Here is a 53,973-nt window from a genome sequence, read left to right as displayed (position 1 = left end):
TTACCCAATGCCTACTTCACCAAGCTCGGGCTGATCTCGTTCCTGAAGGAACATCGACGCCTACACTACGCTTCATGAACCGCCGTATACGGAACCGTACGTACGGTGGTGTGGGGGGAGGGCCTAAAATGCCCTCCTACCCGATCCTTGACCGAATCGGCGGAGTTGACGACGATTACCAGATGCGAGTGACCTCGCTTTCATGCCGCAGATCGTTTTCAGGTGATGATGATCGGCACGCTGCGGCCAATTTGGGGAAGGGGATTTCCATGGTCGTAACACGTTTGAGCAAAACCGCCTTTGTGGCGGCGATAGCCTTTTTCGCAACGCTGGTTTCGTTCGGCAACATCACCGATTACGATACCAATTTTGGGTTTGTGCAGCATGTCCTGATGATGGACACGATCTTTCCCGATGCCACGATCAAGTATCGCGCCATCGATAATCCGATGCTGCACAACGCCGCTTATATTCTGATCATCGCGGCCGAGACACTGACGGCCATCCTTTGCTGGATCGGGGCGTTTGCCATGCTTGGTCATCTGACCGGTCGGGCAATGAGCTTTAACCGCTCCAAGAAATGGTCCATTGCCGGTCTGTCGCTCGGCTTTTTGGTCTGGCAGGTCGGCTTCATGTCGGTTGGCGGGGAATGGTTCGGCATGTGGATGTCGCAAACCTGGAACGGCATCGAATCCGCATTCCGGTTCTTCATCACCATCATTGCAGTGCTGATCTTTGTCGCCATGCCGGACGGCGAACTGGAATAACCTCACTAAAGCAGGTGCGAAGCCGAAACAGGCTCGTCGATCAATTCGACGCCAGCCTGTTTCATCTTCTGTAGCATGATGTTCATCGAGCCGTTGAGGTCGATGCCACGACATGCATCGAGACGGACACGCACCTGAAAGCCTTCGGCGATGGCGTCCAGTGCCGAATAGGCGACGCAGAAATCGGTGGCCAGCCCGACCAGCGTGAGCGAACCGATATTGCGTTGACGTAAATAGCCGCCAAGGCCGGTCGGCGTTCGATGGTCGTTTTCAAAAAATGCCGAGTAGCTGTCTATGCCGATGCGGAAGCCTTTGCGGATAACGAGTTGTGCCCGCGTCCATTGCAGGTCGGCATGAAAATCCGCACCGTGGCTGCCTTGCACGCAATGGTCGGGCCAGAGTGTCTGTAAGCCGTATGCCATTTCAATCGTGTCGAAAGGCTTGGTGTGGGGATGAGTCGAGGCGAAGCTTGAATGATTGGCCGGGTGCCAGTCCTGCGTGAGGATGACGTGTTCGCTTTCATCGATCAGCCGGTTGATGGCGGGAATGATTTCGTCACCGCGATCAACGGCCAGCGCACCACCGGGGCAAAAATCATTCTGGACGTCGACAACCACAAGTGCATGACTGATCATAAATTGCTCCCGGCTTTCTTATTCTATGAACCACTATAGTCAGGCAGGTCACCCGAGACCAGCAATAAGCCGCGTTCTGGTATAACATCGGCAAGAATGCTACGGACGATCGCAATCAGTAACCAGACAGGAAGCGATCATGACAGACGTAATCGTGCGCGACAGCAATGGAACTCAGTTGAACGACGGTGATTCCGTCACGCTCATCAAGGATCTGAAGGTCAAGGGAACCTCCACGACACTGAAGCGAGGAACGCTGGTCAAGGGCATTCGCCTAACCGGAAATCCCGATGAAGTCGATTGCAGCACCAAGCAGGTCAAGGGACTGGTGCTGCGGACCGAATTCCTGAAGAAAGCCTGATTCTTTAGATCACACATCTTGTTCCGAAAGCTGCTTCAGACTTTTCGGGATGCGATTCAATCAGGCATCAATCTCCACGCGACCGCGTGGGCGGCTGCAACAGGCGAGGATATAGCCCTCGGCAATCTCATCATCGCGAATGCCGCCATTATGATTCATTTCAGTCTCCCCGCCGAGGCACTTTACCTTACAGGTACCACAGATTCCGAACTCGCAAGCGCTCGGAATCTTGAGGCCGCCATTGCGGGCGGCAAGCAGGATCGTGTCGTTTTCGGTGCATTCCACTTCCACACCGGAAACACTGAAGACGACGCTGGCTGCGGCAACGGCGGGGGCAACGGGTGCCGCCTTGGTGCTCGCCGGTTCGGAGAGCGTGGAGGGTACCGGAACCGACGAAATTTCGCTGGCCGGGTTAAAGCTCTCCTGATGATAGTTGGACATGTCGAAGCCGGCGTCTTCGAGCAGGCTACGTACACCATTCATGAATGGTTCCGGTCCACAGCAGAACACCTTGCGGTGCAGGAAGTCAGGTGCCAGCAATTCAAGACGGGCACGGTCGATGCGCCCATGCAGGCCCGGCCATACGTGCCGCGCAGAAGACTGTTCCACGATGAAAGCCAGGTGCATCGCTTCCATACGACCGGCGAGCAATTCCAGTTCGCGCCGGAAAATAATGTCGTCCGGTGTACGTGCGCAGTTGATGAATGCCAAATCGGTTGCCGGTGCGCAATCGAAGAGCCAGCGCGTCATGGAAACCATTGGCGTGATGCCTGAACCGGCTGAAATAAAGAGGTATTTCTCGCCCGGATGGTTGGCCAGGGAGAAATCGCCGTTCGGCCCATAGGCTTTGATCATCATCGGCGGACGCAGATTATCCAGCATCCAGCGCGTGCCGATACTGTCTTTCTGAGCCTTGACGGTGACAGATATATGGTAGGGACGGGACGGGGTTGAGGAAAGCGTATAGGTCCGTAGCACAGGCCCGAGACCGTCCGCCCGTTCAATCGGCAGTTCGAGAGTGACGAACTGGCCCGGCGTATAGCGGAACCAGTTGTTCTCGGTCGTCTTGAAAGAGAAGGTCATCACGTCAGGCGCTTCTTCGATGGCCGAGATGCATTCCAGCATCTGCAACCTGTCGTTCCACGGCAGCATCTCATCCAGATATTTCAGAGGCTGCATGGCCTTCTCACTTCTTCAACTGTATCAAAATCAGGCGACGCGGCTGAGCTTTGTCGCTTCACCACGTAGGCGCGGCGTAATGGTGTTGGTGTACCATTCGAGGAACTGCATCACGCCACCCTCATGTTCGACCGAGTAAGGGCCGGGCTGATAGGCGGGTGAGCGAATGCCAACCGCGTTTTCTTCAACGATCTGTCGATCCTGGTCATTGGTCTGGATCCAGACATGGGTCAATTCATCAAGATCATAGTCCACACCTTCTACTGCGTCCTTGTGGACAAGCCATTTGGTGGTGACAAGCGTTTCCTCGGCGCTGATGGGCAGAACGCGGAAGGAAATCGCATGATCAGCCATAAGGTGATTCCAGGTCGACGGATAATTGAACAGCAGCATCGCGCCGATATTCGTGTTGCCGGCCAACTGAGGGCTCAAAGGCTTCTTCACTGCGGCCTTGCCGGACATGGTATAGCTTACGGCGTCGCGCAGAAGCGGGATGCGGGTGATGCGGTAGCGACCATCTTCGGACATTTTGAATTCCGCAGGCAAGCCGACGCTGGCGCAATTCTTCCAAAGCTGATTGATTTCCGGGTCTTCCATGACGCCTTGCACGCCGGTTGCCGACGGAGCTTCCGGGTAGGTGCGGCAAAGTTCGGGATGGTTCGCGGCGCAGTGGTAGCACTCGCGGTTGTTTTCCCAAACGAGCTTCCAGTTGCCCTTCTCAATTATTGAGCTCTCAAAGGCAACTTTCGCGTCTTTGATATTGTGCGGCGCAAGATAGGGTTCGACCAGATTGCGGAAAGCGCCAAAGTCGGGCGCTTCCTCGGCGACGCAGACGTAGATATAGCCCGCGACGGTTTCACAATGAACCGGTTTCAGACCATATTCGGCAGGCTTGAAGTCTGGACCGACCTGACGTGCGAAAAGCAGACGTCCATCCAGTTCGTAGGTCCACTGGTGATAAGGGCAGACGAGCTTGGCGGCGGTGCCCTTTTCAGCCGCGCAAATACGCGAGCCGCGATGACGGCAGGAATTGTGGAAAGCACGAATGCCACCCTGCGCATCGCGAACGATGACGACAGGATAAGCACCGATTTGCACGGTTATGTAGGAGCCGGTCTTCGGCAGCTCGCAATCATGGCCGACAAACAGCCAGTCCTTGTAGAAAATATTCTCCAGATCCAGCTTATGGTATTCTGGATCGGTGTAGAATTTTTGCTCCAGGCTGAAATTGGGGTCGCGCCCGGTCAACAGCCCCAGCATTTCGTTGCGAACGTCCATAGCCTCGAACCCTTGCTTTCCATCTTGGATCTGCCTTCCGCTGTTCTCCCAGCGACTAGGGCTCGATCCGGTGTTCCTTTTGTCTTCCGGAAGCACGGCTTGTCCCGTTATCTCAATGACTTGCCCACATCTACCGAGGTCTGTGAACTGGCTTCCGTTATACCGATTCAATCACTGAACTATTCCAAACGCGCATTGGGATGCGACATGGTTTTCGCGTAAAGACGACACGTCAAAATGTCGCTTTTGCGGCATGGGCAGAACGCCGCAAAATGTGTGTTACATACGCTTCGGAGCGTTTCCGGGATTGCAAATTGGTTTAAAAGCCAGTTACCACGTCAACCACATCCCAATCTGTTTCATTCCATGGGAGGCTCGGTGGCCATGAAACGTTCTGAAATCAACGAAATCATCCGTGAAAGCGACGCTTTCATCCGCTCCTTCGGCTATGTCATGCCGCCTTTCGCATACTGGTCACCCGAAGAATTAAAAGAGCGGACTTCATCGGATGCACGCGCCATTCGCGACGCGCGCCTCGGCTGGGATATTACGGACTACGGTCAGGGTAAATTCGCCGATCTTGGCCTGTTCCTCTTCACTACGCGGAACGGCAATGCCGAAGACCTCAAGCGCGGCCGCGGCATGCTTTATGCCGAAAAGATCATGATTTCGCGCAAGAACCAGCTTTCCCCAATGCACCGCCATGTTGTGAAGGCCGAAGATATCATCAATCGTGGCGGCGGTACGCTGGTACTGGAGTTGTTCAACTCTCTCCCGGATGGCAGTGTTGATGAGACAACTGATGTGACTGTCGCGACCGACGGACGCCTCGTGACGCAGAAGGCTGGTGCGCATCTCAAGCTACAGCCGGGCGAAAGCGTGACGCTGTTGCCGGGCAACTGGCACGCCTTTTGGGGCGAGGGTGGCGACGTGCTGATTGGCGAGGTTTCCACGGTCAACGACGACCTGACGGATAATATTTTTCGCGAGCCGATCGGCCGCTTCTCGAATGTCGAAGAAAACGAGAAGCCGCTGCATTTGCTGGTGTCCGACTACGACAAATGGCTGTAAGCAAATTGAAGGACTGAACATATGAAGCTGGCGATGATCGGAACGGGATATGTGGGGCTGGTTTCGGGTGTGTGTTTTGCCGAGTTCGGCTTTCACGTCACCTGTGTCGACAAGAACCCGTCGATCATTGAGCGGTTGAAGGCCGGGAAAGTCACCATTTTCGAGCCGGGGCTCGATGAATTGATGACCCGTAATATTCGCGATGGCCGGCTGGAATTCAGTACAGATCTAGCCGTCAGTGTTGCGGACGCCGACGTCGTCTTCATCGCCGTTGGCACGCCGTCCCGTCGCGGTGACGGAGAAGCAGACCTGCAATATATCGAAGCGGCTGCGGATGAAATCGCTGCCGCCATGAAGCCGGGTGCCGTGGTCGTCATCAAGTCGACGGTGGTGGTCGGCACCAATGCACGCATACGTGATCGTATCAAGGCCGCGAGTCCGCATGTGCCGTTCTCGATGGTGTCCAACCCGGAGTTTCTGCGGGAAGGTTCGGCAATCGAGGATTTCATGCGACCCGACCGTGTCGTCGTCGGGGTAGAAGACGAACGCGGCAGAGCTGCGATGCAGCGTCTTTATCGTCCGCTTTACCTGCGTGAGACGCCGATGGTCGTAACGTCGCTGGAAAATGCCGAGATCATCAAATATGCGGCTAATGCCTTTCTAGCCATGAAGGTAACCTTCATCAACGAGGTTGCCGATCTTTGCGAGAAGACCGGCGGCAACGTGCAGGAAGTGGCGCGCGCTATCGGCATGGATAATCGCATCGGCTCGAAATTTTTGCACGCCGGTCCGGGTTTCGGCGGGTCGTGCTTTCCGAAGGATACCCGTGCATTCGCTGCGACCGGCAAGAAATATGGTGCGCCGCAATCCTTGATTGAGCAGGTCATCGCGGTCAATGAAGCACGCAAACAGTCGATGGCTGAACGGATCGTGACCGCTGCCAGGGAAAACGGTGCAGATACGGTTGCCGTTCTGGGTGTCGCCTTCAAGCCGAACACCGATGATATTCGTGAGTCTCCCGCGCTCGACATTATTGCAGCCATTCAGAAGGCCGGGATCAAGGTTCAGGCACACGACCCTGAAGCCATGGGCGCTGCCAAGGCTGTGCTACCTGATGTCGTCTGGTGTAATTCCGCTTATGATGCGGCGACGGGTGCAGGCGTTGTTGCTCTGCTGACCGAATGGAACGCTTATCGTGCGCTCGACCTGAAACGGGTTGCCAATATCATGGCCGGAAATGTGCTGATCGATCTGCGCAATGTCTATAAGGCCGAAGACATCGCGGGTACCGGGCTTGATTATCGTTCGATTGGTCGGACGCTGAGTATCTAATTAGCTGGAGATTACTCCCCGGCTGTCAGCCGCTTCTTTTCGTTGGCGATGAGCCAGAGATTGCGGATATAGACTACGAGGCCAAGCCCTTGTCCGGCAATGAATACCGGGTCTTTTCGCTGGATCGCATAGATTAGCAGCAAGGTGCCGCCGAAGAGCGAGAAGAACCAGAAGGCAACCGGCATGACGCTACGCTTTGCCTTTTCGGATGCCAGCCATTGCACGACGAAGCGCATGGTGAAACAAGCCTGCGCGACAAAGCCCAGCACGATCCAGCCATCCCATTGCGCCACGAAGACCTCGTGCAGCCACTGAGACAGGCTGTTGAAAATATCAGTCATGGGTGATCTCTTTCACACGCGGCACGACCTTACGACGCTTCCGCAGCCACCAAACACCGTATAGGTCCAAAACGCCGCGCACTCCGCGGTCCAGAATGCCATAATTGGATTTGCCGTGGCGGCGTTCGCGGTCAACCACATCGACATGCACGACGTCGAAACCTTCGCGGATCGCCAAGGCAGGCAGATAGCGATGCCAGCCATCGAAGAAAGGCAGTTGCCGGAACAGGTCAGTGTGCAATGCTTTCAGGCCGCAGCCGGAATCGCGCGTCTTGTCCTTGAGGATAGCGCCGCGCAGATTGTTGGCAAAGCGTGATGAGAGCTGCTTGAGTTTCGTATCCGTGCGCTTGAGACGCTGTCCGGCTGCAATGCCATAATCAGGCCCGGCTCTTAGCAGTGCATCAGCCAGAACAGGGAGATAGGCGGGGTCATTCTGTCCGTCGCCATCCATCGTAACAACGATCTCGCCGCGTGCTGCGAAAACACCGGAACGCACGGCTGCGCTCTGGCCTGACGACCGGTCATGGCGCAAATGGCGCAATGGTTTGCCCGCATGGATTCGGCCCGCCAGTACATCGCTGGTTGAATCTGTCGAACCGTCGTCGACGACGATGACTTCGTATGCGCGGCCCTGCATGGCGGCATCGACTTCATCCAGCAAAAATGCAAGATTGTCGGCTTCGTTGCGGCAAGGGATAACCACAGAAATCGTCGGTGTGTCCAAGCGGAGTGTTCCTTTATTCCTCGCGCTATCTGCTTAAGCTCGGCTTTCCTGCCCGGAAACCCGATAAAGCGCAAGGCGCGCTCCATAGCATTGATTGGATGGCAAAGCCAAGACGGTTCAAGTAATCGTGAGTTCTGGCCGGGATAACAGTTCGATTATTCGGTTGACTGCGGTTTTTAGCCGGACATCGCCGAATACGGAAGAGCCTCTGCCAGCCAATCCAGAAAATTCTGCGTCACCTTATCTCGGTTGATCTCGTTAAGGCTCTCGTGGCGGGTACCGGGCAGGATCGTGCATTGGATACGCTCGAAACCCATTTTCCGCATTCTATCCGCCAGCCTGCGCACGGCGGCGCCATTCACCGTTGCGGGGTCTTCGGCCCCACCAACGAGATTGAATGGCATGTTTCGAGGGATATCGGAGAAGTTGCGGTTGTCGGCACCGCGCCGGATCATGCGGAAAATGTCGATCCATAGCGCCACGCTGGCATCAAAGCCGCAGAGCGGATCGGCGACATATGCATCGACCTCCGCCGCATCGTGCGAAAGCCAGTCAAATAATGTGCGGTGGCCTTTCAAGGACCGGCCCCATGCGCGGAAAGTCATTTTCGGCAGTATGGTGCTCGGAACGTCCGATCCTTTGAGCATGCGCTCTATATAAAGGATCCCAAGTGCTGCAGCGCTTTCCGCGCCACCGTCGACATTGGCATTCCAGATTGCTGCCGCATCGACTGTTCTGGCGTAATCCATCATGTAGTTCAGCGCGATCAGCCCACCCATGGAATGACCGAAAAGAACGACCGGCAGCCCCGGATGCTCCTCGTGAATATGCTGGTTAAGTGCGCGCACGTCCTGGATAGCCACGAGATGGCCGTGCTTTTGTGCGAACATTCCTCTTGGCGTGTGAGCACCGATATTGGTGCCGTGCCCGCGATGGTCGTGGATATAGACGTGGTAGCCTGCTGTCACCAACGCTGAGGCGAAGCGTTCATAGCGTGCGGAATGTTCGGCAAGGCCGTGGCATATCTGTACGACCCCTCGCGGTGCCCCGGTGTGGAGCGCACGGTATGGGAGGTGTGATTTGTCGGAAACCGACAGATGATGAATGGTTTTGAATGTCATTTCGATATCTGATTTTATGCCGTGCAAATAGTCAATCTCCCCCGGTGCGGCGTCGCTTAAACAGGCATCGGAACAGAGTGTGAATGAATTTTAGGCAATTGGCTTTTTTGTGCAGATTCCGCTTGAAAAGCGCAAAAGCTTGGGCAAATCTAGGTTTGCAGACGGGTTTTTGAAGGGCAGTCAGGGGCATCTAAGAAGAGATTCCACGTCATAATTTGCAGGCCGTCCGATGAAAGGGAGGAAACTTTCGCGGGCGGTGGCCAGAGGGGAAACCGGGTGACGGAAATATCCGCGCCCGGTTTCATTGTTTATGATTTTCATCAGAGTTTGATTTGCAGTTCAGACTGCTTCCGTTTCGCGGGTTGCCGTTTGCGTCCGGGACATATTTGGCCTACATACGCCTCAGTGTCTGATCCAAAAGTCGCCATACCTGGCTGCACATGATGATTTTATGCCCTTCCGGTGCTCGTGTACCTATGTACACTGCGCTCCGGTTCTCAAAAATCATCATTTTCGCTACGGTCTGACGCTTTTTGATTCAGACACTCAGCAATTTCCGCGCGGTTCGGCAATCATTGGACCGATCGCGCTTCTCAACCTGCGGAGACGACGCGCTTTATGGCACGCCAGTTCATTTATCACATGTCCGGCCTCAACAAGGCCTATGGCAACAAGAAAATCCTAGAGAACATCCATCTCTCCTTCTATCCCGACGCCAAGATCGGCATTCTCGGCCCGAACGGCGCCGGTAAGTCGACCATCCTCAAGATCATGGCTGGTCTCGACAAGGAATATACCGGCGAAGCTTGGCTTGCCGAGGGTGCGACCTGTGGTTATCTTCCGCAGGAGCCGGAACTCGATCCGTCCAAGGATGTGCTCGGTAATGTGATGGAAGGGGTCGCTGCCAAGAAGGCGATCATTGACCGTTACAACGAACTGATGATGAACTATTCCGACGAAACTGCGGATGAAGGCGCGAAGCTTCAGGACATCATTGACAGCCAGAACCTTTGGGATCTCGAAAGCCAGGTTGAAATGGCCATGGAAGCGCTGCGTTGCCCGCCGGGCGATGCCGACGTTACCAAGCTTTCGGGCGGTGAAAAGCGCCGTGTGGCACTTTGCAAGCTTCTGCTTTCAAAGCCTGACCTTCTGCTTCTCGATGAACCGACCAACCATCTGGATGCCGAGACGACCGCATGGCTTGAAAAGCACCTGCGCGAATATCCGGGTTCCGTGCTGATCATCACCCACGACCGTTACTTCCTCGACAATGTGACGGGCTGGATTCTCGAACTCGACCGTGGTCGCGGTATTCCTTACGAAGGCAACTATTCTGCCTATCTGGAAGCCAAGGCCAAGCGTATGCAGCAGGAAGGTCGCGAAGAGGCGGCCCGTGAAAAGGCGCTGTCGCGTGAACGCGAGTGGATTTCGGCGAGCCCGAAGGCGCGTCAGGCCAAGTCCAAGGCTCGTATCAAGGCCTATGACGAGCTGGTCAAGAGCGCGGAAGAGCGTCGCCCCGGCGATGCGCAGATCATCATCCCGGTTGGCGAGCGCCTAGGTCAGGTGGTCATCGAGGTTGACGGTCTGTCTAAAGGCTTTGGCGACCGCCTCCTGATCGACGATTTGAGCTTCAAGCTACCGGCGGGCGGTATTGTCGGCGTGATCGGCCCGAACGGTGCCGGTAAGTCAACGCTGTTCAAGATGCTGACGGGGCAGGAACAGCCGGATAAAGGTTCGGTTCGCATTGGCGATACGGTTCATCTTTCCTATGTGGATCAGAGCCGCGATGCGCTCGACCCGAACAAGACTGTCTGGGAAGAGATCTCCGGTGGTAATGACGTTATCAAGCTCGGCAAGTTTGAAATGAATAGCCGCGCCTATTGCGGTGCGTTCAATTTCAAGGGTGGCGACCAGCAGCAGAAGGTCGGCAATCTTTCCGGCGGTCAGCGCAATCGCGTTCACCTTGCCAAGATGCTGAAGTCCGGTGGCAATGTTCTTCTGCTCGACGAACCGACCAACGATCTCGATACCGAAACGCTTGGCGCTCTTGAAGATGCGTTGGAAAACTTCGCTGGCTGCGCCGTTATCATCAGCCACGACCGAATGTTCCTTGACCGTCTGGCAACGCATATCCTCGCATTCGAAGGCGACAGCCATGTCGAATGGTTCGAAGGTAACTTCGAGGACTATGAAGCCGACAAGATTCGTCGTCTTGGACCGGATAGCGTCAACCCGAAACGAGTGACCTACAAGCCACTCACACGGTAAGGTTCGAGATGTTCAGGCTCTGGCGGTCTGCAAATGGCGTTGTTCTGCGCTTCCGGTGCTCACGTACGCAAAGTACGCTGCGCTCCGGTTCTCAAACCTCACCATTTTCGCCTAGCCATAGCCAGAACCTCAACCAACTTTTGGCGCTTTAAAGTTAAGGCCGATGCATTGCATCGGCCTTTTTATTTGGCGATGGGAAACGTTATGAAAGACTGGTCTGCAAAGCAATATCTGAAGTTTGAAGACGAACGCAGCCGCCCGGCACGCGATCTTTTGGCCCAGATACCGGTCGGCAGGCCGCGCAAGGTGGTCGATATGGGCTGCGGTCCGGGCAACTCGACGGAACTTCTGGTCGAGCGTTGGCCGGATGCTGATGTGTCCGGCTTCGACACATCGCCTGATATGATCGACAAGGCCAAGGCTCGGTTGCCGAAGGTTGGTTTCACTATCGGCGATGTAACAAGCTACGAGCCGGACGTGGAAACTGATGTTCTCTTTTCCAATGCTGTGTTCCAGTGGATACCGGATCATATCGAGCAGATGAAGCGCCTCTTGTCGCTGCTCCGTTCAGGTGCGGTGATGGCCGTCCAGATGCCTGACAATATGGGCGAGCCTACCCATGTCGGTATGCGTGACGTTGCCAAAACAGAAGCCTTCGCCGCCAAGATTGGCGCCAAGGGTAGGGAACCGCTGCCCTGGGTGATGGATTATTATAATGCGCTCGCCAGCCAGGCCGCCCGGCTCGATATATGGCACACGGTCTATAATCACCCGCTGGATGGCATTGATGCAATTGTGGAATGGGTGAAGGGGACGGGATTGCGGCCGTTTCTCGATCCGCTCAATGAACAGGAGCAGGCGGAATATCTCGATGCCTACAAAACGAGGATTGCGCCGCATTATCCAGCGGCGGCTGACGGAAAGGTCCTGCTGCGTTTTCCGCGCATTTTCCTGGTCGTTCAGAAGAAATAACTACCTGTCCTGCTGCTGATCGGAAGCTGCGGCTATTCTTCGGTAATCAAACCGGCGCAAGACTCATATTGTCTTTACAGCCTGCCAACATTGCCGCCTCAGGCGGCGCTTTCACATCTCCACAGCTTCGTCGTCTTCCGGCGACAGCAGCCGTGTCGCGCGCCATTCAGTCAGCTTGGCGTTGATGGCATCAAGTACGAAAAAACGTGCTGAATCCTTGTCATAACCTTCGTCGCGCAGCGCATCGTAATCGGTATGCGTATGACGCACGTGCGCGACAGTCGCCAGCCAAACGGCAGTAGATGGTGGGAGCATCTTCATATGAGGTGCGAGTGCTGCGGCGCGGATCGGTTCGGAGTCCGAATAAGGGACTGCCGGAAGCAGAAGCGTCAGCGATTTGGCGATTGCCTTCTGGCGCATTGTGCCTGCACTCATGGCCCCTCCTTGAAATCAGTTGTTGTGCGCGAATCCTTTGTCTGGCCATTGTGCACGAAAATCGCTTGCGCAGGAATTGCTTTCCATATAAACATATCTTTATATCTTTACAGGTGGCCATAGTGGGCCGTTAACGTAGTCGCGTCAACGAAGAGCGGAAGGCATGGCCGGTTTGCAACTGCAACTCGATCCGATGGTAGATGTGCTGAAGGCGGTGGCCGAGCCCAGCCGCTTGCGCATTTTGGCGCTTCTCTCGCGCGGCGATCTCACTGTCTCTGACCTCACGACGATCTTGGGGCAGTCCCAGCCCCGTGTCTCGCGTCATCTGAAGCTATTGGCGGAAGCCGATCTGATTGATCGCTATCAGGAAGGCGCGTGGGCCTATTTCCGTCTCGCTGACAATGCGATCAGCGGCGATCTTGCGCGCGGACTTCTGGCGCGTCTCGACAATGCCGATGCGCTGATTGAACGTGACATGGAACGGTTGTCGCAGGTCAAGGCCAGCCGTCAGGAAAAGGCGGCTGCCTATTTTAGCGCCAATGCCGGTAGCTGGGACCAGATACGCAAGCTGCATGTTTCAGAAAATGCCGTTGAAGTTGCGCTCAAGAAGATTATTGGCGAAAAGCCGTTTCAGGCTATGCTGGATGTTGGCACAGGTACTGGCCGGTTGCTGGAGCTTTTTGCCCCGCTTTACCTTCGTGGCGTCGGCATTGACATCAATCGCGACATGCTGGCTGTGGCGCGAGCCAATCTCGACCTTGCGGCCATCGGCAATGCACAGGTTCGCCAGGGCGATGTCTATGCGCTGCCTGTGGAACGTGAGAGCTTCGATCTGGTTACTATTCATCAGGTTCTTCACTTCCTTGATGATCCGCTCGCTGCCATTCGCGAAGCGGCGCGGGCTTTGCGCCCTAACGGACGATTGCTGATCGTCGATTTTGCGCCGCACAAACTCGAATTCCTACGTGAGGAACACGCGCATTTGCGACTTGGCTTCAGCGACGAGCAGATGCTGGGCTGGATGAGAGATGCCGGTCTTGAACCGGAAAAGACATTGGAACTGGAGCCCAAGGCGGCCAATGGAGAAGCGGGGCTGACAGTGAAACTGTGGCTCGCCCGCGATCCACGGCTCCTCATTGCCGATCCGGTTTCGCATGTTTCCCAAAAGTGGGAACCGGCTTTGGGATAATGACATGCGACAAAGACAGAAAATAAGCATGACGGAGACAGTTTGATGGGTTTTTACGGTCTTTCCCGCCGACCGGATGTTGGCCAGACCACCCGGGTATCGTTTGAATTCTTCCCACCCAAGTCGGAGGAAATGGAACAGCGTCTCTGGGATACGGTGACACGGCTCGCTCCGCTGCAACCGGAATTTGTTTCTGTGACCTACGGCGCCGGTGGTTCCACGCGCGAGCGCACGGTGCGCACAGTGGCCCGCATCCTTAAGGAAACCGAGGTCAAGCCAGCGGCGCATCTGACCTGCGTGGATGCGACACGTGAGGAAGTCGATCGTGTCGTGCGTGAATTTGCATCCCTCGGCGTCAACCGCTTCGTGGCACTGCGCGGCGATCCGGCAGCCGGCATCGGCGAGAAATATGTACCGACGCCGGGTGGTTATCAGAACGGCGCCGAATTGGTTTCCGGTCTGCGCGATATTGCGGATTTCGACATTTCAGTTTCCGCCTATCCAGAAAAGCATCCGGAAAGCCCGGATTTTGCGACCGATATCGATATGCTGAAGCGTAAGGTGGACAATGGTGCGACGCGCGCCATCACACAGTTCTTCTTCGAGAACGACCTTTACGAACGTTACGTTGAGCGCGTTCGTCGTGCCGGCATTTATATCCCGATCGTTCCTGGTGTCCTGCCGGTGCATAATTTCAAGCAGGTCAAGAATTTCTGCGCGCGGTCGGCGACGCATATTCCGAGCTGGCTGGCAGAGCGTTTTGAAGGGCTGGACAACGATCCGCAGACACATCAGCTTGTCGCGGCGGCTATTGCCGCCGAGCAGGTGATGGACCTGATCGAACGCGGTGTGCAGGATTTCCATTTTTACACGATGAACCGCGCTGACCTGCCATTTGCTATCTGTCACATGATCGGCATAAGACCGAAGTTGGAAACAGCTCTGGAAGTTGCCTGACATAAAGGAAAGCCCGGCGATTTCGCCGGGCTTTCTCGTTTTCTTGCGGGTCGGGCTGTCTTCAAAACCGAAGCCGCCGTAATGGCTTAGGCTATTTTCCCTAAGGAATGATGCCTGCTATCAACGCTGCAACAAATGCAAATGCCGCACAGATCATGAGGACATTCAAGGATCGCGTAAGTCCCATTGGTCTGTCTCCTTCATATGCGCCCGGCTGAGCGGACGCGCGCTGGTAGGAAGCTGGAATCTAAGCGCAAAACGCCTCGAACAAAAGAAGATTTCGTTCTGCAATCTGGCGTGATGGAAAAATAAACCTATCGTTTACCACCTAAACTATTGAAATATTTAACTAGAAAAGTTTGTTCACATTTCATGAAAAAGACACCGAACTGCCATGTTCGGTACTGTTTTCGCCGTAGTTACCACCGGCTTTTGGCGATGTTTTGTGCGCGTTTTAGCGAATTAGCGCCAAATATGCCGACAAGGTGAGGATAGATATCACTGTCGAGTAAAGGATGACGTTGGAGGTTATCGCCGCCTCGCGACGATAATGTTCGGCCAGCATGAAGGGGCCAGTGCCGGTTGGAAGTGCTGCAAGAAGGGCAGCGCTTTGTGCAAGCAGGGGAGGCAGTCCGAAAACATAGATCGCCAGCAGCCAGGTTGCGAGCGGCTGGACGACTAGTTTCACCGAAACGAGGAAGGCGATGGCATTGACGCTTTCACGTTCGATCTTGCGTGGCTGGGCGAGGAACAGGCCAAGCGCCACCAGTGCGCAAGGGGATGCGGCGCCACCGAGCATTTTGAGGAAGGTCTCCGCCGGGGTAGGGATGGCCAGTCCCATAAAGGAAACCACTGCGCCGAGCGCCGGAGCGACAAGCAGCGGATTGCGGATCAACGAGCGCATAACCTTCCAAATGAGACGGAGCGGTTTCTTCTCGGTCTGCAAGCCGATTTCAATCAGGACGATCGCGAATGCGAAAGTGACACAGACGGTGATGATGATCGAAATGGTGGTCGCGGCCAAAACGCCGGAGCCAAAGGCAATCATCGAAAGCGGAATACCCATATAGCCGGTGTTCGGATAGGCGGCGTTCAGGCCGTCGAGTGCCGTATCCGCAAGCGGCAGTTTTCCACGCAGCCGCACCAGAAACGGCAATGCGAAAGCAACGGCGCTCGAAAGCAGAAACACCATGATGAAGCCCGGCTGCCAGAGCTCACTGCCGTGAGTGTTGGCCATGATGTCAAAGAGAAGGGCAGGCAGCGCCAGATAGACGACGAAACGGTTCAGCTCCGCTATCGCGTGGGGTCCGAGTATTTTCAGCTTGAAGGCACCCCAGCCGGAAAAAATCAGCGCGAAAACAGGAAGGACGACGATCAGCGTTGCGAGCATGGGGCACGTTTCAGTTTGGAAAAGGAAAAGGCGCGGGTTCTGAAGTCCGCGCCTTATCGTAGATCAGAGCTTATCAAGAAGCTCCTGTGTCGGCCATGAATCGGCAGGCATTCCAAGGCGAATTTGTTCGGCGCGTACAGCATCGCGGGTGGCGACACCGAACACGCCATCGATCTTGCCCATTTCGTAGCCGCGGGCCTGAAGTTTGGTCTGGAGTTCTTTCAACTGCTCCTGCGTCAGACCTGGAACGGGGTTGCCAGGATCGAAGGCTGGCGCCCCCGCCAGACGGGTCGCGAAATAGGCGGCCGTCGTGGCGTAGACGATGGACTTGTTCCACTCCACGAATACGTCGAAGTTCGCGTAGGAAAGGAAAGCCGGCCCCTTGCGGCCAAGCGGCAGCAGAAGCGATGCATCTCCATCATCCGGGCCGAGCGGGCCGTTGAGACCCGTCACGCCCTGCTGTGCCCACCAGGAATGCGGCTTGCGGTTGGTGCGGATTGCTTCTTCCCAAGGCAGATCCTTGGTCAGGCGAACTTCCTCGAGCCAAGGCTCTCCACGTTTCCAGCCGAGTTCCGAAATCATGCGCCCTGCAGTCATCATGGCATCGGGAACGCTGTTTTTCAGATCGACCTTGCCATCGCCGTCGCCATCGACGCCGCGTTCAAGATAGTCCTTCGGCAGAAGCTGCATCATGCCGATTTCGCCAGCCCATGCGCCCGTCGTCGCTGCATCCACGACGCCCTGATCGAAAAGCTTGAGAAGGGCAATCAATTGCGGACGGAACAGTTCCGGGCGGCGGCAGTCATAGGAGAGAGTAACCAGAGCATTCAGCGTGTCGAAATCGCCCTGAATAGCGCCATAGTCGGTTTCAAGTCCCCAAAAGGCAGCAAGCACAGGCCCGGGAACGCCATAGGTATCCTCTACTTTCCTGAAAACATCAGCATACTTGACCAGATTATCACGGCCTTTTTTCAGGCGCGCTTCCGAGATGAGGCGCTTGGAAAATTCGGTGAAGGTCAGATTGAAGAAGCTTTGCTTTCTGTCGCGATCAAGCACCTTCTGTTCCAGCATGGCCTTGTGCAATTCGGCTATGCCTTTTTCACCAACGCCGGCTGCACGGGCTTCCTCGGTGAGATTGTCCATCCACTGGCCGAAGTCGATCTCGCATTCCGGCTTGGGACGATTAACAGCGTTTTCGGTTGGCGTCGCAGGAGACGGGGCAGCCTGAGCATGGGGCATCACTGTGGATGCAAGCAAGGCAGTTGCGATAACTGAAGCAAGAAACTTCATTGATAACTCACACGAATAGATTGGGAACAGGTGCTCCCTTTGGGGATTGTTTTAGCTATTGCCCCAACAAGCCCCGGAAATGAAGCAAAACTTGGTGTGAACTGTCAAACTGCGCCGTGTTAGCGGACCTTGTTGCTTTCCAGCCACTTTTTCCACGAGTTGGCATCGCCGGCGAAGACATTGATGTCGGCGTCACCCTTGATGCCGGGGATTGAGCCCGTGCCAGTATACTGCCAGAACGTCCATGGATGCGGGCCGTATTTCTCGTCTGGATGACCGGCAACGGAGCGCAACCAGAATGGATAGTCAGCCACCTGCCGCAAGTCATTGTCATCAAAGAAATCGACCGTCGTGTAAACGATAGGGCGCTTGCCGTAATGCTTTTCCAGCGCTTGCAGGAATATCCGCATTTCCTTGCGCACAACGGCTGCGTTGGGGCGCAGCTTGCAGGTCGGCGATTGAGGGTTCCACTCCATATCGAGAACGGGAGGCAGCGCGCCCGGATCACGCGGCACGTTCTGTATATACCAGCGCGCCTGTTCTATGGCCGGGCGGCAGAAATAGTAGAAGTGATAGGCGCTCCGTGCGATGCCTGCCTGATGGGCGCCGTTCCAATGTTCCTTAAAGCGATCATCGACGCGATCACCGCCTTCTGTCGCTTTGATGAAGGCAAAGGAAATACCGCTGGCGCGCACGGCGTGCCAGTCAATATCCGTCTGATATTTGGAAACGTCTGTGCCGTGGATCGGATAGTGCCAAGGTGTTTTGCCGGTCCATTCGTGCGGGTCGCGATCACCGAAGCGCGGCGCCTTCACCGGGCCGGAGGGCGGTGCGATCCGGGCTACCGAACCGCCTGATTTCTTTACGTCGGAAAAGTCGTAGTCGACCGTCGTGCAGGCGGAAAGAATGAAAGCGCCGAGGGCGAGAGTGCTGTAGCAGGCCAGACGGTTCATATAGTGCTTCCGTGTCGCGAATCAGTCCTCTAACGGTTACGCGATCCAGAGGCATACGTCACCAGTCTGGCGGGCAAGTTTAGCTCTAATCTGCGGGCGCGGGCGGGGTTGTTGAACGAATGACTGCGATCCAGGCAAAACCACGATAAAGAATACGCTTTTCAACGACCGCGCTGCGTTCCTGCGCAAGCTGGTCGCAAACCGCAAACAAATCGCTGCGCGGTGTGACGTGAAAGCACTCCAGCCATTTTAAAAGTGCTTTTCCGAACCAGCGCGGCAGGCGAGCCTGATCGCCGAAATCGACGATATGCAATTCTCCATCGGCGCTCAGGTGCCGGATGCTCTCACGAACGACCGACTGCCATTGCGGAATCATCGATACGGCATAGGAAATGAAGATGCGGTCGAAGCCGGTATGCCCGAACAGTCGTTCAGGGTCGAACTGAGCCGCATCCGCACGATCGAGTTGAACGCGACCTTGGACGCCTGCGCGCTCCGCCGACCGGCGGGCTGTGTTCAGCATTTCTGCTGAAATATCGATGCCAAAAAGTTTCGCATCGGGGTAGATTTCCGCGGCTTTCACCAGATTGCGACCGGTGCCGCAACCGATTTCCAGGACTGTAGCGCTTCTGGGCGCAGCCAGTCCTGCGATCATAGGATCGCGACCCAGCAGATAATATTTGCGGGTTGCGTCATAGAAGTGCCGCTGACGACGATAGACCCGATCCATGAGGCTGGCATGGTCGCCACCCTGAACGCTCCATGGGCTGCGCGGCATGTCAGGCGTCCTTCAGCGTATAAAGATGGAACCCGCCATAGATTGACGAGCGGTCGCGGTCGTGCAGGGTGCGGGATACATCTGCTTGATATTGCCAGCGGTCCAGAATCTGCGAAACTACTCGTCCCGGTAGCAGACTTGGTTCCGCAGCCGTGCGGAAGATGACGCGGGCATTCGGTGCAGCCGTACGGGTGATTTCGTTCCAGAGGGCGTTAAGCTGCTCGTCGTTCATCCAGTCCTGTGCGTCCAACAGAATGTAGCGGTCGACGGATGCTTCGGGCTTTGCAGAGAGAAAGTCGGTATAGCTCGCATTTTGTACTGTCATGCGATCAGCGCGCGATCGCACCGTTTCGAAATTGGAGCGCGAAAGATAGGGCGGGAGAGGCCCGGTCTCCTCATTGCCGCTATAGCCGCGCCCGAATGCCTGCCAGGCGAAGTAATTATCGGTGAGGGGGAAGCCGCAAGCAAGTTTCTCAAGACGGTTGCGCAAGACTATTGCCATGTCGCCATTTCCCGCAGTGGCAAGAGCATCATATTGCTGTGGCGGTATACCCAGTCCGAAAAGGGATGATTTGCGGGCCGTGGCCCAGCGCACCATGCGTTTTTCAAAGAGCGGCGCGAGCGCCGTATCGAAGAAACTGCGCTGCTCCTCCATTGTGCGCGCCTTTAATATGTCGCGCGGGTCGATGCCGTAAAGCCGCGCTACGTTATGCCCCATGCCAATGAAGACACCGAGCAAGCCGTGGCGATAGAGATCACGCCAGAAAATGGAAATACGTTGACGGCCGTTCCACTTGCGTTTCTCCCAATAGGCCCGACTTTCTTGATCCAGATGCGGGCGGATGAAGCGCTTGTAGGCGACAAGATTGGTCTTGTCGTCAGCCTTCCCATAAAAGCGGTAGAACGCATCGTAGTCAGGCAGATTCTTGACGGCAGCGAGTTTCAGTCGGTTGAATGCAACATGTGCCTGATTGAGGTCGACTGCCTCAACACGCGCCGGATCGGCGGTCAGGTAAGACATGGCATTGCATCCGCCGGACGCGATGGTGACGATGCGATGGCCTGGCTCAATCGCCAGAGCTGCCATATCCACTTCAGGATCTTCCCAAATCTGCGGATAGACCAGCCCTTTGAACAACCAGGCAAACAACCTTTCGGAAAAGCCTGCCCGCGAGAAGGCGCTATTCTGGGTCACGGCACGCTTGAGAATTGTCTTGGCTTGTTCTGGCATCAAAAGTTCCCCTAATGCACGATTCCCGGCTTCGATTTTGCAGAGTTAAACATCGTCCAATGACAAGGGCGTGACGAATTAATTACGGGGTTGAGAACCTGATGAACGCGGTTATCTGCCTGAATACTGCCGCTTTATTACGATCGGTAAGACTATTTGAGAGAACTTTTCCGCGCTGTTGCCGTTTTCTTATGCGACGGTTCCGGTCGACAGAATTTCTGTGTTGCTGAGTGACCGTAGGGTGATTGGCCGGTCAAACCGGCCACGCACGGAGAAAACGGAAAAGGTGTTTGGCGATATTGTAGCCTGACGCCGGAAACCAGGCCAACGAGCCTGATCTAGGAAGGAGAGCCAACGTGAAGAAGTTAATGATTGCTTCTATCGCTGCCGTATCGCTTCTGGGCCTTGCAGCTTGCAACGACAAGAAGGACGACGCGAGTAATGCACCGGCACCATCCGCGCCGGAAGCGCCTTCGACCAATGATACGATGACGACGCCAGCCCCGACAAATCCGGCACCATCAACGCCGGGTACGGGAACGGCACCTTCCAACTAGTGTTGTGAAGTCTTGGCGCTTGATGCGTTTGAAAGCAGTGGCGATCCGGTTGCGGGTCGCCATTCGTGCCAGCAGGATAAGGCCGTCGGCTTAGGGATAAAAATGGACCTTAAAGCAACCACGCCGGGAAAAGACGGGCATACTGCGTTTTCCGTGTTTCAACGCAGACTAGGTTCGGTTATGGCTTTTGTCATGAACCGCAATTTTCTGTTTTTCATTTCTGCGATCGTTTTGGTTGTGCTTGCTGCCTGTGGCAAGGGCGACGATGAAACCGCTGCCACGACCGATGGCGGCGAGCAGGGCGCTGCCACGATATCGCAGCCCGCCACGCCGACAGCAAATGCAGGCGCGGAAAAAGGTCCCGATCTGGTTAAATCGCTCCGCGACAGTTCCGGCGTAGTAAGCCCGGAAGAAAAGGCCGCATCCATCGAACGGGCGCGCGCCAATGCAGTTTCTGCGGCAAAATCTGTCGGTCAGACAGAACAGCAGGCGCAGGAAGCAGGAGAGGCCGCCGCGGCTGTCGCAAAGCGCTCCTTCGATGAACGCGAGCCCCAGCACTAAGCTGATGTTGCGGAACGCGGCAATAAATTAAGCCAATCTCTTCTCATTCTTTCTAAATGTTTGTTTTTTCGTCTTTCGCTTGTGTGGGCAGTTTTCAGTCCATCCAGAATTCTATAGAAAAGTTCCATGTCGATTTGGGTTCGCATTGGTGAGTTTGTCACGTCTGTGACGTCGAACGCCATTACTGGCGTTATTGAAGCCGTGCGCACCGTTTTTGAAGGCGATGCCGACACGCGCCGTCGGGTAGCTTTTTCCATCGCGATGATTGCGCTCTCCGCCAAGATGGCGAAGGCCGACGGAGTTGTCACACAGGACGAAATTCGCGCCTTTCAGGACATATTTGCGATACCAAAGGAAGAGACTGCGCATGTCGCACGGCTCTACGATCTCGCCAAGCAGGATGTCGCTGGCTATGAATCCTATGCGCGCCAGCTTGCCGGATTATGCAGCGAAGGACAGCCCGATTGTCATTTGCTGGAAGACATTCTCGATGGCCTTTTTCATATTGCTACAGCCGATGGTTATGTGCACGAAAAGGAAATGGCCTTTCTTGCGGGCGTTGCGGATATTTTCGGCTTTGACGAAGTTGCTTTCGATCGTATCGCGATCCGGCATGTCCAGCGCGGCGCTAACGATCCCTATGCCATTCTGGGGCTGGAACGTGGCGTTTCTTTCGAGTTGGCCCGCAAGCGCTATCGCGCGCTGGTCAAGGAGCACCATCCCGACCGGCTGGTGGCAGAGGGCTTGCCGCTCGAATTCATAACCATTGCCAACAGGCGTCTTGCAGCGATAAACGCTGCCTGGGCGAGTATTGAGAAAAATCTGGAGGCAGCATGAGCAGCGTGCGCGAAATCGAGAGCGAACTGCTTCAGGAACTGGCGCTTGAGCGGCCCGATTTTGCTGGTGCAACGCTTGATGCCTCACCGAATCTCGGTCCGCGTCGCGACGGCAAGGTGCCCACTTTCCTCATACTGCATTATACAGGTCTGGCGACTGCCGAAGAGGCCGTGCAGATTCTGAAATCGCCTGACATGGAAGTTTCGGCCCATTATCTTGTCCATGAAGACGGACGTATTGTGCAGATGGTTTCGGAAAAAGCGCGCGCCTGGCATGCGGGCAAGAGCTATTGGAAGGGCGAAACGGACATCAATTCCGCTTCCATCGGCATCGAGATCGTCAATCCCGGCAATCTCGATGACTATCCGCCCTTCAAAGATGCGCAGATTGATGCGGTCATCCGCCTCTGCCGCGATATATGCGAGCGTCATGCCATCAAGCCGGAAAATGTCCTGGCCCACTCCGATATCGCGCCTTCACGCAAGACCGATCCCGGCCATAACTTTCCCTGGAAACGGCTTCATGGTGCAGGCATCGGCCATTATGTCGAACCGACACCGATCCGCGGTGGGCGTTTTCTGGCCCGTGGCGAAAGCGGCCAGCCGGTCGAAGCATTGCAGTCCATGTTGGCACTTTATGGCTATGAGATCGCCATAACAGGTGTCTTCGATGAAGGCACAGAGACCGTGATTAAGGCCTTTCAGCGTCATTTTCGGACACAGAATGTGGACGGTGTGGCCGATGTATCTACTATAGATACCCTCTACAGGCTAATTTTTTCCCTGCAAAATGTTACCACCTAACGAGTGCAGCCGACCAATTTCTCTATCCGGCGTTGATTCGTATTTCTCTAATTATTTCATAAAAATAGATCGATCCAGCCTTGTTGCAGAAGGCTTGTGGCGGCGTTTTACGTGGGATTGGCCTGACTCAGGAATCTTACAACCTGTAAGACTATTTTACTTTTACAACCAATCTTCGGCTGCATTTTCCCGGCACTTCCTCGCTCAATCCCAGCGGACAAGGGCCTAACAACCCATATCGAGCGGGATAAAAAAAACAGGATCGTCTCCCCCAAGATGGGCGATCTGACAAAAGAAACGTTCCAAGACGGTAGGTTATGAAAATTAAATTTGTTGTTGTTTGCGCCCTTGTTGGCGCCATGAGTTCGTTTGGCCTGAGTCCAGCGCTGAGTGCCCCTTCAACCGAACCGACCAATCTCGTTGCTCTCTTCAAAGCGCGCCAGCAGAGCAACTCTGCCGAGGCGGAAAAGCCAACCAAAGCGCCTAAAAAGGCATCGGCCGTTAGCGGCCGTGCGGCTCCGGCTACCCAGGGTTCCACTGCCAAGCGTTCGCAGTCAAAAGGCACGACGGCTCGCAACGCCAAAGGCGGCAGCGCCTATTCCGGCCTTATCAATCGTTACGCATCGACCTATGGCGTGCCTTCCGCACTCGCGCATGCAGTTGTGCGTCACGAAAGCAATTTTCAGCCGAATGTGCGCGGCAAGGCCGGAGAGATAGGTCTGATGCAGATCAAGCTCTCGACCGCTCGTGGCCTCGGCTATACGGGTTCCGCCAAAGGTCTTTACGAGCCCTCCACGAACATTCAGTTCGGCATGAAGTATCTGGCGCAGGCGCAGAAGCTTGGCGGTGGTAGCACCTGCGGCACGATCCTGAAATACAATGCCGGCCATGGCGCAACGCGCATGAACCCGATCTCTGCAAAGTACTGCAGCTCGGTCAAAGCTTATATGCGCGCACTCTAATGCGATGCAGATTTACGTCGGGGGTCGCGTAGAGTACAGGCCGCCTGATGTGAACGAAGAGCCGACGGTGGAGACACCGTCGGCTCTTCTGTTTCCGCCGGGTTCAGATTTTTTCTGGAATCTGGTTTCGCTGTTGCATTATCGTTGCTATATGCGCGCTGTCAGTCGGTCGGGCAGCCGCGCCTGTCATATGCCGAAAGGCGGCAGGTGAGGAAAGTCCGGGCTCCATGGAAACACGATGCCGGGTAACGCCCGGCGGGGGTGACCCCAGGGAAAGTGCCACAGAAAGCAGACCGCCCCGTCTTCCGTTCCGTTGCGTCATGAAACGGCAGGGATGACGGGGTAAGGGTGAAAGGGTGGGGTAAGAGCCCACCGCGTCTGCAGCAATGCAGACGGCACGGTAAACCCCATCGGGAGCAAAACCGAATAGGGACGGCGCGCTGGCTCGCAAGGGCCGGCAATCGGTTTCCGGATCAGCCGTCCGGGTGGGTTGCACGAGGCGGGTGGCGACATCCGTCCCAGATGAATGGCTGCCACGTCGGGCAAAAGCCCGGCCATACAGAACCCGGCTTACAGACCGACTGACAATTCTCTTTAAAGCGGTTCCCATTCCATACGAAACATTGGGACCGCTCTAACTATCTGCTTTGTCGTATTATCCTACGCAACCTTTTCATATTCATGCTGGAAGTGCTCTTAAAACCGGCTTTGGTGTTTGAACGCAAGAAACGGATGGTTGCGTTAAGGCAGGATCATTAATTGGGACCTCCACGAAATCATGGAGGTTCACTATGCCAAGTTTAAAAGACAAGGTTGCAATCATCACCGGCGCATCGTCCGGAATAGGGCGTGCGACGGCATTGCTCTTTGCCAAAGAGGGTGCGGCCATCGTGCTGAATGCTCGCGGGCTTGCCGGTCTCGAAACTGTTGCGGAGGAGATCGCGGCATTTGGCGGGAAGGCGCATTGTGTTGCCGGGGATGTGTCGGACGCCCGAACCCATGCGTCACTTGCTGCGGCAGCAAAGAATAAATTCGGCGGCCTCGATATCGCAGTCAACAATGCCGGAACAGTTGGCCCCATCGCGCCGCTTGCTGACATCGCGGCCGATGATTGGGAAGGGGTGCTGGCAGGTAATCTGACCTCGGCGTTTCTGGGAGCGCAATCGCAAATCCCGCTGATGCTCGAGAGAGGCGGCGGCTCGATTGTTTTTACGTCGACATTTGTCGGCACGAGTGTCGGCATTCCGGGCATGTCGGTTTACGGAACCTCGAAGGCAGCTCTCATGGGGATGGTGAAGGGAATAACTGCCGATTATGGTGCCCGCGGCATCCGGGCAAATGCGCTTTTGCCGGGTGGTGTCGATACGCCGCTGGCTGGCGATGAAAAGCAGAAAGAGTGGGCCGCAGGCCTGCACGCTATGAAGCGGATTGCCCAGCCTGAGGAAATTGCACAGGCTGCGTTGTTTCTGGCGGGCCCGATGTCGAGTTTCGTCGCTGGTTCTGCACTTTATGCCGACGGTGGCAATGCGGCGGTGAAGTAAGAAACAGGGCGGCTCCGAGATTGGGAGCCGCCCATTCGAAAAGCCACGAGAGGGCTTAGATAGGAACGCCCGCTACAAAATCATAGATCAGCTTCATGTTCAGCACGACGATGATTGCAGCGGTGATAGCTGCAAGCAGCGTCACCCAGCGTGGTGCGACGAGCGATCCCATTTTCTTTTTCTCGGCCGTGAAAATGACGAGCGGAACGATTGCAAAGGGTAGCTGAAGGCTCAACACGACCTGAGACAGGATCAGAAGCTCGGTCGTTCCCTGCGAGCCGTACATGATCGTTACGACTGCAGCCGGAACAATGGCCACGAAGCGGGTGATCGCACGGCGCAGCCACGGCTTAAGGCGGATATCAATGAAACCTTCCATGACAATCTGTCCAGCCATGGTCGCGGTAATGGTTGAGTTCAGGCCACAGCACAAAAGCGCAATTGCGAAAAGGGTTGGCGCTAGAGCCGATCCCAACAGCGGGTTCAGAAGAGCGTGAGCCTTGTCAAGATCTTCGACCGCAGTGTTGCCGGTAGCGTTGAAGCTCGCAGCAGCCAGGATCAGGATCGAAGCATTAACCAGCAGCGCGAAAGTTAGGGCAATCGTGGAGTCCCATGTTGCGAAGCGAATGGCCTCGCGTTTTTCTGCAGTCGTGTGGCCGTAATCGCGCGTCTGGATGATACCGGAATGCAGATAGAGATTATGCGGCATGACCGTGGCGCCAATGATGCCAAGCGCAATATAGAGCATGTCGGGATTGCGGATGATGTCGGTCGTCGGTGCAAATCCCTTGATGACTGCCCCCCATTGCGGCTGCGCCATCAGAATCTGAATGAGGAAGCAGAGCGCAATCACCCCCAATAGCGTGATGATGAGCGCCTCGACACGGCGGAACCCCTTGTTTTGGAGATACAAAACCAGAAGCACATCGGCGGCAGTGATGATGACACCGATTTCCAGCGGAATGCCGAAAAGCAGGTTGAGGCCGATCGCCGTGCCAATGACTTCTGCCAGATCTGTTGCGCAAATCGCAAGTTCAGCCAGAAGCCAGAGCGGCCAGGCAAGAAAACGCGGATAGGCATCGCGACACGCCTGTGCCAGATCGCGCCCTGTGGCGACTGCAAGACGTGCGCACAGTGCCTGCAGAAGTATGGCCATCAGATTGGACACTAGAACAACAGATAGCAGCGTGTAGCCAAAACGCGACCCGCCAGCAAGCGAGGTGGCCCAATTGCCGGGGTCCATATAGCCAACGGCTACCAGATAGCCGGGTCCGAAAAACGAAAGTGCGCGGCGGAATTTGGAACCGGAACGATTGACTCTGATAGAGCGATGGACATCAGACATCGATGCTTCGCCACGATCACGTCGCCAGCCTTCAAATGTCACTTCACCAGCGCCGGAGGGGCCTGCTCCATGGGGTGCCATATTCAATGCCTTGGGTATTGATGCAGTTGCAAACTATTTGCATTAATTATGCCAAGGATGGCAAGGCGTCAACAGCAGGCGGGGCGTGGAAAATCATAAGCTTGTGATGCATGGAGCATTTCCAGCAAAAATGAGGATCGCTTAAGCGGGGAAATCCGGCCACCGGATTGATGTCTTATCCCGTGTCTTCAACTGGGCGGGGTTCAGCATGTTGAGAGAAGTCAGGTGCTATTTTCCGAACGGGTCGGCGCAAACCTTGTTCAAAAAAACTCTGTTGAAAATTCTGATGCTAGCAGAGTTCGGTAGCAGTGCCGAGCTAAAGGATAACGCTTCATTAAGCTTAATATCCGATAACTGACGAACGAATCCGCCATGTCGCGATGTTGACGGCAAAGGGGCGGAATCCGTAGGCAAAACACCACGGCATGTTTCTCGAAGTTGAGAACCGACTTTGGAAAATATGCGTAAAAACAAAACATTGAAGCGCGATATGCTTGACAAGACGGGCCAGGTACCCGGGAAAGGATCGGAATGATGGCAAGCCTCGGCGGAGACAATTCTCAAGCCGAAGGGGCTGATGTCCGTCACGTTCCGGTGCTGATCGCCGAAGTGATTGATGCCCTGAAGCCTGAACCAGGCGCAGTGATCGTCGATGGCACCTTTGGTGCCGGTGGTTACACGCGTCGCATACTGGAAACGGGCGCGGCCGTGATCGCAATTGACCGCGACCCGACTGCAATCGACGCCGGGCGGGCGATGGAAAAGCAGTTTCCGGGCAGGCTCCATCTGGTTGAGTCCCGCTTTTCTGTTCTGGATGAGGCGGTCTCGAAGGTTAAGGGAGAGGGCAGCAAGGTGGACGGCGTTGTGCTCGATATTGGCGTGTCGTCGATGCAGATCGATGAAGCCGAGCGCGGTTTTTCCTTCCAGAAGGATGGCCCGCTCGATATGCGCATGTCGAAAAAAGGGCCCAGTGCCGCCGATGTGGTGAACCGTCTCAAGACCGGTGATCTTGCACGCATCTTCAATTTTCTGGGCGAGGAACGTCATGCGGGCCGAATCGCGCGCATGATTGACAAGCGCCGAGCCACACAGCCTTTCACACGCACACTTGATCTTGCCAATGCCATTGAAACGTTGGTGGGCCGCAATCCGAAGGATCGCATCCATCCGGCGACGCGGGTGTTTCAAGCGCTGCGGGTCTATGTGAATGACGAGCTGGGCGAGCTGGCGCGGGCGCTGCTTGCCGCCGAACGCATCCTGAAACCGGGCGGTCGGCTGGTTGTCGTGACCTTCCATTCACTGGAAGACCGTATGGTGAAGCGCTATTTCGCGGATCGCGCCGGTGGAAGCGCTGGATCGCGCCATCTGCCGGAAACGCACGTCCGTTTGCCGAGCTTTATACCTGCGGTCAAGGGCGCTGTCGGCCCGACCGCAGAGGAAGAGGCAATAAATCCACGCGCGCGCTCGGCGAAGCTGCGCGCCGGTATCAGGACGGAAAATCCGTCACTGGAAGACGATCTATCGCTTTTCGGGCTGCCAAAGCTCCCCGAGACGAACGAACTGGCCCGGAGTTGAACGAGTGCTGCGTACTTTCGACATCATCATGATAGCGGCGATGCTGGTGGCGGCGACCGTCACCTACACGATCAAATATGACGCGGAAAAGCAGATCGCTGTCATTGCGAAGCTGCAACGACAGATCGCTTCCGAAAAGGATACGATCACGCTCCTGCGTGCCGACTGGGCATTGATGACCCAGCCTGGCCGTTTGCAAAGCCTTGTTGGTGTCTACGAAAAAGAACTCAATCTCCAGCCTATTGAGGCTGAACAGCTTGTGCTGGGCGTCAACGAAATTCCAGAACGTCCGATTGACGATATCCAGAAGATCATCTCTGGCAGCGACGAACTGCTTGCAAGCGGCGTGCTTGAAAAAGATGCCATCACGACCGGCAGCGTCAAGAAAAGCGGGGCAAGGCACTGATCATGCGGCTGGGACTTTTCAGAAGAAAGAATATGCAGTCAGGTGACGGTGTTGAGCCGGTTGGCGATCAAAAGCTGGCCGGCAATATGGCATTTGTCGGGTCGCGCAAGAAGCACGGCAATCGCGCACGCAATCGCCTCTGGATGGCCATCGCCTGTTTCGTCGGGATTTATGGCGTAATAGGCGGCAAGCTTGTCTATTTCGGCATGATTGGCGGCGAAAAAGAGGAAACAGCCGGTCCCGTTATCAACCAGCTTGCTTCGCGTCCTGATATTCTCGACCGTAACGGCGAGATTCTGGCGACCGACATCAAGACCGCGTCGCTCTATGCTGAGCCGCGCAAGATTGTCGATCCCGACGAGACCATCGAAATGCTGTCGACGGTGCTGCCTGATCTTGATTGGGAAGCGACGTATAAGCGTCTGAAAAGCGGTGCCGGGTTCGTCTGGGTCAAGCGCGGACTGACCCCGAAACAACAAAGCCAGATCATGGCGCTCGGCGTGCCGGGCATCGGCTTCCGTACGGAAAAGCGCCGCTTCTATCCGGGTGGCCCAACCGCTTCGCACATCCTCGGTCTCGTCAATGTGGACAATCAGGGCATTGCGGGCATGGAGAAATACATCGACAGCCAGGGACTTACAGACCTGCGCTCGGTGGGGCTTGCAACCGGGCAATCGCTGGAGCCGGTGCGCCTCTCGATCGATATTCGCGTGCAACACATTATGCGTGATGTACTGGTCAAGGCTATGGAACGCTATCGGGCTATTGCTGCCGGTGCTGTCATCCTGAATGTCAAGACGGGCGAAGTGATAGCAATGTCGTCGGTACCGGATTTTGATCCGAACAATCCGGTTCACGCCCTGGATAAGGACCGCCTGAACCGCATGTCGGCAGGCACCTATGAAATGGGCTCGACCATCAAGAGCTTCACCACGGCGATGGCGCTCGATTCCGGCAAGTTCAACCTGCAGTCGAAGCTTGATGCCAGTCGCCCGCTGGTATTCGGTCGCCAGACGATCCGCGACTTCCACGGCAAGGGCCGCTGGCTGACGCTGCCGGAAGTTTTCATCTTCTCATCCAACATCGGTTCAGGTCGCGAAGCAGACGCCGTCGGCATCGAAGGGCACCGCGCATTCCTCAAGAAAATCGGTCTTCTCGACCGCATGCAGACAGAACTGCCAGAGGTGGCGCGTCCCGTCGAGCCGCGTGTCTGGAAGAAAGTCCATTCGATGACTATTTCATTCGGTCACGGTATGATGACGACGCCGCTGCAGACGGCGGTTGGTGCAGCCGCGCTGATGAACGGGGGCAAGCTGATTGAGCCGACTTTCCTGACGCGGACGCAGGCCGAGGCTGACAAGGTGGCAAAGCAGGTCATTCATCCACAGGTTTCTGCAGATATGCGTTATCTTTATCGCCTTAATGCGACGGCGCAGGGCGGCTCCGGCAAGCGGGCCACGGTTCCGGGCTATCGCGTCGGCGGAAAGACCGGTACGGCAGAAAAGGTGGTGCATGGCCGCTACTCGAAAGACGTACGCTTCAATGCATTTCTGGCGTCATTTCCGATGGATAATCCGACCTATGTCGTGCTGACTATCATCGACGAACCGAAGCCGGAAGAAGGCAAGTTTAGTGCAACCGCCGGTCTCAACGCAGCACCGATGGTTTCGGAGATCATTCGCCGTTCTGCCTCCTTCCTTGGTGTGAAGCCCGACTTCCAACTCGAAGCCCAGCCAGCAATGGTTCGCAATTTAAGCGGCAAGCCTGATTTTCAACAGGAAGCGCCGTCAGCAATGGTTTCCAACGAATACGACTGATTCGCATAAAACAGCCTTTGCAGCGTTACGCGCACAACTGAATCTGGATTTGGTATGACCATGAAACTGAAGGAAATCGCTCTCTTTAATGAACTGGCCTCCGGCAATGCTGGCGAGGTGGAGATTACCGGCGTCACGTCGGACTCCCGCAAGGTCGAACGCGGTTTTCTGTTCGCAGCACTGAAAGGCGTGAAAGCCGACGGTGCGGCATTTATCACGGATGCCGTAAAGCGTGGCGCCAGCGCCGTGATCGCAGGCAAGGACACGGCTGTCGCTGAAGTAGGTGTTCCGGTTCTTCATGTCGATGATCCGCGGCTTGCATTGGCAGTTGCTGCGGCGCAGTTTTATGGCAAGCAGCCACAAGTTATGGTTGCTGTCACAGGCACCAGCGGCAAGACTTCCGTTGCATCCTTTACCAGGCAGATCTGGGCCTATGCCGGCTTCCCTGCGGCGAATATCGGTACGACCGGCGTCTTCTCGCCGACCCGCAGTGACTATAATTCGCTGACCACACCCGATCCGGTGGAACTGCATCGGGTTCTGGCAGAGCTTGCGGATGAAGGCGTGACTCATGCGGCGATGGAAGCTTCATCGCATGGTCTCGACCAGCGCCGTTTGGACGGCGTCAAGCTCGCTGCCGGTGCCTTCACCAATCTCGGCCGCGACCATATGGATTATCACGCGACCATCGAGGAATATCTTGGCGCGAAGATGCGTCTCTTCAACACGCTTCTGCCGAAGGGTGCCCCAGCCATCATCTTCTCCGACGATCATTTTTCGGCACAGGCCATCGAAGCGGCAACGCTTGCCGGATGTGACGTGAAAACGGTCGGACGGAAAGGCAACTTCATCGCCCTCAAGCGTGTGGAACATGAACGTTTCCGCCAGCATGTCGAAGTGCGCATTGGCGACGAGATTTTTGAGATCGAACTGCCGCTTGCGGGAGATTTTCAGGTCGCAAATGCGCTGGTTGCAGCCGGACTTGCCATGGTTACCGGCGTTCCGGCCGCGGCTGCAATGCGTGCCTTGGCGCTCCTGAAAGGTGCACCGGGACGGCTCGACCTTGTCGGTGCAACGGAAGATGGCGCGCCGGCTTATGTCGATTACGCCCATAAGCCAGAAGCATTGGAAAATGTTTTGACCTCAGTACGTCCGTTCACGACCGGCCGGGTGATTGTGGTCTTCGGCTGTGGTGGCGACCGCGACAAGGGCAAGCGTCCGATTATGGGTGAAATCGCTTCGCGACTGGCGGACGTGGCAATTGTTACCGATGATAATCCGCGTTCAGAGGTGCCTGCCCAGATACGTTCGGAAATCATGGCCGCCGCGCCGGGTGCGACCGAAATCGGTGACCGCCGTGAGGCAATTTTCACTGCCGTTTCCATGATGCAGTCGGGTGATACTCTGGTCGTTGCCGGCAAGGGACACGAAGAAGGGCAGATCGTCGGCAATATCACCTTGCCGTTCTCGGATCATGCCGAAGTTGCAGCAGCACTTGCTGCCCGCCTTGAGGAGCGCTCGGAATGAGTGACTGGCTCTGGACATCCAACGATATGGTGGAAGCCATGGAGGGCAGGCCTTTCGGCAGCCTGCCCGGCGGCATAACCGGCATCTCGATAGACAGCCGCTCTCTAAAACCGGGGGAGGCTTTCTTCGCCATCAAGGGCGAACAGTTCGACGGACATGATTTCGTAACTTCTGCGATGGCGGCTGGTGCGGGGCTTATTGTCGTGGCAGAGCATCGTCTGCCTGCATTCGGCAACTCCAAAGTGCCTATGATCGTGGTCGAGGATGTGCTTGAGGCCCTGACAAAGCTTGGGATTGCCTCGCGCGCGCGCTCGAAGGCGCAGATCATCGCGGTGACGGGTTCTGTCGGCAAGACGACGACCAAGGAGGCCTTGCGCCACGTGCTTTCGGAAGTTGGCAAGGTCCATGCTTCTGTGGCGTCGTTCAACAATCATTGGGGCGTGCCGCTTACGCTTGCACGCATGCCTGCCGATACGGATTATGGCGTCTTCGAAATAGGCATGAATCATCATGACGAAATTCGTCCGCTGGTGAAGATGGTGCGTCCGCATGTGGCGCTGATCACGCTGATCGCCCCCGCACATCTCGGTCATTTTGCCAATCTGGAAGAAATCGCGGTGGCCAAGGCGGAGATTTTTGAGGGCATCGTGCCGGGTGGCTATGCGCTTCTCAATCGCGATGACAAGCGCTTTAAGCAGTTGGAAGAACTGGCCGGAAAGGCCGGGGTCGAACACATTGCCACATTCGGCGAGAATGCCCGATCCGACTATCGTCTGCGTGAAGTGAAGTTGCATCCGACCTGCTCCTGCATGACGGTAAAGATCGGCTCGCACGAAGCGGCGGTGAAGGTCGGCATGCCGGGCCGTCATATCGTGCAGAATATGCTCGCTGTTCTGGGCGCTGCCGATCTGGTCGGGGCTGATATCGCCAAGGTAATGATGGCTATGGCTACTCTTTCCGCCGAAGGCGGTCGCGGCGCACGCCATGTGCTTCAACATCCCGAAGGCACGTTCACACTGATCGACGAGAGCTATAACGCCAACCCTACGTCGATGCGTGCGGCCCTTTCGCTGCTGCATTCCACAACACCGGAAGGCTCGCGTGGCCGCCGCATCGCGGTTCTGGGGGATATGCTGGAGCTTGGCCGCCAGTCGGGCAAGCTCCATGCCGACTTGGCGCGCCCGATTGTGGACGCCGAAGTAAATACGCTTTTTATCGGTGGACCGGACATGTCGGCACTTAAAAATGCCTTGCCGGTTGAAATTCAGACCGAGTACAGGCAAAGCACCGACGAATTGTTGCCGCTGGTGATCAAGGCAATCCGTCCGGGCGATGTCATCATGGTGAAATCGTCGAAGGGGATTGGCTTTTCCAAAATCGTCAAGGCGCTGATAAGCCAGTTTCCGCCGGTGGAACCCGCGGAGTAAGCGGTATTTGAGGGATTTTTCTCTATATGTTGATGCTTCTCACTTTCTTCGCCGAACATATGACACCGCTCAACGTGTTCCGCTACATTACCTTCCGCACCGGCGGCGCGATGATCACATCGGCGCTGATCGTGTTCTTGTTCGGCCCTTCAATCATCAACTCACTGCGAGTGCGTCAGGGGAAAGGCCAGCCGATCCGGGCTGACGGTCCGCAGACCCACTTCAAGAAGGCCGGTACGCCTACCATGGGTGGGCTGATGATCATGACTGGCATTCTTGCCTCATGTCTGCTTTGGGCCAATCTCGCAAGCGTCTATGTCTGGGTGGTGCTGATGGTCACGGTAGGCTTCGGCGCTATCGGTTTCTACGATGATTATCTGAAAGTGACCAAGCAGTCCGATAAGGGCTTTTCCGGCAAGGCGCGTCTCGGCATCGAATTCCTGATCGCGGCTGTCGCCGCTTTCATCATCATGCGGGCGGGGCAGGAGCCGTTCTCGTCCTCGCTGACATTCCCGTTCGCCAAACAGTTCGTCATCAATCTGAGCTGGTTCTTTATTCCTTTTGCTGCCTTTGTCATGGTTGGCGCAGGTAATGCCGTTAACCTGACCGATGGACTCGACGGGCTTGCAATCGTACCGGTCATGGTCGCTGCGGCGTCCTTCGGCTTCATCGCCTATCTTTCGGGCAACGCAATTTTTGCCGATTATCTGCAGATCCATTTCGTGCCGGGCACAGGTGAACTTGCTGTGGTTCTCGGCGCTGTTATCGGCGCTGGGCTAGGCTTTCTATGGTTCAATGCCCCTCCCGCCGCAATCTTTATGGGCGATACGGGTTCGCTGGCGCTGGGCGGTATGCTGGGCACTGTTGCAGTTGCGACGAAGCATGAAATCGTTCTCGCCATCATCGGTGGCCTGTTCGTCGTCGAAGCGCTGTCCGTCATCATTCAGGTTGGCTCCTTCAAGCTGACCGGCAAGCGCGTCTTCCTCATGGCGCCTATTCACCACCATTTTGAAAAGAAGGGCTGGACCGAGAGTCAGGTCGTGATCCGGTTCTGGATCGTTGCGATCATTCTCGCGATGATCGGTCTTTCCACGTTGAAGCTTAGATAACAGGCATATCGAATGATCCCGATCACCGCCCTCAAGGATAAGACAATCGCCCTTTTCGGATTGGGCGGGTCGGGCATTGCGACCGCCAAGGCCATTCTTGCGGGCGGTGCGAAGATCATCGCCTGGGACGACAATCCCGACAGTGTTGCCCGTGCCCAGAGCGCGGGCATTGCCACAGGTGATCTACGGCAGGCTGACTGGTCGCAATTCGCGGCTTTTGTGCTTTCGCCCGGCGTTCCGCTGACCCATCCAAAGCCGCACTGGACCGTTGATCTGGCCCATGCCGCAGGTGTTGAAATCATTGGCGATGTGGAGCTGTTTGCCCGCGAGCGCAAGCACATTGCTCCCGATTGCCCGTTCATCGCCATCACCGGCACCAACGGGAAATCAACCACGACCGCTTTGATCGCCCATATCATCAAGGCTTCTGGCCGCGATATGCAGCTTGGCGGCAACATAGGCACTGCAATCCTGACACTGGAACCGCCGCAGGCAAATCGCTTCTACGTAGTCGAGTGTTCTTCCTACCAGATCGATCTCGCGCCGTCGCTGAACCCGACGGCAGGAATCCTGCTCAATCTGACGCCGGACCATCTTGACCGTCATGGCTCGATGGAAAACTACGCCGCGATCAAGGAACGCTTGGTGACTGCGAGCGATACGGCGATTGTTGGTGTCGATGATCATTATTGCGAAGCCATTGCGGACCGGCTTTATCGTGACGGCGTAAATGTCGTGCGGATTTCCAAGGAGAAGAGGCTCGGCAAAGGCTATTTTGCCGATGGCGCAAAACTGCTCTGGCCGCATGACGGGGAAGTCGACGAAATCGCTTCTCTGGAAGGTATCGGTTCGCTGCGCGGCGCGCATAATGCGCAGAACGCGCTTGCAGCAGTAGCGGCCTGTCTGTCAGTGGGCTTAAACCTTGAAGAAATCCATGCCGGGTTGAAGAGCTTTCCGGGTCTTGCTCACCGCATGGAACAGGTTGGGCATCGCGGCAAAGTCTTGTTCGTCAATGATTCCAAGGCGACCAATGCGGAAGCGACTGCTCCGGCATTGTCCTCCTTCCCGCAAAATATCTACTGGATCGCAGGCGGTGTGCCGAAAGCTGGCGGAATTGCTTCGCTGGCCGGGTTCTTTCCGCGAATTGCCAAGGCCTATCTGATCGGTGAAGCCGCAGCGCAGTTTGCGGCAACACTTGGCGATGCGGCGCCGTTCGAGATTTCCGATACGCTTGCAGTCGCCGTCGAACATGCTGCCCGCGATGCCGGTAGTGATGCTGCTCCCGAGCCGGTTGTGTTGTTGTCGCCCGCTTGCGCGAGCTTCGACCAGTTTCAGAATTTTGAAAAACGCGGCGATGCATTCCGCAGCGCGGTTCTGGCGCTTCCGGGTATTGAGCCGATAGGAGGAAAAAGCTGATGGTAAGCCGTGTCGATCGCGGTCCTGTCGCCAATTGGTGGTGGACAATAGACCGCTTCTTCCTCGCTGCATGTCTGGCCCTGATGGGGCTTGGCATTCTGCTGTCATTCGCTGCTAGTCCCGCTGTGGCCCAGCGTATTGGCCTCGACAGCTTCCATTTTGTCGAACGGCAGATCGTCTTCATGGTTCCCGCGGTGGCCGTCATGATCGGCGTGTCGTTTCTCTCGCCGCGCCAGATCAGGCGATTTGCTTTGATCCTGCTTGGCATCTCGCTCGTCTTGATGGTTGCTGCACTTTTCTTCGGTATCGAAGTCAAGGGGGCACGGCGCTGGGTTAATCTGGCTGGGATCTCCATTCAGCCGTCAGAGTTCATGAAGCCTGCCTTCGTGGTGGTTTGTGCCTGGCTGTTTTCCGAACGGGAACGCGGTGGTGAAATGCCCGGCAATTTTCTTGCAATGCTGCTGTTCGCTACGGTTGCTGCCCTGCTCGTTCTCCAGCCTGATCTGGGCCAGACTATGCTGACCACTGGCACATGGGGAGCAATGTTCTTCCTCGCCGGACTGCCGATGTTCTGGATTCTGGTCCTGGGCGGTCTTGCTGTTTGCGGCGGCGTTTCAGCCTATTTCATGTTCGATCACGTGGCAGGGCGTATAAACAGGTTTATGACGGGCGAGGGCGACACATTCCAGGTCGATGCCGGTCGCGAAGCGATTCTTCGCGGTGGCTGGTTCGGACAAGGCCCGGGCGAAGGCACCGTGAAGAGGATTATTCCAGACAGCCACACGGACTTCATTTTCTCGGTCGCGGCGGAAGAATACGGCATCATTCTATGCATGATCATCATGCTGTTGTTTGCCTTCATCGTTGTGCGCGGTCTGTCGATTGCGTTGCGCGAGCGTGATCCGTTCACCCGCCTGGCCATCTCGGGAATCGTAATTCTGTTCGGTTTCCAGTCGATCATCAACATGGCAGTGAACCTGCATCTGATGCCTGCAAAGGGCATGACGCTACCGTTCATTTCCTATGGTGGTTCTTCGCTCATCGCTATCGCCATCACGATGGGTATCCTCCTTGCTCTGACGCGCCGGCGCCCGGAAGCGCGCATGACGCATACGGTCGGCATGGGCGCCGATGTGGACAGGCGCATTCCAGCTTTGTGAGGGGAATATGGGGAAAGGCGTAATTGTACTGGCCGCCGGTGGAACAGGCGGTCATCTGTTTCCGGCGGAAGCGCTGGCGCATGAATTGAAGGCGCGCGGTTGGGACGTTCATCTGGCGACCGATGCGCGTGCCCAGCGCTTCGCGGGTGCCTTTGCGGAAGACCACGTTCATGTCATTCGGTCGGCAACGATTGCAGGACGTAACCCGATAGCGCTCTTGAAGACTTTCTGGTCTTTGTGGCAGGGCAATCTCGATTCCCGCAAATTGTTCCGTCGACTGTCCCCCCAGCTCGTTGCGGGTTTTGGTGGATATCCGACACTGCCTCCGCTCTATGCTGCAAGCAACATGAATATCCCGACAATGGTGCATGAGCAGAATGCTGTCATGGGGCGCGCCAATAAAGGCCTTGCAGGTCGCGTGAAGGCCATTGCGGGTGGTTTTCTGCCGGAAAGCGGCGGAGCCTATGCGGAAAAGACGATCACCACCGGCAATCCGGTGCGTCCGCCAGTTCTCACCGCCGCCGAGACTTCTTATAGGCCGGCCGAGGGGGACGAGCGTTTCCGCCTGCTGGTTTTTGGCGGTAGCCAAGGTGCACAGTTCTTTTCGACAGCCATTCCGGCTGCCGTAGCGTTGCTGCCGGAGAAAGACCGGGCACGGCTGCTGATCACCCAGCAGGCGCGCAAGGAAGACGAGGCCGTCGTGCGGGAAGCTTACAAGAATCTTGGTGTCCCAGCTGATGTTGCGCCGTTTTTCAACGATATGCCAGCACGCATGGCGGATGCTCAGTTCGTGATTTCGCGTTCTGGGGCTTCTAGCGTTTCCGAGATCACGGTGATTGGCCGTCCGGCAATGCTGGTGCCGTTTCCTCACGCGCTAGATCATGATCAGGCAGCGAATGCGGCAGCGCTCGCAGCTGTCGGCGGTGGCGAGGTTGTTCGCCAGTCGGAATTGTCACCAGAACGTCTTGCCGAGATACTCCAGGCCGCGATGAACGAACCGGAACGCCTTGAAGCCATGGCAAAAGCTGCAAAAAGCGTTGGTAAGCCGGATGCAGCGCAGTTGCTTGCTGATCTGGCAGAGGCTATTGCAGCAGGTGAATCTGTTCAGAAATTTAAAGAAGGAACTCGGCCATGAAAATGCCGCTGAATATCGGGCTCGTCCATTTCATCGGAATTGGCGGCATCGGCATGAGCGGTATTGCCGAGGTGCTGCACAATCTCGGCTACAAGGTACAGGGGTCTGACCAGTCCGACAGCGCCAATGTGCAGCGCCTGCGTGAGAAGGGCATTGAAGTCTTTGTCGGCCACAAGGCTGAGAATATTGGCGATGCAGAAGTTGTTGTCGTTTCGACTGCGATCAAGAAGAGCAATCCTGAGCTGGTTGCCGCGCGCGAAAAGCTGCTGCCTATCGTGCGCCGCGCCGAAATGCTGGCAGAGCTAATGCGTTTTCGACGGGCGGTCGCGATTGGCGGTACGCATGGCAAGACCACCACGACATCCATGGTTGCGGCATTGCTCGACGCGGGGCACCTTGATCCGACTGTCATCAATGGCGGCATCATCAACGCCTATGGCACCAATGCCCGTATGGGCGACGGTGACTGGATGGTGGTAGAAGCGGACGAAAGCGACGGCACTTTCCTTAAGCTTCCTGCCGATATTGCGGTTGTCACCAATATTGATCCAGAACATCTCGACCATTACGGCAATTTCGATGCCGTGCGGGCTGCGTTCCGTCAGTTCGTAGAGAATGTACCCTTCTACGGTTTCGGCGTGATGTGCCTTGATCATCCAGAAGTGCAGGCTCTGGTGAGCCGCATCGAGGACCGCCGCATCATCACCTACGGCCAGAACCCACAGGCCGAAGTGCGTTTCGCTAATCACCGCATGGAAGGTGCGGCCAGCTTGTTCGATGTCGTGATCCGCTCGCGTAAGGGCGAGGCGACTGAGATCAAGGATCTGCGTCTGCCGATGCCCGGTCAGCACAATGTATCCAATGCGACGGCGGCAATCGCCGTTGCGCATGAGCTGGGCATCTCGGCCGACGATATTCGTCGTGGTCTCGGCTCGTTCGGCGGCGTGAAGCGGCGCTTTACCCACACGGGTACATGGAATGGCGTCGAGATATTTGACGATTATGGCCATCATCCGGTTGAAATCCGTGCGGTGCTGAAAGCTGCGCGTGAAGCTGCCAAAGGCCGTGTGGTCGCCATCGTGCAGCCGCACCGTTTCACGCGTCTGGCAAGCCTGTTCGACGAATTCGCGGCATGTTTCAACGATGCCGACACGGTCATCGTTGCTCCGGTCTATACCGCTGGCGAAGACCCGATCGAAGGCGTTAATTCTGAGACACTCGTTTCGCGTATCAAGACTGCAGGTCATCGCGATGCGCGCTATGCCAGTGGCCCGGAGGCGCTGGCGCCATTGGTCGCGTCGATTGCAGAGCCGGGCGACTTCGTAGTTTGCCTAGGCGCAGGCAATATCACGCAGTGGGCATATGCACTGCCGAAAGAACTGACTGAACAGGGTAGGAAGTAAGATGGAAAGCGGCGAGACGCTTCTAAAAGAGCTCGACGGCAAGCTGTCGGGCTTGCGTGGCCGGTTGACGCCCAATGCCGGTATGGACAAGGTAACCTGGTTCCGTGCTGGCGGACCAGCCCAGGTCCTGTTCCAGCCTGCCGACGAAGAAGACCTCTCCGCATTTCTGAAAGCCGTGCCAGAAGAGATACCGATTCTGGTTGTAGGTATTGGCTCCAATCTGCTTGTCCGCGATGGTGGTGTTCCCGGCTTTGTCGTGCGGCTCTCTGCAAAAGGTTTCGGTGAGGTCGAACAGGTTTCCGATACGCAATTGCGAGCAGGGGCGGCGACGCCGGACAAGCGTGTTGCCGCTGCAGCGTTGGAGGCGGGGCTGACTGGCTTTCATTTCTACCATGGCATACCCGGTGGGATCGGCGGCGCTTTGCGCATGAATGCCGGTGCAAACGGGGTGGAAACACGTCAGCGTGTCGTGGAGGTTCGCGGCCTCGATCGGAACGGTGAAGTACATGTGCTCTCCAATGCCGATATGGGCTATGCCTATCGGCATTCTTCTGCGCCGCCGGATATGATCTTTACTTCCGTCTTGTTCGAGGGAATTCCGGGTGAACGAGATGCGATCCGGCAGGCCATGGATGAGGTGCAGCATCATCGCGAGACGGTGCAGCCAGTGCGCGAAAAGACGGGTGGCTCGACCTTCAAGAATCCGGAAGGCACATCGGCTTGGAAGGAAATCGACAAGGCAGGCTGTCGCGGTTTGCGCGTCGGTGGTGCGCAGATGTCCGAAATGCATTGCAACTTCATGATCAATACGGGCAACGCAACAGGGCACGATCTCGAGACTTTGGGCGAAACGGTTCGCGCCAAAGTTTTTGAAAATTCGGGTATTCGCCTTCATTGGGAAATCAAACGTCTCGGTTTGTTCCGCGAGGGTGAGCCGGTTGAAGAGTTTCTTGGAAAATTTTGATAAAAAAGTTGCCCGGATTTTCTACCTGATATTCCGGGCTTTTTTGTCTTCACAAGCGACGCGTAAGGTTCATCCCTTCGTATAGGGTCTTGTCACGGAATCAATCCTCTGATTCTTTAGGGTTAACCATACAGTGATTTGATTCGGCAGGATTTTCCTGCCGCGGGTGCCTGCGGCCTATGCTGCTGGGTTGCTCGGATTCTGTTTAATTTATGCGCAGGGGATTGCGCAGAGGGGATGCGAACATGACGGGAAAACACGTCGCCGTTTTGATGGGCGGTTTCTCTTCGGAGCGTCCAGTTAGCTTGTCCTCTGGAACGGCTTGTGCTGCAACGCTTGAAGAATGCGGCTATCGCGTGACGCGTGTTGACGTGGATCGTAATGTTGCCAGCGTTCTTGCCGAGCTGAGGCCGGACGTTGCGTTCAATGCGCTGCATGGTCCTTTCGGTGAGGATGGTGCGATTCAGGGTGTCCTTGAATATCTTCAGATTCCCTATACGCATTCGGGCGTGCTTGCTTCGGCGCTTGCCATGGACAAAGATCGGGCCAAGAAGGTCGCTGCTGCTGCTGGTGTTGCCGTCGCTCCCTCCCTTCTCCTTAATCGTTTCGAGATCGGCGCGCAACATCCGATGGAACCGCCTTACGTGGTAAAGCCGGTTCGCGAGGGTTCGAGCTTTGGTGTTGTGATCGTCCAGGAGGGGCAGGCGCATCCGCCGCAAATCATCAGTTCGGCTGAGTGGAGTTACGGTGCCGAGGTTCTGGTCGAAAAATATATTCCTGGTCGGGAATTGACCTGTGCCGTGATGGGTGATCGCGTTATGGACGTGTGCGAGATCATTCCGGTGGGGCATCAGTTCTACGACTATGATTCAAAATATGTTGCAGGCGCATCAACTCACGTGTGTCCGGCAAAAATTTTACCAAATATTTACCAAAAAATACAAACAATGGCCCTTACGGCGCATCGGGCAATCGGGTGTCGGGGCGTAAGCCGGTCAGACTTCCGTTTCGATGATCGTTTCTCTGAAGATGGCGAGGTTATCTGGCTGGAAATCAATACCCAGCCGGGGATGACATCTACCTCGCTCGTGCCTGATATCGCCAAAGCGGCTGGTATCTCTTTCGGTGAATTGTTGAGTTGGATGGTGGAGGACGCGTCTTGTTTGCGTTGAACGGAAAATCGGACGGATATGAGCGCTCGGGCTCGATGCGTGATGCATCGGGAGCGGTGGGTGCTGCTTTTGTCCTGCCGCGCTTCCTGCGCAAGCCGTTCCGCTTTGCCGCCCGCCTTTTTCAGGGCAATGTCAACATTCCGCGTCATGCTGGCACTGTCGGTATGCTGGGTTTCCTTGGGGCTACGGGCCTTTATGGTATGGCGGTTGGCGGCCATACGTCGGAGGTAGTCAAGGCGACTGCTTCCACGCTCGGTTTTGCAATCGAGGACGTGAAGGTCGTTGGTAACAACGAGACCTCGGATATTGATATTCTCGGTCAGCTCAATCTCGATGGCGAAACATCTCTTGTTGGCTTGAGCGCGGAAGAAGCGCGTCAGTCCATCGACAAACTGCCGTGGGTGGAAAATGCAGAGGTTCGCAAGGTTTACCCCGGAACCGTTCTTGTCTCGCTGCATGAGCGCAAGGCGTTTGCTATCTGGCAGAACGACAGCGATCTGTCGCTGATTGACGCTGCTGGCGATACGATCGTTCCATTCCGCTCCGGCCGTTATAATTCGCTGCCGCTCGTCGTGGGTGAGGGGGCGGAAAAGAAGGTCAAGGGTTTCGTTGATCAGATTGCTGCCTATCCTGGTTTGGCTGGAAAGGTTCGCGCCTACATTCGTGTCGGCGACCGTCGCTGGGATCTGCTTCTGGACAATGGTGTGCGCATCATGCTGCCGGAAACCGACCCGCTGAAGGCGTTGGCACAGATCGAAAAGCTTGATCAGAGCCAACATCTTCTATCGCGCGATATTACTGCGGTCGATCTTCGCCTCGATGATCGCGTGACTATTCAACTAACTGAGACTGGCATGGAGCAGCGCAAGAAGTTTCTGGCAGAGCGTAAAAAAGAACTATCCCGCACGGGGAAGCGCGTATGAGTATTCTGGGCGGCAAGGGATCATCACAAGGCGGAACTGCAGGGCGCAAGGTGCGCCTGTTAACGGTTCTGGATGTCGGATCGAGCAAGGTTTCCTGCGTCATTGCACGGTTGCGCCCGCATGAAGGCGGCGCACTGCTGCCAGGTCGCACACATCGCATGGAAGTACTGGGTATCGGTCATCAGCGTTCGCGTGGCGTCAAGTCGGGTGTCATCATTGATCTCGATGCTGCTGAGCAGTCGATTCGCCTTGCGGTCGACGCAGCAGAACGCATGGCTGGCCTTACCGTCGATAGTCTGATCGTCAATATCTCTGCCGGACGACTCAAGAGCGAAACCTTCACGGCCAGCGTCAATCTGGGCGGTCATGAAGTCGAGCAGGCCGATATTCGCCGCGTTCTGGCCGCTGGCGCCAAGCAGGCGCTCGCAGCCGAGCGTCACCTCGTTCATTCGCTTCCGGTCGGCTATACGCTTGATGGCGAACGCGGTATTCGTGATCCGCTCGGGATGCTGGGTGACAGCCTTGGCGTCGACATGCATGTGCTGACTGCCGATGCGGCACCGCTGCGCAATCTGGAGCTTTGCATTAATCGTTGCCATCTGTCGGTGGAGGCCATCGTTGCGACGCCTTATGCCAGCGGTCTTGCGGCTCTAGTCGGCGACGAGGCTGAAATGGGTGCCGCCTGCATCGATATGGGCGGCGGCACGACGACGATTTCGGTCTTCTCCGAAGGCAAGTTCATTCACGCCGATGCTGTGGCCATCGGTGGCAATCACGTGACGATGGACGTGGCTCGCGGTTTTTCCACCCGGATGGAAGATGCCGAACGCCTGAAGGTCATGTACGGCTCGGCTCTTCCAAGCGCTGCCGACGACCGCGATCTCATCTCCGTTCCGCCAATCGGCGACGATGAGCGTGATGTACCCAATCAATATCCGCGTTCGGTTCTGACGCGGATTATCCGTGCAAGAGTGGACGAGACGCTAGAACTGGTGCGCGACAGGCTCAACCAGTCAGGTCTTGGACATATTGTCGGCAAGCGTGTGGTTTTGACCGGCGGCGCAAGCCAGCTGCCAGGAATGCCAGAGGCTGCCAGGCGAATTCTTGCAAGGAATGTACGAATCGGGCGTCCTCTAGGAATAGCGGGATTGCCTGAGGCGGCTAAGGGGGCAGCTTTTGCTGCGACCGTTGGACTTCTGATCTACCCACAGGTGGCGGGTATTGAAGAGCGGTCGGTAAAAGCAGCTTCCTCCGGTCTCATGACCGGTACGGGTGGGCGCATTCAACGTGTCAGCCAGTGGCTGAAAGAGAGTTTCTGAGTAGCAAGTATTGTGTAAGCTGTTGAAATAACGTGTTGAATTATCTGGGGCGTGACCATCTGGGTAACAACCAATCCACACCGCGGCGGCGAAGCGGTGGTAAGGCTTAAGAGGAACAAGGACCTATGACTATCAATCTGCAAAAGCCGGATATCACCGAGCTGAAGCCTCGCATCACCGTATTCGGTGTCGGTGGCGGCGGCGGCAATGCGGTCAACAACATGATCAATGCCGGTCTGCGCGGCGTGGATTTTGTCGTGGCTAACACCGACGCTCAGGCTTTGACGATGTCGAAGTCCGAACGCATGATCCAGCTCGGTGCTGCTGTCACCGAGGGCCTTGGTGCTGGTTCCCAGCCGGAGGTAGGTCGAGCGGCCGCTGAAGAGTGCATCGACGAAATCGTGGATCACTTGAACGGCACGCATATGTGCTTCGTAACTGCTGGCATGGGCGGCGGCACCGGCACTGGTGCTGCGCCGGTCGTGGCGCGCGCGGCCCGCGAGCGCGGTATCCTCACCGTTGGCGTCGTGACAAAGCCTTTCCATTTCGAAGGCGCTCGCCGTATGAAGACCGCCGATCTCGGCATCGAAGAACTGCAGAAGAATGTCGATACGCTTATCGTCATTCCGAACCAGAACCTCTTCCGCATTGCCAACGACAAGACCACCTTCGCCGATGCTTTCGCAATGGCTGATCAGGTGCTCTATTCGGGCGTTGCCTGCATCACCGACCTCATGGTTAAGGAAGGCCTCATCAATCTCGACTTCGCCGACGTTCGTTCGGTGATGCGCGAAATGGGCAAGGCCATGATGGGCACGGGTGAAGCGTCCGGCGAAGGCCGTGCAATGGCTGCTGCCGAAGCGGCAATCGCCAACCCGCTGCTTGACGAAACCTCGATGCGCGGCGCGAAAGGCCTCCTGATCTCGATCACCGGTGGTCGCGACATGACCCTGTTCGAAGTCGATGAAGCTGCGACGCGTATTCGCGAAGAAGTCGATCCAGATGCGAATATCATCCTTGGCGCAACCTTCGACGAAGGTCTGGAAGGCGTCATCCGCGTTTCTGTCGTCGCTACCGGTATCGATAAGCAGTTAGGAGACGCGGCGCCTGCGCCGCTGGAATTTCGCCAGCCGGTAAAACAGACGGCGCAGGCAAAGCCTATGGCTCCGCATGGCGCACTTCGTCCTCCGGTCGTTGAACAGCCGCGTCAGGTCGACCCGATTGCCCAGGCGATCCAGTCCGCCGAGGCTGAAGTTCCAGCCGTACCTGCTGCTTCTGCCGAGCCGGATTTCCGCCCGCAGAGCCGCATTTTCCAGGCTCCGGCACCGGAATCCTTTGAACGTGCTCCTGTTGCCCGTGCACCGATGCCGCAGGCCCCGGCCGGTCATCAGGCAGCACAGGCCGTGCAGCCGCAGGGCTACCAGCCGCCGCAGATGCATGAACAGCCGGTTCGTGAACCGCGTCCTGCTCCGCGCATGCCTGCCGTTTCGGATTTCCCGCCGGTTGCACAGGCTGAAATCAATGCCCGTCGCGCTCCGCAGCAGCCTGTACAGGAAGAGCCACGCGGTCCGATGAGCCTTTTGAAGCGCCTGACGCATGGTCTGTCGCGTCGTGAGGATGAACAGCCCGCGGCCCGTCTGGAACCAGCCCAGCATCGCGAACCTGGCATGCGCCCGGCTGAGCGCCGCGCTCCGCAGCAGGATTCTTCGATCTATGCACCGCGTCGCGGCCAGCTTGACGATCAGGGTCGTCCGCAGCCGCGTGCGGCTTCGGAAGAAGACCAGCTCGAAATTCCGGCATTCCTGCGTCGTCAGTCGAACTAGTCTTTCCTTGATACAAGGTCGAAAAGCCCGCTTGTTTCTGGCGGGCTTTTTGCTTTTCGGGAGCATTCTTGTATGAAGAGATTCTGAATCATCGGTCTGTCTTGAACTGAGCGCCGGTGTTGAAGCGGGACGTATTAAATGAACAATCGTTATGGAAATCTAGCAGCTTGGGTCTATCAGCTGGATAAGCCCGTGGGCCGCTCTTTCGGCGACGTCGAACTTTATCGTGATTTGCTAGACGGTACTTCCGGCCCCATTCTTGAGCCTGCGGTCGGCAATGGGCGTATGCTCGTTCCGTTGCTGGAAGCAGGGTTCGATGTGTATGGCTTTGATACTTCGCCAGAGATGCTCGCCTACTGCGAGACCGCTTGCAAGATACGCGGCTTGAACGCAAATCTCAGTCAGCAGAGCTTTTTGGATTTTACATTCGCCAGCATGTTCTCTGCCGTCATCGTTCCCGCTGGGTCGATCCAGCTCGTGACTGATACAAAAGAAGCCCTGGCGGTTTTACGCCGGTTCCACGATGCTTTGAGCGTGGGTGGACGGCTCATTCTCGATCTGGATTCTCTTCGCTGGCTTAGTGCTCCCGCGGGAACGGTGCGGCATTGGAAGGATGGCGACGATATGCTCACATTGCAAGAAGAGCGGCTGGAGACGGATTTTGCAAATCAGACGACGACCTCTCTGCTACGTTATGAACACTGGACCAATGGCAAGCTCGTTAATGCCGAAATTGAAACCTTTAGCCTCCGGTTCTGGGGTATATGGGAAATGGAACTTGCCTTACGTGCTGCCGGTTTTCAATCTGTGAAGGTGCATGCGGGATATGAGCGCGATGGTTCCGTTACTCCAGACAGCGAAATGGTTACGTTCGAGATTCTGAAGGGCTGAACGCCGCGTTTTTTGTAATCTGGCGTTAAAAAGCGTGATTTTGTTTAAGCCACGCAAATTACTATTTTAATTGAAACGAGGTGTTGTTCGGGTGGCACAAGTTTGTGAGCCCTTCTGTATTTCGTGTCGCAATTTTAGCTATATCTATCCATATAGACGCAAGAATTGCCAAATGGGCTGTGTTGAAATTTCCGTTTGAATGGCCTGTACCCATTTTATCCAGTAGATTGGAACTGTCTTGAGTGCTTATCAAAAGACGATTGGTCGTGCGGTTACTCTTTCAGGTGTCGGCGTTCATGGCGGGGCTCCGGCCTCGGCAATGTTTTTCCCAGCCGATGCCGATACCGGTATCGTGTTTCTGCGCTCAGACCTGAAGGGCAAGGCGCCGGAAGTGCGCGCCCACGTTTCGCAGATCGGTGCAACGGACCTTTGCACGTCGCTTGGGCCCAAAGCATCCAAGATAGACACGGTTGAACACCTGATGGCGGCAGTCGCCGCGCTGGGTATAGATAACCTTGTCGTGGAAATTGATGGCCCGGAGGTTCCAATTCTCGACGGTACTTCTGCTCGTTTTATCGAAGCGTTCGATGAGGCGGGTATCGTTTCGCAGGAAGCGAAGCGCCGCTTTATCCGTATTTTGAAAACGGTCCGTGTGGAAGCGGGCGGCTCCTGGGGTGAGTTCCGCCCTTTCGCCGGTACACGGTTTGAGGTTGAGATTGACTTCGAGTGCCCGCTGATTGGCCGGCAGAAATTTGCTGAGGATGTAGACGAAGCGACCTTCCGCAAGGAGCTTTCCTCCGCGCGCACTTTCGGTTTCATGAAGGATGTGGAGCGTCTATGGGCTTCCGGTCATGCCCTTGGGTCGTCGCTCGACAATTCGCTTGTCATCGGCGACGACAACTCAGTCATCAACCCCGGCGGTTTGCGTTTCAAAGACGAGTTCGTCCGTCACAAAACACTGGATGCTGTTGGTGATCTGGCACTGGCCGGCCTGCCGTTTATAGGCTGTTTCCGGTCCTACCGTAGTGGCCACAGGCTGAATGCGGAGACGGTAAAGGCGCTGTTGTCGGATAAGACGGCTTTCGATATTGTTGAAGCTTCGGGTGTCCGCAAGAATTCCAGAGCATCTGATTTTGTTACCGTGAAGCCTAATATTGCTGCCCCATGGGCGCTCTAGTATCACGCCAGAAATGAGTGTGTATTGGTGCATGGCCTTAATTGAGCCGTGTTCACCGGTTCACCTCGTAATTGAGTCGATGCGTCGCTCTGCGGTGGGTTGATCGGGGGCATCTATGCATATGGGTAGCCAATACCGGGGACAATTCACACGGGTTATGCGTTTCGACACGCCGTCCGGCGGATTTCAGACCACTAGACGTTGCCGATTTCGCTTGCATGTGGTTTATGGACGGCCAAAACAGCGTCAGCTATGTTTGTACATTCGCTGAAGCTTAATGATTTGTATGGATGGAGCAGCCGTGCAGTGCTAGAAGCACGCAGCTTCAAACAGGAATGACGCTGCCAGAAGGCCGGAGACCGCATGACGAGTTTCAAATTCAAGGGTATGACGAAAACCGCGCTGCTGACTGGCGCTATCGCCGTTCTGATCCCGCTCGCCGGTTGTGCCAGCAAGGACGACGACATCGATCTCACCAAATATGTCGAGACGATTGATCCTGCCGACAAACTGTATAATGAAGGCCTCGCTAATCTGGACGCGGGTCGTCTTGATGAAGCAGCGAAGAAGTTCGCTGCAATTGATCGCCAGCATCCTTACACTGAATGGGCACGCAAGGCGCTTGTGATGGCCGCCTTCACCAACTACCGTAAGGGTAATTACGAAGAAGCAGTTTCGATGGCGAAGCGTTACAACACGCTTTACCCGACATCACAAGAATCTGCCTATGCCTATTACATCATCGGTCTCTCCTATTTCCGCCAGATACCGGATGTAACCCGCGATCAGGCTGCCAGCCGTCGCGCTATCGCTGCGATGCAGGAAGTGGTTGATCGTTTCCCGGACTCTGAATACACGGATGACGCCAAGGCCAAGATACGCATTGCACGCGACCAGCTCGCAGGCAAGGAAATGCAGGTCGGTCGTTATTATCTGGAACGCAAGGAATATCTTGCAGCTATCAAGCGCTTCCGCGGTGTGGTCGAAGAATATTCCAACACCCGCCAGGTGGAGGAAGCACTCGCTCGTCTCGTCGAAGCCTATTACGCGCTCGGTCTAACGTCGGAAGCTCAGATGGCGGCCTCTGTTCTCGGCAAGAATTTCCCGGACAGCCAGTGGTACAAAGACAGCTACAAGCTTCTACAGAGTGGCGGTCTTCAGCCTCGTGAAAACGGCAATTCGTGGTTGGCCAAGGCCGGCGCACTCATCACGGGCGGCGGCTCGTAAGCCGATTCTCACATGCTGTCGCATCTGTCGATCCGCGATATTGTTCTGATTGAAAGGCTCGACATTGAGTTCAAGACGGGCTTGTCCGTGCTTACCGGCGAAACCGGCGCGGGCAAGTCTATCCTGCTTGATTCGCTTTCGCTGGCGCTTGGCGCACGTGGCGATGCTTCGTTGGTGCGTCACGGTGCAGATCAGGGGCAGGTGACGGCGGTGTTCGATGTGCCGGGCGCGCATCCGGCTCGGATTTTTCTGCGTGACAACGGTTTTGACGATGATGGTGACATCATTCTGCGCCGTTTGCAGATGGGCGATGGTCGAACGCGCGTCTTTATCAACGATCAGGCGGCAAGTGTCGCGCTTCTTCGTGACCTTGGGCGCAGGCTGGTGGAAATCCACGGTCAGCATGATGATCGCGCACTGATCGATACCGATCTTCACCGTACATTGCTTGATGCTTTCGGTGGTCTCGAGCAAGAGGCCGCATTGGTTCGCGAACGCTATAGGGCTTGGCGCGATGCGGAAACCGCACTTGCCAAGCATCGTGCCCGCGTCGAGCAGGCCGAGCGTGAAGGCGATTATCTGCGTTCTTCGGTTGAAGAACTGACCAAGCTTGATCCGCAACCCGGCGAAGAAGAAGAACTCGCTGAACGTCGTGCGATCATGATGAAATCCGAAAAAATCGCCGGTGATGTGAACGAAGCTGGTGAGTTGTTGTCAGGGCACGGATCACCTGTACCGTCTCTGGCGAGTCTTGTGCGCCGTTTGGAACGCAAAATTCCGGAAGCGCCGCATTTGCTGGAGCCGGTTTGCAAGGCAATAGACGAGGCGCTCAACAGTTTGGCCCTTGCGCAGGACGGTATTGATCATGCCATGCGCGAAATCGATTTCGATCCGCGTGTGCTGGAGCAGGTCGAAGAGCGGCTTTTTGCTTTGCGTGCTGCTGCGCGCAAATATTCTGTCGCGGTAGAGGGATTGCCTGCACTGCGTGACAAGATGGATATTGATCTTGCCGATCTTGATGCCGGTGCCGAAAAGCTTGTTCAGCTCGAAAATCATGCGATCGAAATGCGGGTGGCCTATGACACGGCGGCGACCAAGCTTTCCGGTTTACGCAAGGAAACAGCAGAGCATCTTAAAGCTGCAGTGATGGCCGAACTCCCAGCACTTAAGCTTGAACGTGCGGAATTTATCGTGGAAATGACAACCGACGTGCAAGCGCGGGCGGCTGAAGGCATTGATACTGTTGAGTATTGGGTGCGCACCAATCCGGGCACACGGGCTGGGCCGATGATGAAGGTCGCCTCGGGTGGTGAGCTTTCACGTTTCCTGTTGGCGCTGAAGGTGGCGCTTGCGGATCGCGGTTCTGCTCCGACGCTCGTATTCGATGAAATCGATACCGGCGTGGGTGGGGCGGTGGCGGACGCCATCGGCCAGCGCCTTGCTCGACTTTCCGGTCGTGTGCAGGTGCTTTCTGTCACCCATGCGCCGCAGGTGGCGGCGCGTGCCTCCACACATTTCCTGATTGCCAAGTCGGCGACCGATGAAGACCGCATGTCTACCTCAATCCGTTCAATCGGTGTGGACGAGCGGCAGGAAGAGATTGCCCGCATGCTGGCCGGTGCCAGCATCACCGATGAAGCACGCGCAGCAGCGGAACGTCTGCTTGCCGAGAATAGTGAACTTGTCTCCTGACACGATGCTGTCAGGAGATTTGCCTGTATGTGATGTCGGGCCGGTGTAGGCGCGATGCTATTTCTTGGTTATGTTGGGCAAAATTGAATCAGCAGGTTTTGCTCCGCTTATGACCAATACTCCCGTCGAAAAACTGACCGAATCTGAAGCCGTTTTCGAACTGGAGCGGCTGGCGCGTGAGATTGCTCATCATGATGAGCTCTATCATGCCAATGACCGGCCAGAGATTTCGGATGCCGAGTATGACGCACTAAAGCGGCGCAACGATGCGATTGAAGCGCGTTTTCCACATTTGGTGCGGGCGGATAGTCCGTCCTCACGGGTTGGTACTGCGCCGGTTTCCAAATTCGCGCAGGTTGTTCATGCGCGTCCGATGCTTTCGCTGGGCAATGCGTTTTCAGATGAGGATGTGCGAGATTTTGTCGGCAGTGTTTATCGCTTTCTGGGGCATTTGCCGGATAATTCCATTGCCTTTACCGCTGAACCTAAGATCGACGGACTTTCCATGTCGATCCGTTACGAGAATGGAATTTTGGTTAGCGGTGCGACGCGCGGTGACGGTACGACCGGCGAGAATGTGACCGCGAATATCCGCACCATTGCGGAAATCCCAAGCAGGCTTCCGTCGGGAGTTCCTTCTGTGGTGGAAGTGCGCGGTGAAGTCTACATGGCAAAGAGTGACTTCCTTGCGCTTAATGAGCAGATGGCAGCCGAAGGCAAGCAGACTTATGTGAACCCGCGCAACACGGCAGCAGGCTCTCTGCGCCAGCTTGACGCGAAGGTGACGGCAAGCCGTAAACTGAAATTCTTTGCCTATGCCTGGGGTGAGATGTCGGACATGCCTGCCGACACGCAAATGGGCATGGTCGAGGTTTTCCGCGAATGGGGTTTCCCGGTCAATCCAATGACCAGACGGCTTCACGGCGCCGAGGAGCTGCTGGCACATTATCGCGAAATCGGTCTTGAGCGCCCTACGCTTGACTACGACATTGATGGGGTCGTCTATAAGGTTGATCGGCTTGATCTACAGACCCGGCTTGGTTTTCGCTCCCGCAGCCCGCGATGGGCGATTGCGCACAAGTTTCCCGCAGAGCAGGCACTGACGATCCTGCGTGGTATCGACATCCAGGTGGGACGAACCGGCGCACTGACGCCGGTGGCGCGACTTGAGCCGATCACTGTCGGCGGGGTTGTTGTGACCAATGCGACGCTGCACAACGAAGATTATATCAAGGGCATTGGTCTCAAGGGTGAGCGTATTCGCGCGGACGAGCATGACATTCGGGTCGGCGATACGGTCATCGTGCAGCGCGCGGGCGATGTGATTCCGCAGATTGTTGATGTCGTGCTCGAGAAGCGCCCGACCGATGCCGTGCCATTCCATTTCCCGCATGAATGCCCGGTCTGTGGCAGCCATGCAGTGCGTGAGGAAGGGGAGGCGGTCTATCGTTGTACCGGTGGCCTGACATGTGCCGCGCAGGCGGTTGAGCGCATTCGTCATTTCGTTTCACGCAATGCATTCGATATTGAAGGTCTGGGCGAAAAGCAGGTCGAGTTCTTCTTCCACGCAGAAGATGACAGCCTGAAGATCAAATCGCCTGCGGATATTTTCACTCTGCAAAAGCGGCAGGCGGGTTCTCTCAAGAAGCTTGAGAACATTGAAGGCTTCGGGACGACTTCCGTGAAGAAGCTTTATGATGCGATCAATGATCGGCGCGAAATTGCCCTGCATCGCTTTCTGTTCGGTCTCGGTATCCGTCATGTGGGCGAAGTGAACGCCAAGCGGTTCGCGCGCGCCTATCTGTCTTATGCCGCGTTTGAAAAAGCCGCTTTGGAGGCTGTGCCGCCAAAGCAAGGCGATCGCGCCGACAAGGGCAATGAAGCCTGGCAAGAGCTGATTGCGGTTGAGGGCATAGGTTCCATTGTTGCCGAAGCAGTCGTGGATTTTTATGCGGAGCCGCATAATCGCGAGGTACTGGCGGCTCTCCTTGCTGAAGTGACGCCGCTTGATGAGGAAGCGCGTGTTGCTACCGGATCGCCCGTCGAAGGCAAGACAGTCGTATTTACCGGCAGTTTGGAACGTATGTCGCGCGATGAGGCAAAGGCCATGGCCGAACGCTATGGGGCAAAGACAGCGGGATCTGTGTCGAAAAAGACCGATCTTGTGGTGGCTGGGCCGGGGGCGGGCTCCAAACTTGCCAAGGCATCGGAACTTGGCATCGAAGTGATTGATGAAGACGCCTGGTTCACCCTGGTCGGAGAAGAATAATGGCGCCGTTCAGCGGTTTTGGTGAAAAAGCGATCCCGTTTTTGAAAGCTCTGGATTTTCACCAGAGTCGCGAGTGGTTTGTCGAGAACAAGGAGCTTTTTGAGCAGCAGTTGAAGGAGCCGCTTGGCGACCTTGTCGAAGAAATGACGGCTCGTTTTGAAAAGACCGGTCTTCCCTTTAAGGGGGACCGGGTGAAATCCCAGTTCCGCATCAAGCGCGATACGCGGTTTTCAAAGGACAAGGCTCCCTATAACCGTCACCTGTCTGCGCTGCTGTCGCAATCGGGGACGAAATGGGACGAGAGCGGTTGCTTCTATGTCTGCATCGGCTTGCCGGGTGTCCGCGATTGCTACGCTTGTGTGGCTTGGTGGGGACCGAGAAAAGAGCTGCTTCTGGCTATACGTACGGCCATTGCCGAAAAGCCGGAAGAATTCCGTGCCATGGTAGCGAAACTCAAGAAAAACGGATTGAAAATCAGCGATCACGACCGGTTGAAACGCACGCCCCGTGGTTTTGAGGCGCTGACCGATGATGATCTGCTGGAAGCAATTCGCAATCGGCATTTCTCTGTGCGGATGGAAA

Annotated in this window: 48 protein-coding genes and 1 other RNA gene (1 of these 49 only partly in view); 36 read left to right on the top strand and 13 right to left on the bottom strand. The window is 56.1% G+C overall.

Annotated features, from left to right (window positions below; translation table 11 throughout):
- Positions 1 to 269 precede the first annotated feature (269 nt).
- On the top strand, positions 270 to 767 hold the full coding sequence (locus FJQ48_RS17995; protein ID WP_139976345.1) for a DUF2165 domain-containing protein: 498 nt from the start codon (positions 270 to 272) through the stop codon (positions 765 to 767).
- 5 nt (positions 768 to 772) lie between these two features.
- Here FJQ48_RS17995 and pncA read toward each other — a convergent pair whose 3' ends face one another.
- A complete protein-coding gene (gene pncA, locus FJQ48_RS17990; RefSeq protein WP_139976277.1) occupies positions 773 to 1,402 on the bottom strand; it encodes a bifunctional nicotinamidase/pyrazinamidase in 630 nt (209 codons plus the stop codon).
- Positions 1,403 to 1,541: 139 nt separating this feature from the next.
- Here pncA and FJQ48_RS17985 point away from each other — a divergent pair, with 139 nt between their 5' ends.
- Positions 1,542 to 1,763 carry an alkylphosphonate utilization protein gene (locus tag FJQ48_RS17985; protein ID WP_010659694.1) on the top strand — a complete coding sequence of 74 codons (222 nt, stop codon included), beginning with the start codon at positions 1,542 to 1,544 and terminating at the stop codon, positions 1,761 to 1,763.
- 60 nt (positions 1,764 to 1,823) lie between these two features.
- On the opposite strand, the gene FJQ48_RS17980 is transcribed toward FJQ48_RS17985, so the two are convergent.
- Positions 1,824 to 2,942 (bottom strand): hybrid-cluster NAD(P)-dependent oxidoreductase, encoded by a 1,119-nt coding sequence (locus FJQ48_RS17980; RefSeq protein WP_139976276.1) that lies wholly within the window; start codon positions 2,940 to 2,942, stop codon positions 1,824 to 1,826.
- A gap of 30 nt (positions 2,943 to 2,972) precedes the next feature.
- The gene (locus FJQ48_RS17975) at positions 2,973 to 4,220 is read right to left on the bottom strand and encodes an aromatic ring-hydroxylating dioxygenase subunit alpha (RefSeq protein ID WP_139976275.1); all 1,248 of its coding nucleotides are present in this window, start codon (positions 4,218 to 4,220) and stop codon (positions 2,973 to 2,975) included.
- A gap of 384 nt (positions 4,221 to 4,604) precedes the next feature.
- On the opposite strand from FJQ48_RS17975, the gene FJQ48_RS17970 reads away from it, so the two are divergent.
- Together FJQ48_RS17970 and FJQ48_RS17965 are read left to right on the top strand one after the other, a co-directional pair.
- Positions 4,605 to 5,291: a D-lyxose/D-mannose family sugar isomerase gene (locus tag FJQ48_RS17970; protein WP_139976274.1), complete on the top strand. Its 687-nt coding sequence runs from the start codon at positions 4,605 to 4,607 to the stop codon at positions 5,289 to 5,291.
- A 21-nt stretch (positions 5,292 to 5,312) separates the two neighbouring features.
- Positions 5,313 to 6,623, top strand: a complete 1,311-nt coding sequence (locus tag FJQ48_RS17965; RefSeq protein ID WP_139976273.1) for a UDP-glucose/GDP-mannose dehydrogenase family protein — start codon at positions 5,313 to 5,315, stop codon at positions 6,621 to 6,623.
- An 11-nt stretch (positions 6,624 to 6,634) separates the two neighbouring features.
- Here the strand turns inward: FJQ48_RS17965 and FJQ48_RS17960 are convergent, their stop codons facing one another.
- The 3 genes from FJQ48_RS17960 to FJQ48_RS17950 form a co-directional block, all read right to left on the bottom strand.
- On the bottom strand, positions 6,635 to 6,964 hold the full coding sequence (locus FJQ48_RS17960; protein WP_139976272.1) for a lipid-A-disaccharide synthase N-terminal domain-containing protein: 330 nt from the start codon (positions 6,962 to 6,964) through the stop codon (positions 6,635 to 6,637).
- Positions 6,957 to 7,688, bottom strand: a complete 732-nt coding sequence (locus tag FJQ48_RS17955) for a glycosyltransferase family 2 protein (RefSeq protein WP_139976271.1) — start codon at positions 7,686 to 7,688, stop codon at positions 6,957 to 6,959. Before FJQ48_RS17955 ends, FJQ48_RS17960 begins: the two co-directional genes overlap by 8 nt.
- Positions 7,689 to 7,864: 176 nt before the next feature.
- Positions 7,865 to 8,809 carry an alpha/beta hydrolase gene (locus tag FJQ48_RS17950; protein ID WP_139976270.1) on the bottom strand — a complete coding sequence of 315 codons (945 nt, stop codon included), beginning with the start codon at positions 8,807 to 8,809 and terminating at the stop codon, positions 7,865 to 7,867.
- A gap of 618 nt (positions 8,810 to 9,427) precedes the next feature.
- Between FJQ48_RS17950 and ettA the strand changes: the two genes are divergently transcribed.
- Positions 9,428 to 11,077, top strand: a complete 1,650-nt coding sequence (ettA, locus tag FJQ48_RS17945) for an energy-dependent translational throttle protein EttA (protein WP_139976269.1) — start codon at positions 9,428 to 9,430, stop codon at positions 11,075 to 11,077.
- 204 nt (positions 11,078 to 11,281) lie between these two features.
- Complete coding sequence (tam, locus tag FJQ48_RS17940; RefSeq protein WP_139976268.1) at positions 11,282 to 12,049, top strand: trans-aconitate 2-methyltransferase; 768 nt, start codon at positions 11,282 to 11,284, stop codon at positions 12,047 to 12,049.
- Between the two features lie 111 nt (positions 12,050 to 12,160).
- Here tam and FJQ48_RS17935 read toward each other — a convergent pair whose 3' ends face one another.
- Entirely contained in the window at positions 12,161 to 12,484 is a 324-nt protein-coding gene (locus FJQ48_RS17935) for a DUF2293 domain-containing protein (RefSeq protein ID WP_139976267.1), read from the bottom strand.
- Positions 12,485 to 12,647: 163 nt separating this feature from the next.
- Between FJQ48_RS17935 and FJQ48_RS17930 the strand changes: the two genes are divergently transcribed.
- Positions 12,648 to 13,673, top strand: a complete 1,026-nt coding sequence (locus tag FJQ48_RS17930; protein ID WP_139976266.1) for a metalloregulator ArsR/SmtB family transcription factor — start codon at positions 12,648 to 12,650, stop codon at positions 13,671 to 13,673.
- A 45-nt stretch (positions 13,674 to 13,718) separates the two neighbouring features.
- Positions 13,719 to 14,630, top strand: a complete 912-nt coding sequence (gene metF / locus FJQ48_RS17925) for a methylenetetrahydrofolate reductase [NAD(P)H] (RefSeq protein WP_139976265.1) — start codon at positions 13,719 to 13,721, stop codon at positions 14,628 to 14,630.
- Between the two features lie 454 nt (positions 14,631 to 15,084).
- On the opposite strand, the gene FJQ48_RS17920 is transcribed toward metF, so the two are convergent.
- From FJQ48_RS17920 to FJQ48_RS17900, 5 genes are all read right to left on the bottom strand, one after another.
- Complete coding sequence (locus tag FJQ48_RS17920; RefSeq protein WP_139976264.1) at positions 15,085 to 16,020, bottom strand: AEC family transporter; 936 nt, start codon at positions 16,018 to 16,020, stop codon at positions 15,085 to 15,087.
- Positions 16,021 to 16,083: 63 nt separating this feature from the next.
- Positions 16,084 to 17,310 carry a lytic murein transglycosylase gene (locus FJQ48_RS17915; protein ID WP_139976263.1) on the bottom strand — a complete coding sequence of 409 codons (1,227 nt, stop codon included), beginning with the start codon at positions 17,308 to 17,310 and terminating at the stop codon, positions 16,084 to 16,086.
- Positions 17,311 to 17,429: 119 nt separating this feature from the next.
- The gene (locus FJQ48_RS17910) at positions 17,430 to 18,263 is read right to left on the bottom strand and encodes a GH25 family lysozyme (protein ID WP_139976262.1); all 834 of its coding nucleotides are present in this window, start codon (positions 18,261 to 18,263) and stop codon (positions 17,430 to 17,432) included.
- A gap of 85 nt (positions 18,264 to 18,348) precedes the next feature.
- Positions 18,349 to 19,041: a class I SAM-dependent methyltransferase gene (locus FJQ48_RS17905; protein WP_139976261.1), complete on the bottom strand. Its 693-nt coding sequence runs from the start codon at positions 19,039 to 19,041 to the stop codon at positions 18,349 to 18,351.
- A 1-nt stretch (position 19,042) separates the two neighbouring features.
- Positions 19,043 to 20,272, bottom strand: coding sequence for a DUF3419 family protein (locus FJQ48_RS17900; protein ID WP_139976260.1), 1,230 nt, complete (start codon positions 20,270 to 20,272; stop codon positions 19,043 to 19,045).
- A 356-nt stretch (positions 20,273 to 20,628) separates the two neighbouring features.
- On the opposite strand from FJQ48_RS17900, the gene FJQ48_RS17895 reads away from it, so the two are divergent.
- The 7 genes from FJQ48_RS17895 to FJQ48_RS17865 all read left to right on the top strand — a co-directional run bounded on the left by FJQ48_RS17895 (position 20,629) and on the right by FJQ48_RS17865 (position 25,533).
- Positions 20,629 to 20,829, top strand: coding sequence for a hypothetical protein (locus FJQ48_RS17895; protein WP_139976259.1), 201 nt, complete (start codon positions 20,629 to 20,631; stop codon positions 20,827 to 20,829).
- A 102-nt stretch (positions 20,830 to 20,931) separates the two neighbouring features.
- Positions 20,932 to 21,390, top strand: a complete 459-nt coding sequence (locus FJQ48_RS17890; RefSeq protein WP_247870406.1) for a hypothetical protein — start codon at positions 20,932 to 20,934, stop codon at positions 21,388 to 21,390.
- Positions 21,391 to 21,516: 126 nt separating this feature from the next.
- A complete protein-coding gene (locus tag FJQ48_RS17885; protein ID WP_139976257.1) occupies positions 21,517 to 22,227 on the top strand; it encodes a DnaJ family molecular chaperone in 711 nt (236 codons plus the stop codon).
- Positions 22,224 to 23,030, top strand: coding sequence for an N-acetylmuramoyl-L-alanine amidase (locus FJQ48_RS17880; RefSeq protein WP_139976256.1), 807 nt, complete (start codon positions 22,224 to 22,226; stop codon positions 23,028 to 23,030). Before FJQ48_RS17885 ends, FJQ48_RS17880 begins: the two co-directional genes overlap by 4 nt.
- 317 nt (positions 23,031 to 23,347) lie before the next feature.
- On the top strand, positions 23,348 to 23,992 hold the full coding sequence (locus FJQ48_RS17875; RefSeq protein ID WP_139976255.1) for a transglycosylase SLT domain-containing protein: 645 nt from the start codon (positions 23,348 to 23,350) through the stop codon (positions 23,990 to 23,992).
- 161 nt (positions 23,993 to 24,153) lie between these two features.
- Positions 24,154 to 24,581, top strand: an RNA gene (gene rnpB / locus FJQ48_RS17870) — RNase P RNA component class A.
- 202 nt (positions 24,582 to 24,783) lie between these two features.
- The gene (locus FJQ48_RS17865) at positions 24,784 to 25,533 is read left to right on the top strand and encodes an SDR family oxidoreductase (RefSeq protein ID WP_139976254.1); all 750 of its coding nucleotides are present in this window, start codon (positions 24,784 to 24,786) and stop codon (positions 25,531 to 25,533) included.
- 55 nt (positions 25,534 to 25,588) lie between these two features.
- Here the strand turns inward: FJQ48_RS17865 and FJQ48_RS17860 are convergent, their stop codons facing one another.
- Positions 25,589 to 26,959, bottom strand: a complete 1,371-nt coding sequence (locus FJQ48_RS17860; RefSeq protein WP_139976253.1) for an Nramp family divalent metal transporter — start codon at positions 26,957 to 26,959, stop codon at positions 25,589 to 25,591.
- Positions 26,960 to 27,490: 531 nt separating this feature from the next.
- On the opposite strand from FJQ48_RS17860, the gene rsmH reads away from it, so the two are divergent.
- The 21 genes from rsmH to FJQ48_RS17750 all read left to right on the top strand — a co-directional run.
- A complete protein-coding gene (gene rsmH, locus FJQ48_RS17850; RefSeq protein ID WP_180350231.1) occupies positions 27,491 to 28,534 on the top strand; it encodes a 16S rRNA (cytosine(1402)-N(4))-methyltransferase RsmH in 1,044 nt (347 codons plus the stop codon).
- 4 nt (positions 28,535 to 28,538) lie between these two features.
- Complete coding sequence (locus FJQ48_RS17845) at positions 28,539 to 28,940, top strand: hypothetical protein (protein ID WP_139976252.1); 402 nt, start codon at positions 28,539 to 28,541, stop codon at positions 28,938 to 28,940.
- 32 nt (positions 28,941 to 28,972) lie between these two features.
- Positions 28,973 to 30,757, top strand: coding sequence for a penicillin-binding protein 2 (locus tag FJQ48_RS17840; RefSeq protein WP_247870405.1), 1,785 nt, complete (start codon positions 28,973 to 28,975; stop codon positions 30,755 to 30,757).
- Positions 30,758 to 30,811: 54 nt separating this feature from the next.
- Complete coding sequence (locus FJQ48_RS17835; RefSeq protein WP_139976250.1) at positions 30,812 to 32,284, top strand: UDP-N-acetylmuramoyl-L-alanyl-D-glutamate--2,6-diaminopimelate ligase; 1,473 nt, start codon at positions 30,812 to 30,814, stop codon at positions 32,282 to 32,284.
- A complete protein-coding gene (locus FJQ48_RS17830; RefSeq protein WP_139976249.1) occupies positions 32,281 to 33,711 on the top strand; it encodes a UDP-N-acetylmuramoylalanyl-D-glutamyl-2,6-diaminopimelate--D-alanyl-D-alanine ligase in 1,431 nt (476 codons plus the stop codon). The genes FJQ48_RS17835 and FJQ48_RS17830 overlap by 4 nt, the downstream gene beginning before the upstream one ends.
- 26 nt (positions 33,712 to 33,737) lie before the next feature.
- Positions 33,738 to 34,820, top strand: coding sequence for a phospho-N-acetylmuramoyl-pentapeptide-transferase (mraY, locus tag FJQ48_RS17825; protein WP_139976248.1), 1,083 nt, complete (start codon positions 33,738 to 33,740; stop codon positions 34,818 to 34,820).
- A 12-nt stretch (positions 34,821 to 34,832) separates the two neighbouring features.
- Positions 34,833 to 36,236: a UDP-N-acetylmuramoyl-L-alanine--D-glutamate ligase gene (gene murD, locus FJQ48_RS17820; RefSeq protein WP_139976247.1), complete on the top strand. Its 1,404-nt coding sequence runs from the start codon at positions 34,833 to 34,835 to the stop codon at positions 36,234 to 36,236.
- Positions 36,236 to 37,396 (top strand): putative lipid II flippase FtsW, encoded by a 1,161-nt coding sequence (gene ftsW / locus FJQ48_RS17815; protein ID WP_139976246.1) that lies wholly within the window; start codon positions 36,236 to 36,238, stop codon positions 37,394 to 37,396. The genes murD and ftsW overlap by 1 nt, the downstream gene beginning before the upstream one ends.
- 7 nt (positions 37,397 to 37,403) lie before the next feature.
- The gene (gene murG / locus FJQ48_RS17810; RefSeq protein WP_139976245.1) at positions 37,404 to 38,531 is read left to right on the top strand and encodes an undecaprenyldiphospho-muramoylpentapeptide beta-N-acetylglucosaminyltransferase; all 1,128 of its coding nucleotides are present in this window, start codon (positions 37,404 to 37,406) and stop codon (positions 38,529 to 38,531) included.
- Positions 38,528 to 39,934: a UDP-N-acetylmuramate--L-alanine ligase gene (gene murC, locus FJQ48_RS17805; RefSeq protein ID WP_139976244.1), complete on the top strand. Its 1,407-nt coding sequence runs from the start codon at positions 38,528 to 38,530 to the stop codon at positions 39,932 to 39,934. The genes murG and murC overlap by 4 nt, the downstream gene beginning before the upstream one ends.
- Position 39,935: 1 nt before the next feature.
- Positions 39,936 to 40,898, top strand: coding sequence for a UDP-N-acetylmuramate dehydrogenase (gene murB / locus FJQ48_RS17800; RefSeq protein WP_139976243.1), 963 nt, complete (start codon positions 39,936 to 39,938; stop codon positions 40,896 to 40,898).
- A gap of 245 nt (positions 40,899 to 41,143) precedes the next feature.
- Complete coding sequence (locus tag FJQ48_RS17795; protein ID WP_139976242.1) at positions 41,144 to 42,070, top strand: D-alanine--D-alanine ligase; 927 nt, start codon at positions 41,144 to 41,146, stop codon at positions 42,068 to 42,070.
- Positions 42,058 to 42,993 (top strand): cell division protein FtsQ/DivIB, encoded by a 936-nt coding sequence (locus FJQ48_RS17790; protein ID WP_139976241.1) that lies wholly within the window; start codon positions 42,058 to 42,060, stop codon positions 42,991 to 42,993. The genes FJQ48_RS17795 and FJQ48_RS17790 overlap by 13 nt, the downstream gene beginning before the upstream one ends.
- Positions 42,990 to 44,312, top strand: coding sequence for a cell division protein FtsA (gene ftsA, locus FJQ48_RS17785; RefSeq protein WP_139976240.1), 1,323 nt, complete (start codon positions 42,990 to 42,992; stop codon positions 44,310 to 44,312). Before FJQ48_RS17790 ends, ftsA begins: the two co-directional genes overlap by 4 nt.
- 125 nt (positions 44,313 to 44,437) lie before the next feature.
- Positions 44,438 to 46,135, top strand: coding sequence for a cell division protein FtsZ (gene ftsZ, locus FJQ48_RS17780; RefSeq protein ID WP_139976239.1), 1,698 nt, complete (start codon positions 44,438 to 44,440; stop codon positions 46,133 to 46,135).
- A gap of 138 nt (positions 46,136 to 46,273) precedes the next feature.
- On the top strand, positions 46,274 to 47,026 hold the full coding sequence (locus tag FJQ48_RS17775) for a class I SAM-dependent methyltransferase (RefSeq protein WP_139976238.1): 753 nt from the start codon (positions 46,274 to 46,276) through the stop codon (positions 47,024 to 47,026).
- Between the two features lie 238 nt (positions 47,027 to 47,264).
- Positions 47,265 to 48,203: a UDP-3-O-acyl-N-acetylglucosamine deacetylase gene (gene lpxC, locus FJQ48_RS17770; RefSeq protein WP_139976237.1), complete on the top strand. Its 939-nt coding sequence runs from the start codon at positions 47,265 to 47,267 to the stop codon at positions 48,201 to 48,203.
- Positions 48,204 to 48,566: 363 nt separating this feature from the next.
- Positions 48,567 to 49,430 carry an outer membrane protein assembly factor BamD gene (locus tag FJQ48_RS17765; protein WP_139976236.1) on the top strand — a complete coding sequence of 288 codons (864 nt, stop codon included), beginning with the start codon at positions 48,567 to 48,569 and terminating at the stop codon, positions 49,428 to 49,430.
- A gap of 12 nt (positions 49,431 to 49,442) precedes the next feature.
- Complete coding sequence (recN, locus tag FJQ48_RS17760; RefSeq protein WP_139976235.1) at positions 49,443 to 51,122, top strand: DNA repair protein RecN; 1,680 nt, start codon at positions 49,443 to 49,445, stop codon at positions 51,120 to 51,122.
- A 109-nt stretch (positions 51,123 to 51,231) separates the two neighbouring features.
- Complete coding sequence (gene ligA / locus FJQ48_RS17755) at positions 51,232 to 53,391, top strand: NAD-dependent DNA ligase LigA (RefSeq protein ID WP_139976234.1); 2,160 nt, start codon at positions 51,232 to 51,234, stop codon at positions 53,389 to 53,391.
- A protein-coding gene (locus FJQ48_RS17750) for a TIGR02453 family protein (RefSeq protein WP_139976233.1) crosses the window boundary here: on the top strand, positions 53,391 to 53,973 show its 5' portion. 122 nt of this gene lie beyond the right edge of the window; only the first 583 of its 705 coding nucleotides appear in the window; the start codon lies at positions 53,391 to 53,393; its stop codon lies off the right edge, out of view. The genes ligA and FJQ48_RS17750 overlap by 1 nt, the downstream gene beginning before the upstream one ends.

It is taken from the genome of Ochrobactrum sp. CGA5 (assembly GCF_006345815.1).
Classification (GTDB): Bacteria; Pseudomonadota; Alphaproteobacteria; order Rhizobiales; family Rhizobiaceae; genus Brucella.
Note: the sequence above shows the minus strand (reverse complement) of the source record. Positions and strands in the feature narration are given on the sequence as shown.

Coding starts and splice junctions, on each gene's coding strand:
- FJQ48_RS17935 (WP_139976267.1), bottom strand. CDS start 12,484: ATGAGTGCAGGCACAATGCGCCAGAAGGCAATCGCCAAATCGCTGACG.
- FJQ48_RS17865 (WP_139976254.1), top strand. CDS start 24,784: ATGCCAAGTTTAAAAGACAAGGTTGCAATCATCACCGGCGCATCGTCC.
- FJQ48_RS17890 (WP_247870406.1), top strand. CDS start 20,932: ATGGACCTTAAAGCAACCACGCCGGGAAAAGACGGGCATACTGCGTTT.
- ftsW (WP_139976246.1), top strand. CDS start 36,236: ATGGTAAGCCGTGTCGATCGCGGTCCTGTCGCCAATTGGTGGTGGACA.
- rsmH (WP_180350231.1), top strand. CDS start 27,491: ATGATGGCAAGCCTCGGCGGAGACAATTCTCAAGCCGAAGGGGCTGAT.
- FJQ48_RS17875 (WP_139976255.1), top strand. CDS start 23,348: ATGAAAATTAAATTTGTTGTTGTTTGCGCCCTTGTTGGCGCCATGAGT.
- FJQ48_RS17900 (WP_139976260.1), bottom strand. CDS start 20,272: ATGCCAGAACAAGCCAAGACAATTCTCAAGCGTGCCGTGACCCAGAAT.
- FJQ48_RS17970 (WP_139976274.1), top strand. CDS start 4,605: ATGAAACGTTCTGAAATCAACGAAATCATCCGTGAAAGCGACGCTTTC.
- FJQ48_RS17775 (WP_139976238.1), top strand. CDS start 46,274: ATGAACAATCGTTATGGAAATCTAGCAGCTTGGGTCTATCAGCTGGAT.
- tam (WP_139976268.1), top strand. CDS start 11,282: ATGAAAGACTGGTCTGCAAAGCAATATCTGAAGTTTGAAGACGAACGC.
- pncA (WP_139976277.1), bottom strand. CDS start 1,402: ATGATCAGTCATGCACTTGTGGTTGTCGACGTCCAGAATGATTTTTGC.
- ftsZ (WP_139976239.1), top strand. CDS start 44,438: ATGACTATCAATCTGCAAAAGCCGGATATCACCGAGCTGAAGCCTCGC.
- ligA (WP_139976234.1), top strand. CDS start 51,232: ATGACCAATACTCCCGTCGAAAAACTGACCGAATCTGAAGCCGTTTTC.
- recN (WP_139976235.1), top strand. CDS start 49,443: ATGCTGTCGCATCTGTCGATCCGCGATATTGTTCTGATTGAAAGGCTC.
- FJQ48_RS17795 (WP_139976242.1), top strand. CDS start 41,144: ATGACGGGAAAACACGTCGCCGTTTTGATGGGCGGTTTCTCTTCGGAG.
- FJQ48_RS17975 (WP_139976275.1), bottom strand. CDS start 4,220: ATGGACGTTCGCAACGAAATGCTGGGGCTGTTGACCGGGCGCGACCCC.
- FJQ48_RS17915 (WP_139976263.1), bottom strand. CDS start 17,310: ATGAAGTTTCTTGCTTCAGTTATCGCAACTGCCTTGCTTGCATCCACA.
- FJQ48_RS17880 (WP_139976256.1), top strand. CDS start 22,224: ATGAGCAGCGTGCGCGAAATCGAGAGCGAACTGCTTCAGGAACTGGCG.
- FJQ48_RS17885 (WP_139976257.1), top strand. CDS start 21,517: ATGTCGATTTGGGTTCGCATTGGTGAGTTTGTCACGTCTGTGACGTCG.
- FJQ48_RS17835 (WP_139976250.1), top strand. CDS start 30,812: ATGACCATGAAACTGAAGGAAATCGCTCTCTTTAATGAACTGGCCTCC.
- FJQ48_RS17910 (WP_139976262.1), bottom strand. CDS start 18,263: ATGAACCGTCTGGCCTGCTACAGCACTCTCGCCCTCGGCGCTTTCATT.
- mraY (WP_139976248.1), top strand. CDS start 33,738: ATGTTGATGCTTCTCACTTTCTTCGCCGAACATATGACACCGCTCAAC.
- FJQ48_RS17920 (WP_139976264.1), bottom strand. CDS start 16,020: ATGCTCGCAACGCTGATCGTCGTCCTTCCTGTTTTCGCGCTGATTTTT.
- FJQ48_RS17965 (WP_139976273.1), top strand. CDS start 5,313: ATGAAGCTGGCGATGATCGGAACGGGATATGTGGGGCTGGTTTCGGGT.
- ftsA (WP_139976240.1), top strand. CDS start 42,990: ATGAGTATTCTGGGCGGCAAGGGATCATCACAAGGCGGAACTGCAGGG.
- FJQ48_RS17830 (WP_139976249.1), top strand. CDS start 32,281: ATGAGTGACTGGCTCTGGACATCCAACGATATGGTGGAAGCCATGGAG.
- FJQ48_RS17950 (WP_139976270.1), bottom strand. CDS start 8,809: ATGACATTCAAAACCATTCATCATCTGTCGGTTTCCGACAAATCACAC.
- metF (WP_139976265.1), top strand. CDS start 13,719: ATGGGTTTTTACGGTCTTTCCCGCCGACCGGATGTTGGCCAGACCACC.
- FJQ48_RS17765 (WP_139976236.1), top strand. CDS start 48,567: ATGACGAGTTTCAAATTCAAGGGTATGACGAAAACCGCGCTGCTGACT.
- murD (WP_139976247.1), top strand. CDS start 34,833: ATGATCCCGATCACCGCCCTCAAGGATAAGACAATCGCCCTTTTCGGA.
- ettA (WP_139976269.1), top strand. CDS start 9,428: ATGGCACGCCAGTTCATTTATCACATGTCCGGCCTCAACAAGGCCTAT.
- murG (WP_139976245.1), top strand. CDS start 37,404: ATGGGGAAAGGCGTAATTGTACTGGCCGCCGGTGGAACAGGCGGTCAT.
- FJQ48_RS17905 (WP_139976261.1), bottom strand. CDS start 19,041: ATGCCGCGCAGCCCATGGAGCGTTCAGGGTGGCGACCATGCCAGCCTC.
- FJQ48_RS17980 (WP_139976276.1), bottom strand. CDS start 2,942: ATGCAGCCTCTGAAATATCTGGATGAGATGCTGCCGTGGAACGACAGG.
- FJQ48_RS17995 (WP_139976345.1), top strand. CDS start 270: ATGGTCGTAACACGTTTGAGCAAAACCGCCTTTGTGGCGGCGATAGCC.
- murB (WP_139976243.1), top strand. CDS start 39,936: ATGGAAAGCGGCGAGACGCTTCTAAAAGAGCTCGACGGCAAGCTGTCG.
- murC (WP_139976244.1), top strand. CDS start 38,528: ATGAAAATGCCGCTGAATATCGGGCTCGTCCATTTCATCGGAATTGGC.
- FJQ48_RS17860 (WP_139976253.1), bottom strand. CDS start 26,959: ATGGCACCCCATGGAGCAGGCCCCTCCGGCGCTGGTGAAGTGACATTT.
- FJQ48_RS17930 (WP_139976266.1), top strand. CDS start 12,648: ATGGCCGGTTTGCAACTGCAACTCGATCCGATGGTAGATGTGCTGAAG.
- FJQ48_RS17960 (WP_139976272.1), bottom strand. CDS start 6,964: ATGACTGATATTTTCAACAGCCTGTCTCAGTGGCTGCACGAGGTCTTC.
- FJQ48_RS17840 (WP_247870405.1), top strand. CDS start 28,973: ATGCAGTCAGGTGACGGTGTTGAGCCGGTTGGCGATCAAAAGCTGGCC.
- FJQ48_RS17985 (WP_010659694.1), top strand. CDS start 1,542: ATGACAGACGTAATCGTGCGCGACAGCAATGGAACTCAGTTGAACGAC.